Annotated in this window: 57 protein-coding genes and 1 riboswitch (1 of these 58 cut by a window edge); of the genes, 23 read left to right on the top strand and 34 right to left on the bottom strand. The window is 72.7% G+C overall.

Annotated elements, in window-relative coordinates:
• From ACE3UN_RS16735 to ACE3UN_RS16705, 7 genes are all read left to right on the top strand, one after another.
• Nucleotides 1–97 carry the 3' portion of a M61 family metallopeptidase gene (locus tag ACE3UN_RS16735; RefSeq protein WP_374676119.1) on the top strand. 1,883 nt of this gene lie to the left of the window's left edge, so 97 of the gene's 1,980 nt are visible here — the last part of the coding sequence; its start codon lies off the left edge, out of view; it ends in the stop codon at nt 95–97.
• A 66-nt stretch (nt 98–163) separates the two neighbouring features.
• Nucleotides 164–2,125: an MFS transporter gene (locus tag ACE3UN_RS16730; protein WP_374676118.1), complete on the top strand. Its 1,962-nt coding sequence runs from the start codon at nt 164–166 to the stop codon at nt 2,123–2,125.
• Between the two features lie 98 nt (nt 2,126–2,223).
• Nucleotides 2,224–4,404 carry a protein-disulfide reductase DsbD family protein gene (locus ACE3UN_RS16725; protein WP_374676117.1) on the top strand — a complete coding sequence of 727 codons (2,181 nt, stop codon included), beginning with the start codon at nt 2,224–2,226 and terminating at the stop codon, nt 4,402–4,404.
• A gap of 31 nt (nt 4,405–4,435) precedes the next feature.
• Complete coding sequence (locus ACE3UN_RS16720; RefSeq protein ID WP_374676116.1) at nt 4,436–5,053, top strand: redoxin domain-containing protein; 618 nt, start codon at nt 4,436–4,438, stop codon at nt 5,051–5,053.
• A gap of 101 nt (nt 5,054–5,154) precedes the next feature.
• Nucleotides 5,155–5,574, top strand: a complete 420-nt coding sequence (locus ACE3UN_RS16715) for a VOC family protein (protein WP_374676115.1) — start codon at nt 5,155–5,157, stop codon at nt 5,572–5,574.
• An 83-nt stretch (nt 5,575–5,657) separates the two neighbouring features.
• Nucleotides 5,658–6,032 (top strand): DUF1428 domain-containing protein, encoded by a 375-nt coding sequence (locus ACE3UN_RS16710; protein ID WP_374676114.1) that lies wholly within the window; start codon nt 5,658–5,660, stop codon nt 6,030–6,032.
• A gap of 9 nt (nt 6,033–6,041) precedes the next feature.
• Nucleotides 6,042–6,644 (top strand): putative glycolipid-binding domain-containing protein, encoded by a 603-nt coding sequence (locus ACE3UN_RS16705; protein WP_374676113.1) that lies wholly within the window; start codon nt 6,042–6,044, stop codon nt 6,642–6,644.
• On the opposite strand, the gene ACE3UN_RS16700 is transcribed toward ACE3UN_RS16705, so the two are convergent.
• From ACE3UN_RS16700 to ACE3UN_RS16685, 4 genes are all read right to left on the bottom strand, one after another.
• Entirely contained in the window at nt 6,631–7,749 is a 1,119-nt protein-coding gene (locus ACE3UN_RS16700) for a choice-of-anchor tandem repeat GloVer-containing protein (RefSeq protein WP_374676112.1), read from the bottom strand. The two genes, ACE3UN_RS16705 and ACE3UN_RS16700, sit on opposite strands and share 14 nt — an antisense overlap.
• A gap of 117 nt (nt 7,750–7,866) precedes the next feature.
• Entirely contained in the window at nt 7,867–8,355 is a 489-nt protein-coding gene (locus ACE3UN_RS16695) for a choice-of-anchor tandem repeat GloVer-containing protein (protein ID WP_374676111.1), read from the bottom strand.
• The gene (locus tag ACE3UN_RS16690) at nt 8,352–8,984 is read right to left on the bottom strand and encodes a choice-of-anchor tandem repeat GloVer-containing protein (protein ID WP_374676110.1); all 633 of its coding nucleotides are present in this window, start codon (nt 8,982–8,984) and stop codon (nt 8,352–8,354) included. The genes ACE3UN_RS16695 and ACE3UN_RS16690 overlap by 4 nt, the downstream gene beginning before the upstream one ends.
• 62 nt (nt 8,985–9,046) lie before the next feature.
• Nucleotides 9,047–9,370 (bottom strand): hypothetical protein, encoded by a 324-nt coding sequence (locus ACE3UN_RS16685; protein WP_374676109.1) that lies wholly within the window; start codon nt 9,368–9,370, stop codon nt 9,047–9,049.
• Nucleotides 9,371–9,598: 228 nt separating this feature from the next.
• Between ACE3UN_RS16685 and ACE3UN_RS16680 the strand changes: the two genes are divergently transcribed.
• Nucleotides 9,599–10,558 carry a Bug family tripartite tricarboxylate transporter substrate binding protein gene (locus ACE3UN_RS16680; RefSeq protein WP_374676108.1) on the top strand — a complete coding sequence of 320 codons (960 nt, stop codon included), beginning with the start codon at nt 9,599–9,601 and terminating at the stop codon, nt 10,556–10,558.
• Nucleotides 10,559–10,575: 17 nt separating this feature from the next.
• Here the strand turns inward: ACE3UN_RS16680 and ACE3UN_RS16675 are convergent, their stop codons facing one another.
• Nucleotides 10,576–11,583, bottom strand: a complete 1,008-nt coding sequence (locus ACE3UN_RS16675; RefSeq protein ID WP_374676107.1) for a LysR family transcriptional regulator — start codon at nt 11,581–11,583, stop codon at nt 10,576–10,578.
• Between the two features lie 86 nt (nt 11,584–11,669).
• On the opposite strand from ACE3UN_RS16675, the gene ACE3UN_RS16670 reads away from it, so the two are divergent.
• A complete protein-coding gene (locus tag ACE3UN_RS16670; RefSeq protein ID WP_374676106.1) occupies nt 11,670–12,446 on the top strand; it encodes a class I SAM-dependent methyltransferase in 777 nt (258 codons plus the stop codon).
• Nucleotides 12,447–12,498: 52 nt separating this feature from the next.
• Here ACE3UN_RS16670 and ACE3UN_RS16665 read toward each other — a convergent pair whose 3' ends face one another.
• Complete coding sequence (locus ACE3UN_RS16665; protein WP_374676105.1) at nt 12,499–12,921, bottom strand: MTH1187 family thiamine-binding protein; 423 nt, start codon at nt 12,919–12,921, stop codon at nt 12,499–12,501.
• 76 nt (nt 12,922–12,997) lie between these two features.
• A riboswitch (TPP riboswitch) is annotated at nt 12,998–13,105 on the bottom strand.
• Nucleotides 13,106–13,277: 172 nt separating this feature from the next.
• Here ACE3UN_RS16665 and ACE3UN_RS16660 point away from each other — a divergent pair.
• Nucleotides 13,278–13,655, top strand: a complete 378-nt coding sequence (locus ACE3UN_RS16660) for a hypothetical protein (RefSeq protein WP_374676104.1) — start codon at nt 13,278–13,280, stop codon at nt 13,653–13,655.
• Nucleotides 13,656–13,665: 10 nt separating this feature from the next.
• Here the strand turns inward: ACE3UN_RS16660 and ACE3UN_RS16655 are convergent, their stop codons facing one another.
• On the bottom strand, nt 13,666–15,621 hold the full coding sequence (locus tag ACE3UN_RS16655) for a zf-TFIIB domain-containing protein (protein WP_374676103.1): 1,956 nt from the start codon (nt 15,619–15,621) through the stop codon (nt 13,666–13,668).
• Complete coding sequence (locus tag ACE3UN_RS16650; protein WP_374676102.1) at nt 15,618–16,670, bottom strand: helix-turn-helix transcriptional regulator; 1,053 nt, start codon at nt 16,668–16,670, stop codon at nt 15,618–15,620. The genes ACE3UN_RS16655 and ACE3UN_RS16650 overlap by 4 nt, the downstream gene beginning before the upstream one ends.
• Before the next feature lie 91 nt (nt 16,671–16,761).
• Here ACE3UN_RS16650 and ACE3UN_RS16645 point away from each other — a divergent pair, with 91 nt between their 5' ends.
• Nucleotides 16,762–17,394 (top strand): glutathione S-transferase family protein, encoded by a 633-nt coding sequence (locus tag ACE3UN_RS16645; RefSeq protein WP_374676101.1) that lies wholly within the window; start codon nt 16,762–16,764, stop codon nt 17,392–17,394.
• Nucleotides 17,395–17,423: 29 nt separating this feature from the next.
• Here ACE3UN_RS16645 and ACE3UN_RS16640 read toward each other — a convergent pair whose 3' ends face one another.
• The 5 genes from ACE3UN_RS16640 to ACE3UN_RS16620 all read right to left on the bottom strand — a co-directional run bounded on the left by ACE3UN_RS16640 (nt 17,424) and on the right by ACE3UN_RS16620 (nt 21,221).
• A complete protein-coding gene (locus ACE3UN_RS16640) occupies nt 17,424–18,062 on the bottom strand; it encodes a hemerythrin domain-containing protein (protein ID WP_374676100.1) in 639 nt (212 codons plus the stop codon).
• Between the two features lie 140 nt (nt 18,063–18,202).
• The gene (gene tgt, locus ACE3UN_RS16635; protein WP_374676099.1) at nt 18,203–19,351 is read right to left on the bottom strand and encodes a tRNA guanosine(34) transglycosylase Tgt; all 1,149 of its coding nucleotides are present in this window, start codon (nt 19,349–19,351) and stop codon (nt 18,203–18,205) included.
• A 47-nt stretch (nt 19,352–19,398) separates the two neighbouring features.
• A complete protein-coding gene (locus ACE3UN_RS16630) occupies nt 19,399–19,809 on the bottom strand; it encodes a c-type cytochrome (RefSeq protein ID WP_374676098.1) in 411 nt (136 codons plus the stop codon).
• Between the two features lie 11 nt (nt 19,810–19,820).
• Nucleotides 19,821–20,939: a tRNA preQ1(34) S-adenosylmethionine ribosyltransferase-isomerase QueA gene (gene queA, locus ACE3UN_RS16625; protein WP_374676097.1), complete on the bottom strand. Its 1,119-nt coding sequence runs from the start codon at nt 20,937–20,939 to the stop codon at nt 19,821–19,823.
• A gap of 126 nt (nt 20,940–21,065) precedes the next feature.
• Nucleotides 21,066–21,221, bottom strand: coding sequence for a hypothetical protein (locus tag ACE3UN_RS16620; RefSeq protein ID WP_374676096.1), 156 nt, complete (start codon nt 21,219–21,221; stop codon nt 21,066–21,068).
• 159 nt (nt 21,222–21,380) lie between these two features.
• On the opposite strand from ACE3UN_RS16620, the gene recG reads away from it, so the two are divergent.
• From recG to ACE3UN_RS16605, 3 genes are all read left to right on the top strand, one after another.
• Complete coding sequence (recG, locus tag ACE3UN_RS16615; protein ID WP_374676095.1) at nt 21,381–23,564, top strand: ATP-dependent DNA helicase RecG; 2,184 nt, start codon at nt 21,381–21,383, stop codon at nt 23,562–23,564.
• A gap of 39 nt (nt 23,565–23,603) precedes the next feature.
• On the top strand, nt 23,604–24,527 hold the full coding sequence (locus ACE3UN_RS16610) for a hydrogen peroxide-inducible genes activator (RefSeq protein ID WP_374676094.1): 924 nt from the start codon (nt 23,604–23,606) through the stop codon (nt 24,525–24,527).
• A gap of 95 nt (nt 24,528–24,622) precedes the next feature.
• The gene (locus tag ACE3UN_RS16605) at nt 24,623–25,144 is read left to right on the top strand and encodes a Dps family protein (RefSeq protein ID WP_374676093.1); all 522 of its coding nucleotides are present in this window, start codon (nt 24,623–24,625) and stop codon (nt 25,142–25,144) included.
• Between the two features lie 22 nt (nt 25,145–25,166).
• Here the strand turns inward: ACE3UN_RS16605 and ACE3UN_RS16600 are convergent, their stop codons facing one another.
• Nucleotides 25,167–25,655, bottom strand: a complete 489-nt coding sequence (locus tag ACE3UN_RS16600; protein WP_374676092.1) for a hypothetical protein — start codon at nt 25,653–25,655, stop codon at nt 25,167–25,169.
• A 91-nt stretch (nt 25,656–25,746) separates the two neighbouring features.
• On the bottom strand, nt 25,747–26,427 hold the full coding sequence (locus ACE3UN_RS16595; protein ID WP_374676091.1) for a hypothetical protein: 681 nt from the start codon (nt 26,425–26,427) through the stop codon (nt 25,747–25,749).
• 260 nt (nt 26,428–26,687) lie between these two features.
• Between ACE3UN_RS16595 and ACE3UN_RS16590 the strand changes: the two genes are divergently transcribed.
• The gene (locus ACE3UN_RS16590) at nt 26,688–28,337 is read left to right on the top strand and encodes a peptide chain release factor 3 (RefSeq protein ID WP_374676090.1); all 1,650 of its coding nucleotides are present in this window, start codon (nt 26,688–26,690) and stop codon (nt 28,335–28,337) included.
• 12 nt (nt 28,338–28,349) lie between these two features.
• Here the strand turns inward: ACE3UN_RS16590 and ACE3UN_RS16585 are convergent, their stop codons facing one another.
• From ACE3UN_RS16585 to ACE3UN_RS16520, 14 genes are all read right to left on the bottom strand, one after another.
• Nucleotides 28,350–30,503 carry a fused MFS/spermidine synthase gene (locus ACE3UN_RS16585; protein ID WP_374676089.1) on the bottom strand — a complete coding sequence of 718 codons (2,154 nt, stop codon included), beginning with the start codon at nt 30,501–30,503 and terminating at the stop codon, nt 28,350–28,352.
• Nucleotide 30,504: 1 nt separating this feature from the next.
• Nucleotides 30,505–30,858, bottom strand: coding sequence for a DUF192 domain-containing protein (locus ACE3UN_RS16580; protein WP_374676088.1), 354 nt, complete (start codon nt 30,856–30,858; stop codon nt 30,505–30,507).
• Nucleotides 30,855–31,721, bottom strand: coding sequence for a type II secretion system F family protein (locus ACE3UN_RS16575; protein WP_374676087.1), 867 nt, complete (start codon nt 31,719–31,721; stop codon nt 30,855–30,857). Before ACE3UN_RS16575 ends, ACE3UN_RS16580 begins: the two co-directional genes overlap by 4 nt.
• A gap of 12 nt (nt 31,722–31,733) precedes the next feature.
• A complete protein-coding gene (locus tag ACE3UN_RS16570; RefSeq protein WP_374676086.1) occupies nt 31,734–32,576 on the bottom strand; it encodes a type II secretion system F family protein in 843 nt (280 codons plus the stop codon).
• A gap of 19 nt (nt 32,577–32,595) precedes the next feature.
• The gene (locus tag ACE3UN_RS16565; RefSeq protein WP_374676085.1) at nt 32,596–34,317 is read right to left on the bottom strand and encodes an ATPase, T2SS/T4P/T4SS family; all 1,722 of its coding nucleotides are present in this window, start codon (nt 34,315–34,317) and stop codon (nt 32,596–32,598) included.
• A 10-nt stretch (nt 34,318–34,327) separates the two neighbouring features.
• Nucleotides 34,328–35,872, bottom strand: a complete 1,545-nt coding sequence (locus tag ACE3UN_RS16560; protein ID WP_374676084.1) for a type II and III secretion system protein family protein — start codon at nt 35,870–35,872, stop codon at nt 34,328–34,330.
• A 45-nt stretch (nt 35,873–35,917) separates the two neighbouring features.
• Nucleotides 35,918–36,865 (bottom strand): Flp pilus assembly protein CpaB, encoded by a 948-nt coding sequence (cpaB, locus tag ACE3UN_RS16555; protein WP_374676083.1) that lies wholly within the window; start codon nt 36,863–36,865, stop codon nt 35,918–35,920.
• Nucleotides 36,866–36,877: 12 nt separating this feature from the next.
• Nucleotides 36,878–37,075, bottom strand: coding sequence for a hypothetical protein (locus ACE3UN_RS16550; protein ID WP_374676082.1), 198 nt, complete (start codon nt 37,073–37,075; stop codon nt 36,878–36,880).
• Nucleotides 37,072–37,800: a hypothetical protein gene (locus ACE3UN_RS16545; protein ID WP_374676081.1), complete on the bottom strand. Its 729-nt coding sequence runs from the start codon at nt 37,798–37,800 to the stop codon at nt 37,072–37,074. The genes ACE3UN_RS16550 and ACE3UN_RS16545 overlap by 4 nt, the downstream gene beginning before the upstream one ends.
• Nucleotides 37,797–38,588 carry a hypothetical protein gene (locus ACE3UN_RS16540; RefSeq protein WP_374676080.1) on the bottom strand — a complete coding sequence of 264 codons (792 nt, stop codon included), beginning with the start codon at nt 38,586–38,588 and terminating at the stop codon, nt 37,797–37,799. Before ACE3UN_RS16540 ends, ACE3UN_RS16545 begins: the two co-directional genes overlap by 4 nt.
• A gap of 11 nt (nt 38,589–38,599) precedes the next feature.
• Nucleotides 38,600–39,466, bottom strand: coding sequence for a hypothetical protein (locus ACE3UN_RS16535; protein WP_374676079.1), 867 nt, complete (start codon nt 39,464–39,466; stop codon nt 38,600–38,602).
• Nucleotides 39,467–39,495: 29 nt separating this feature from the next.
• The gene (locus ACE3UN_RS16530; RefSeq protein WP_374676078.1) at nt 39,496–40,941 is read right to left on the bottom strand and encodes a pilus assembly protein TadG-related protein; all 1,446 of its coding nucleotides are present in this window, start codon (nt 40,939–40,941) and stop codon (nt 39,496–39,498) included.
• A 97-nt stretch (nt 40,942–41,038) separates the two neighbouring features.
• Nucleotides 41,039–41,950, bottom strand: coding sequence for an OmpA family protein (locus tag ACE3UN_RS16525; RefSeq protein ID WP_374676077.1), 912 nt, complete (start codon nt 41,948–41,950; stop codon nt 41,039–41,041).
• A gap of 147 nt (nt 41,951–42,097) precedes the next feature.
• A complete protein-coding gene (locus ACE3UN_RS16520) occupies nt 42,098–42,334 on the bottom strand; it encodes a hypothetical protein (RefSeq protein ID WP_374676076.1) in 237 nt (78 codons plus the stop codon).
• Between the two features lie 337 nt (nt 42,335–42,671).
• On the opposite strand from ACE3UN_RS16520, the gene lnt reads away from it, so the two are divergent.
• The 5 genes from lnt to ACE3UN_RS16495 are packed head-to-tail and all read left to right on the top strand — an operon-like array spanning nt 42,672 to nt 46,870.
• Nucleotides 42,672–44,318 (top strand): apolipoprotein N-acyltransferase, encoded by a 1,647-nt coding sequence (gene lnt / locus ACE3UN_RS16515; RefSeq protein ID WP_374676075.1) that lies wholly within the window; start codon nt 42,672–42,674, stop codon nt 44,316–44,318.
• The gene (locus tag ACE3UN_RS16510) at nt 44,315–45,034 is read left to right on the top strand and encodes a TadE/TadG family type IV pilus assembly protein (RefSeq protein WP_374676074.1); all 720 of its coding nucleotides are present in this window, start codon (nt 44,315–44,317) and stop codon (nt 45,032–45,034) included. The genes lnt and ACE3UN_RS16510 overlap by 4 nt, the downstream gene beginning before the upstream one ends.
• Before the next feature lie 2 nt (nt 45,035–45,036).
• Nucleotides 45,037–45,441: a hypothetical protein gene (locus tag ACE3UN_RS16505; RefSeq protein ID WP_374676073.1), complete on the top strand. Its 405-nt coding sequence runs from the start codon at nt 45,037–45,039 to the stop codon at nt 45,439–45,441.
• Entirely contained in the window at nt 45,441–45,833 is a 393-nt protein-coding gene (locus tag ACE3UN_RS16500) for a hypothetical protein (protein ID WP_374676072.1), read from the top strand. The genes ACE3UN_RS16505 and ACE3UN_RS16500 overlap by 1 nt, the downstream gene beginning before the upstream one ends.
• Entirely contained in the window at nt 45,830–46,870 is a 1,041-nt protein-coding gene (locus ACE3UN_RS16495) for a hypothetical protein (RefSeq protein WP_374676071.1), read from the top strand. The genes ACE3UN_RS16500 and ACE3UN_RS16495 overlap by 4 nt, the downstream gene beginning before the upstream one ends.
• 24 nt (nt 46,871–46,894) lie before the next feature.
• Here the strand turns inward: ACE3UN_RS16495 and ACE3UN_RS16490 are convergent, their stop codons facing one another.
• Nucleotides 46,895–47,707, bottom strand: a complete 813-nt coding sequence (locus tag ACE3UN_RS16490) for a hypothetical protein (RefSeq protein ID WP_374676070.1) — start codon at nt 47,705–47,707, stop codon at nt 46,895–46,897.
• A gap of 179 nt (nt 47,708–47,886) precedes the next feature.
• Between ACE3UN_RS16490 and ubiA the strand changes: the two genes are divergently transcribed.
• Complete coding sequence (gene ubiA / locus ACE3UN_RS16485; RefSeq protein WP_374676069.1) at nt 47,887–48,804, top strand: 4-hydroxybenzoate octaprenyltransferase; 918 nt, start codon at nt 47,887–47,889, stop codon at nt 48,802–48,804.
• Nucleotides 48,805–48,825: 21 nt separating this feature from the next.
• Here the strand turns inward: ubiA and ACE3UN_RS16480 are convergent, their stop codons facing one another.
• Both ACE3UN_RS16480 and proC read right to left on the bottom strand, forming a co-directional pair.
• A complete protein-coding gene (locus tag ACE3UN_RS16480; protein ID WP_374676068.1) occupies nt 48,826–49,287 on the bottom strand; it encodes a DUF3617 domain-containing protein in 462 nt (153 codons plus the stop codon).
• Between the two features lie 101 nt (nt 49,288–49,388).
• Nucleotides 49,389–50,216, bottom strand: coding sequence for a pyrroline-5-carboxylate reductase (gene proC, locus ACE3UN_RS16475; protein ID WP_374676067.1), 828 nt, complete (start codon nt 50,214–50,216; stop codon nt 49,389–49,391).
• 204 nt (nt 50,217–50,420) lie between these two features.
• Between proC and ACE3UN_RS16470 the strand changes: the two genes are divergently transcribed.
• Nucleotides 50,421–51,695: a Glu/Leu/Phe/Val dehydrogenase gene (locus ACE3UN_RS16470; protein WP_374676066.1), complete on the top strand. Its 1,275-nt coding sequence runs from the start codon at nt 50,421–50,423 to the stop codon at nt 51,693–51,695.
• A gap of 145 nt (nt 51,696–51,840) precedes the next feature.
• Nucleotides 51,841–52,965, top strand: coding sequence for a CsgG/HfaB family protein (locus ACE3UN_RS16465; protein WP_374676065.1), 1,125 nt, complete (start codon nt 51,841–51,843; stop codon nt 52,963–52,965).
• On the opposite strand, the gene ACE3UN_RS16460 is transcribed toward ACE3UN_RS16465, so the two are convergent.
• Both ACE3UN_RS16460 and ACE3UN_RS16455 read right to left on the bottom strand, forming a co-directional pair.
• Nucleotides 52,946–53,359, bottom strand: coding sequence for a DUF2061 domain-containing protein (locus ACE3UN_RS16460; protein ID WP_374676064.1), 414 nt, complete (start codon nt 53,357–53,359; stop codon nt 52,946–52,948). The two genes, ACE3UN_RS16465 and ACE3UN_RS16460, sit on opposite strands and share 20 nt — an antisense overlap.
• 92 nt (nt 53,360–53,451) lie before the next feature.
• Nucleotides 53,452–54,088: aldehyde dehydrogenase family protein (locus ACE3UN_RS16455; RefSeq protein WP_374676063.1), on the bottom strand; the 637-nt coding region annotated here is incomplete at its 5' end.

Genomic DNA, 54,088 nt, shown 5'->3' with positions numbered 1-54,088 from the left:
CGTCACGGTCGACTGGCGCGGTGGCCTGCGCTACCCCGTGCTCGAGCGCGTGGCCGGCGAGCCGGACCGCCTGGCGGCTGTCTACCGCGCCCGTTGAACGTCAGCGCCGGCGCCGCCCGGGTTGCGGCATGATCGGCGCCTCCTAAGCGAGGGAGAGCCGCTCATGTCCCACCCCCACGGCAGCAGCCAGTTCGCGCTGCTGGCCCAGCGCCGATTCGCGCCCTTCTTCTGGGTGCAGTTCCTGGGCGCGGCGAACGACAACGTCTTCAAGTTCGCCTTCACCGTGCTGGTGACCTACCAGCTGCAGGTGGCCTGGCTGCCCGCGCAGATGGCGGGGCTGGTCATCGGCGGCGTGTTCATCGCGCCCTTCCTGCTGTTCTCGGCCACCTCGGGCCAGCTGGCCGACAAGCACGACAAGGCCACGCTCACCCGGCTGGTGAAGAACCTCGAGCTGGCCATCATGGTGGCCGGCGCCGCGGGCCTGGCCACCGGCCAGGTGGCGGTGCTGCTGGGCTGCATCTTCCTGCTGGGGCTGCACAGCACGCTGTTCGGCCCGGTGAAGTACGCCTACCTGCCGCAGCACCTGAACGAGCAGGAGCTCACCGGCGGCAACGGCATGATCGAGATGGGCACCTTCGTGGCCATCCTGCTCGGCAACCTGGCCGGCGGGCTGCTGGTGTCGCTGCCGGCCGACGCCGCACTGCCCGGGGCGCAGGCCGTGGCCGCCGTGTGCCTGGGCCTGGCGGTGCTGGGCCGCGTCGTGGCGCAGGCCGTGCCGCCCACGCCCGCCACCGCGCCCGGGCTGCGCGTGAACTGGAACCCCGTCAGCGAGACCTGGCGCAACCTCATGCTGGCGCGCGAGCGCCTGGCGGTGTTCCGCTCGCTGCTGGGCATCTCGTGGATGTGGTTCTTCGGCGCCGTGTTCCTGGGCCAGTTCCCCACCTTCGCCAAGGACGTGCTGCATGGCAACGAGCAGGTCGCCTCGCTGCTGCTGGTGGTGTTCTCGGTGGGCATCGCCAGCGGCTCGCTGCTGTGCGAGACCCTGAGCCGCCGGCACGTGGAGATCGGCCTGGTGCCGCTGGGCGCCATCGGCATGACGCTGTTCGCGGCCGACCTGTACCTGGCCACGCGCGGCCTGGGCGCCACGGCCACCGGCGCGCCCGCCTTGCACGGCGTGGGCAGCTTCGTGCAGCAGCCGGCGCACTGGCGCGTGCTGGCCGACCTGTTCGCGCTGTCGGTGTCGGCCGGCCTGTACAGCGTGCCCATGTACGCGCTCATCCAGCTGCGCTCGCCGCCCAGCCACCGCGCGCGCATCATCGCGGCCAACAACATCCTCAACGCGCTGTTCATGATCGCCAGCAGCCTCATCGTGGGCGCGCTGCTCTCGGCCGGCGTGGGCATCCCGCAGGTCTTCGGCCTGCTCGCCCTGGCCAACCTGCTGGTCGGGGCCTACATCTTCCTCATCGTGCCGGAGTACCTGCTGCGCTTCGTGGCCTGGGTGCTGTCGCGCATGGTGTACCGGCTGCGCTTCGTCGGCACGGCCGAGCACATCCCGGGCGACGGTCCCGCCGTGCTGGTGTGCAACCACGTGAGCTTCGTCGACGCGGTGCTGCTCATGGCGGCCAGCCCGCGGCCCATCCGCTTCCTGATGGACCACCGCATCTTCCGCGTGCCGGTGCTGGGCTGGCTGTTCCGCCTGGCCAAGGCCATCCCCGTGGCGCCGCGCCATGAAGACCCGGCCGCCTACGAGGCCGCCTTCGCCGCCGCCGACGCGGTGCTGGCCGAGGGCGAGCTGCTCGGCATCTTCCCCGAAGGCGGCATCACGTCCGACGGCACGCTGCAGCCGTTCAAGGGCGGCCTCATGAAGATCCTGGAGCGCCGCCCGGTGCCGGTGGTGCCGCTGGCGCTGGTGAACCTGTGGGGCTCGTTCTTCTCGCGCGTGGAAAGCGGGCGTGCCATGGTGCGGCCCTTCCGGCGCGGGGCGTTCAGCCGCGTCAGCGTGGTGGCGGCGCCCGCACTCGCGGCCGATGGCGTGACACCGGAGACGCTGCACGCGACGGTGCAGGCCCTGCTGGCCCGCGCCGGCGAGCCGGCCCTGGCGCATCCGCGGGGCGTGCCGGGTTAGCCCGGGGGCCCGCCGGGGAACTTTGGCCCGGCGCCGGCATTCCATGCTCGATCCCCCGCGCCCGGCCCCACGCGGCGCGCCATCCGGCTGAGGTCCCGATGCCTGCCTGCCTGCCGCCTGTCCGCGCGCTGACTGCCACCACCGTGCTGGCCGGCGCCTTGCTGGCCCTGCCCCTGCCGGCCCGGGCGCAGGCCGTGGTGCAGACCGAGCGGGTGCACGCCGAGCTGCTGGCCCACGCGCCCGAGGGCGTGTCCGCGGGGCGCACGATCCGCCTCGGCCTGCGGCTGACGCACCAGCCGCACTGGCACACCTACTGGCTCAACCCCGGCGACTCGGGCCTGCCCACCACGCTGGCCTGGCGGCTGCCGGACGGCGTGCGGGCCGGCCCGATCGAGTGGCCGACGCCGCAACGTCTGCCCTTCGGCCCGCTGGTCAACTACGGCTACGAAGGCACGGTGCTGCTGCCGGTCACGCTGCACCTCCCGGCCGACTACCGCATGCCGGTGCTGGACGTGCACCTGCGCGCCGACTGGCTGGTGTGCAAGGACATCTGCATCCCGGAGTCCGGCGAGTTCTCGCTGCGCCTGCCCGCGGGCGAGCGCGTGGCGCAGCATGCCGGCGACTTCGCCCGCGCCGCGGCCGCCCGCCCACGCACGGTGGACGGCGTACAGGCCGGCGCCCGGGTGGACGGCGACGCGCTGGCGCTGCAGGTGGACGGCCTGCCCGCGTCGCTGCACGGCGTCTCGCTCGCCGTCTTCGCGGAAACGGAAGGGGTCATCGACCATGCCGCGCCGGCTGTGCAGCGCTGGGACGGCGGCCGCTGGACGGCCCGCGTCCCGCTGTCGGCCCAGCGCAGCGCGAGCCCCGGTGCCCTGCCGCTGGTGCTGGCGGCCGCGGGCCAGGCCGCCGGCATCCGGGTGGAGGCGCCGCTGTCCACCCCCTGGGATGCCGCCGGGCCGGTGCCGGCCGCCACCGCAGCGCGCCCCCTCGGCGACGCCGCGCAGGCGGCCGGCACTGCGCAGGCGGCCGGCACCGCGCCGAGCCTGGCGCTCGCCCTGGTGCTGGCCGCGGTGGGCGGTGCCTTGCTGAACCTCATGCCCTGCGTGTTCCCGGTGCTGTCGCTGAAGCTGCTGGCCTTCGCCGCGCCGGGGCAGGACCGTGGCCGTCGGCTCGCCAGCGGGCTGGCCTACACCGCCGGGGTGGTGCTCACGTTTCTCGCCCTGGCCGCGGTGCTGCTGCTGCTGCGCGCGGGCGGCGAGCAGCTGGGCTGGGGCTTCCAGCTGCAGGCGCCGCTGTTCGTGGCCGCGCTGGCGCTGCTGTTCACCCTGATCGGGCTGAACCTGGGCGGCCTGTTCGAGCTGGGCTCGGTGTTGCCCAGCGGACTGGCCACGCTGCGCGCGCGCCATCCGCTGGCCGACGATGCGCTGACCGGGGCGCTGGCCGTGGCCGTCGCCTCCCCCTGCACCGCGCCCTTCATGGGCGCCGCCCTCGGCGCCGCGCTGACGCTGCCGCCCGCCGCTGCGCTGGCGGTGTTCGCCGCGCTGGGCCTGGGCATGGCGCTGCCCTACCTGGCGGTCGCCGGCTTTCCGGCGCTGGCGCGCAGGTTGCCCCGTCCCGGCGCGTGGATGCAGCGCTTCAAGGGACTGATGGCCTTCCCCATGTTCGCCACCGTGGTGTGGCTGCTGTGGGTGCTGGGGCAGCAGGCGGGGCTGGACGCGGCCGTCGCGCTGCTGGGCGTGCTGGTGGCGGTGGCCTTCGTGGCCTGGGCGCTGGGCACGCCGGGCCTGGGGCGGCGTGCGCGTGTCGGCCTGGGTGCGCTGTCCGCCACGGCCCTGGCCGCCACGCTGGCCTGGGCGGTGCCCAGCCTGCCCGACCCGCCCGGCGCGGCCACGCGCACCGCCCCCCCGCTGTGGCAGGCGTGGTCGCCCGCGGCGGTGGACAGCGCGCGCGCGGCAGGACGCCCCGTGTTCGTGGATTTCACCGCGGCCTGGTGCATCACCTGCCAATACAACAAGCGCACCACCCTGGCCGACGACGAGGTGCTCGCCTCGTTCGCCCGGCACGGCGTGGTGCTGATGCGGGCCGACTGGACGCGGCGGGACGCCGACATCACCCGCGAGCTGCAGCGCCTGCAGCGCAGCGGCGTGCCGGTGTATGCGCTGTACGGCCCCGCCGGCCAGCCACCGGCCCTGCCCGTGCTGCTGCCCGAGGTCCTCAGCGCCTCGGCGGTGACGCAGGCGCTGGCCGCCCTGCCGCCCCCGGGCACGTCCCCCCGATGAACTCTCGTCCCCCACCCCCAAGGAGCATGAAGTGAAGCAGCTTTCGCAGATGGCCCGCGCGCTGGTGTGCACCGGCCTCGTCGTCCTCTCCGGCGTGGCGGCCGCCCAGGCCGTGGTCGGCAAGCCGGCGCCGCCCTTCTCCGGCACCGACGTGTCCGGCAAGCCGGTGTCCCTGGCCGACATGAAGGGGAAGTACGTGGTGCTGGAATGGACCAACCCGGAGTGCCCGTTCGTGGACAAGCACTACAGCAGCGGCAACATGCCGGCCGTGCAGAAGCGCCTCACCGACAAGGGCGTGGCATGGGTCTCCATCCAGACGGTCGGCCAGGGCGACGCCGAGCGCACCCGCGGCCAGCTGCCCGCCTGGCAGAAGGCCAAGGGCGCCGCGCCCAGCACCACCCTGGTGGACCCGGACGGTGCCATCGCCCGCAGCTACCAGGCGCGCACCACGCCGCACATGTACGTCATCGATCCGCAGGGCATGCTCATCTACGCCGGCGCCATCGACAGCAAGCCCACCGCCAACCCGGCCGACATCGCCACCGCCACCAACTACGTGGCCCAGGCGCTCGACGAGGCGCTGGGGGGCAAGCCCGTGAGCCAGGCCACCACGCGGGCCTACGGCTGTGCGGTGAAGTACCCGACCTGAGGGGCCACGGCCGGGCGGGCCACGGCCGCACCGGGCATGTCGATTCCGGCCGGGCGTGTTCGTCGTCCTGATGAACACCCCGCATTTGCCAAGGAGCGCCCATGCCTCGGATGATCTTCGTGAACCTGCCGGTCGCCGACCTGCCTGCCTCGATCCGCTTCTACGAGGCGCTCGGGTTCACCCGCCACCCGCAGTTCAGCGACGAGACCGCCGCCTGCATGGTGTGGAGCGACACCATCCACACCATGCTGCTCACCCACGCCAAGTGGCGCAGCTTCACCGACCGACCGCTGCCGGCGGCCGGCACCACTGGCGTGATGCTGGCGCTGGCGCTCGACAGCCGCGAGCAGGTGGACGCCATGAACGCCGCCGCCGCCGCGCACGGCGGCCGCGCCGACGTGAACCCGGTGCAGGACCTGGGCTTCATGTACGGCCGCGACCTCGCCGACCCGGACGACCACCTCTGGGGCCCGTTCTGGATGGACCCCGCCGCCATGGCGCCTGCCGGGCCCCAGGGCTGACGCGCGCGCGCCTGTTCCCCCGCCGCGCGGCACCGCCCTTGCCCGCCCCGCGGCGTCCTTCCCACCCCTCACCGGAGACCTGCATGGCCTACATCGACGGATTCGTGATCGCCGTACCCACCGAGAACAAGGACAAGTTCACCGAGCACGCCCGCTACTTCGACGCCCTCTTCATCGACATGGGCGCCACCCGCATCCTGGAGTGCTGGGGTGACGACGTGCCCAAGGGCAAGCAGACCGACTTCTACCGCGCCGTGGACGCCAAGGAGGGAGAGACCGTGTGCTTCTCCTGGGTCGAGTGGCCCGACAAGGCCACGCGCGACACCGCCATGGCCGGCATGGAGGAGCGGATGAAGAGCGACCCACGCTGGGACCCGGCCAAGAACCCCATGCCCTTCGACGGCAAGCGCATGATCTTCGGTGGCTTCGTGCCGGTGGTGGAGCTCGGGTCACCCTGAGCCCTGCACATGCGGTTCCACAGCCCGCGCAGCGTCTGCTGGAAGGCCGCCTGGAACCCCCGCCATCCGGACACCGGCATCGAACACGTGGGCCTGGTGGGCCGGACGGCCGACAGCGCCCTGCTGGCCATCGACGAGGACGGCGAGCCGTTCCGTCTGGCTTACCGGCTGTCGTGGGATGCCCAGGGTCGGCTGCGCCGGGCCGACCTGCGCAGTTGCAAGGGGCTGGCGCGCCGGCGCCTGGCCCTGCGTGGGGACGCGGCCGGCCACTGGACCGACGGCAGCGGCACGCCGCTGCCCGCGCTGGACGGCTGCGTGGACATCGACATCTGGCCCACCCCGCTGACCAACAGCTTCCCGCTCTGGCGGGCCGGCCTGCGGGTGGGCGAGCGCCGCGGGTTCCGCATGGCATGGGTCCGCGCGCCCGAGCTGGTGGTGCAGGCGAAGGCGCAGGCGTACACGCGCTGTGCCGACCGCCTGTACCGTTTCGAGAGCCTGGACGGCAGCGGCTTCGAGTGTCTGCTCCGCGTGGACGAGGCGGGACTGGTCCTGGACTACCCCGGCCTGTTCGAACGGATCGGGCCCGCGGCCGCCACCGCTAAGGCGCAATGACCAGCTCGAAGATCGATCCGAGACCCATGGCCCCGCCGTGCAACGACACGCCATAGAAGCGGTTCGGCTGGTGCTCCACCAGGGCCTCCGGGAAGAACTCCGGATCGGAGAAGGTGTAGATCACCGTGAAGCTGCCGTCCGGGGTGATGCGGGCGACGGCATGGGCGCCCTCTTCACAGACGAACGTGTACCAGCGGCCATCGCTCGCTTCGGTGAGCATGCCGCACAGCGGCTTCGGCAGGTCGATCAGCTTGGTGACCACGCCGGCCGTGGTGGCCTGGAAGAAGGTGCCATGGCCATGGGCGCCGCCCCGGCCCGTGTAGCCACGCATCGTGCCGTCCCGCGCGCGCTCCAGCCCCATGGGGTGGTCGCCGACGGGCGTGTCTTCGCCGAAGGAGAACAACGACGTGACCTCGCCTTCGTGCGAGAGGAACTCCAGTGCGTGCGGCGCGCCGGATTGATGCCACACGAGCGCAAAGGTGCCTCCGTCGCCCGCGACCATGGAATCCATGAACCAGAAGTGGGGAAGCGGGTAGAGGAAGCCCGTCTGGACGCCCTCCGGCGTGATGCGCATCCACTCCCGGTCGGTCGCGCCATACAGGTTGCCATCCGATCCCGCCACCAGGCCGTCGCTGTAGTCCTGCCGCACGGTGCCCAGGTAGCCGAACGAGGTGAACCCGCCGCCCAGCGACCACCGGAAGGACGTCGACGGCCCTTCCATCGTGTAATTGGTGGTCCCATAGAGGGACCGGCCACCGTCGGCCAGCACCATTTCGCTGCCGTAGGGCAGCGCGCCGTCCGCGCCGTCCTGGAACGAATGCAGCCTTTCCACCTTCTCGTCGGGCGTCAGGCGATAGAGGGTCCCGCGGTCCAGGGTGCCACCCCAGGTCGTCAGGCCGTAGAAGTGGCCGTCCGGCGCAGGCGTCAGGCCCGAGGCCGGGAGGTAGGGGCCCGCGTCGTGCCCGTCGAAGCTGTGGACGATTCGCACGTCCACCGCCTCGGGCCTGTCGCTGCCGCCGCAGGACGCCAGCAGGACGCCGGCGGCCAGGGCCACGGCGCGCGCCGGCCGGCGCGCCCACGGCGGGATGGTGGGGGTGTGCTGCATGGTGCCTCCCTGTCGCGCAGGCAGCCTAGCGCAGCGTGGCTGCCCCGGGCACGCTGACGTGCCACGCCCCCCATGGACGTGGGCCGCACGCGGCGTCGGCGCGGGCGCGGGATGCCACTAAGGCGTCACGACCATCTCGTAGATCGAGCCCAGTCCGTGGTTCCCGCCCGACCACGTGACGCCATAGAAGCGGTTCGGCCGATGCTCCAGCAGCTGGAAGGGCGTGAGCCGGGCGCCGCTGAATGTGTGCAACCGCGACACCTCGCCCGTGGCCGCGATCCGGCCGATGGCGGTGGTATCGCCGTCGCACACGAAACCGTACCACTGGCCGTCCTGGGCTTCGGTGAGTGGGCCGCAGAGCGGGGCCGACAGGTCGGCCACACGAGTCACTGCACCATCGGCCGCCGCCCTGAACAAGGCGCCATGGCCATGGGCTCCGCCGTTGCGCGTGTAGCCGCGCAGCGAGCCGTCACGCGCCCGCATGAGCCCCTTCGGGCCCTGCCCCACGGGCGACGCACCGTCAAAGGTGAACAGCGGCGTGAAGAGCCCGTCGTGCGACACGAACTCCAGCGTGCTCGGCGCCCCGTCGTGGCGGCCGACGATCACGTACGTGCCTCCCTCGCCCGCGACCAGGTCGCCGATCCTCCAGACCGGTCGCCAGTCGAAGGGCACGGCGGTCTGCGTGCGCCAGGCGTGAGGCTCACCCACTCGTACTCGGTGGCGGCGTGCAGATTGCCGTCGGACCCGGCCACCAGGCCCGAGTCGTAGGTGTTGGAGAGCCGGGTTCCCAGGTAGCCGAAAGTGCTGAACTGTCCCGACAGCGACCACCGGAAGGCCGTGGACGGGCCCTCCCCCGCCATGGCGGTGGTGCCATAGAGTGCCTGTCCCCCGTCCGCCAGCACCAGGTCGCCGTTCGGCAGTGCGCCGGAGGTGTCCCCCTGGAACGCGTGCCGCACCTCCACCTTCTCATCGGGTGTGAGGCGGTACAGCGTGCCGAGATCCGCCGCGCCGCCGGCGAAGGAGACGCCGTAGAAGTGCCCGTCGGGTGCCTGGGTGAGGCCCGAGGCCGGGTAGTAGGCCGCCCCGTTGACGGCGCTGAAGTGGTGGACGAAACGCACCGTGGCCGGCGGGTCCTCGTCGCTGCCGCCGCAGGCGCCGAGCACGGCCGTGGCAGTGATGGCCAGTCCACGAAGCAGCCCGCGGCGCCAGACCGCCACGCGATCGCAGTCATCCATTCGCTGTCTCCCTGAATGGCCTCCAGCATAGCGCTGCCCGGTGCCGGGCCGCGACGGGTGGGTCATGGGCGGTAGGCGACGATGAGGGCACACGTGGCCAGGCACATGAGCGTGTTGCACGCGTTGACCACCACCGCCCGGTGGACGCGGCGGCCGTTCTGCTCGTACAGCCAGGCGGCCATGGTGGCGTTGGCGCCCACCCAGGTCAGCCAGGTCCACAGGGAATGCTGGGCACTGTCGCCGCTGTCGAAGATGGCCCACAAGGTCGGCAGGTAGGCCAGCACGCGCACCGAGTTGAACACGGTGAACAGCCACGTCAGGGCCTGCAGGTAGGTGCTGCGGAGGGGCAGCGGCGCGGGGGCGGGGGCGGTAGTCGTCGTGCTCATGGCGGCGGCTCTCTGGTCGATGGCGGCCATCATGGGCACCGCTGCCGGCGCAGTGAAGCCGTCATCCGGTGCAGCCCGCCTGAACCGGTGGTTGACGCCCATGGCCCGGCACCCATGCAACGCCTCGCCCTGAACCGTCGGTTGAGGCCGGCTGCACCGCCGAGTCCCTTCTCGCCCCGCGCCGGTGCGGCCACACTGCGCCTCACCCCCATGACAAGGAGGCCCCCAATGACCCGGTGGACCGCAGCCCTCGCTGTCGCCTCGCTCGCCTTCGGCACCGCCGCGGGCGCGCTGGCGGCCTACCCGGACAGGCCGGTGCGCCTGATCGTGCCGACGCCCGCCGGCGGGCCCAGCGACGCAGCCGCCCGGGCGCTCGCCCGCGGCATGGCCGCCGCACTGGGCCAGGAGGTGGTGGTGGAGAACCGCACCGGCGGCAACACCGGCATCGCGGCCGGCGCAGTGTTGCACGCTCCGCCGGACGGCCACACGCTGCTGTTCGCATTGGCATCCAACGCCGGGCTCCCCCACCTCAGCAAGGCATCGCCCTACCGGTCGCTGGCCGAGTTCTCGCCCATCGCCGCCATCGGCGGCAACACGCAATGCCTGGTGGTGAACGCACGCGTGCCGGTGCGCACGCTCGCCGAGCTGGCGGTGCACGCCAAGGCCACGGGCCGGCCGCTCATGCGCGGATCGAGCAATGTATCCGAAGACATGGTGGCCGGCCAGGTGACGCAGGCGCTCGGCATCCCGCTCGAGCGCGTGCCCTACCGGGGCGCACCGCAGCTGCTGCCGGACCTGCTGGAAGGGCGCATCGATGCCGCCGTCATGCCCGTGGGCGCCAGCCTGCCGCATGTGCAGTCGGGCCGCCTCACCTTGCTGGGCTGCAGCGTGGCCGAGCGCATCGCTGCGCTGCCCGCCGTGCCGACGCTCGGCGAATCGGGCGTGGCGGCCGCCCCGCTGGTGACGGCGCATTTCGTGCTGGGGCCGCCGCGCCTGCCGGCGGAGATCGTGGAGCGCCTGGCCTCGGCCGTGCGCCAGGCCACGCTCACGGCCGACTACCGGCAGGAGGTCGACCGGCTGTTCATTCCGGGCGGGGCGCGCTCACCGGCCGAGACGCGTGAGCTGATGCTGCGCGCAGAGGCCCAGTACGTGCAGTACGTGCGCGATACCGGCGCCAGCATCGACTGATCGCCATCCAGAACCGCTCAGCGATGGGTCAGCCAGCTCGACGCGCGCAGGCTGTTGCCGCGGTGCCAGGCCGGGCGCCCGTCCAGACTGGCGTGCCCCTTGGCGAGCGTCCGGCGGGCGAGCTCCTCGCAGCGGCGCGCCACGAAGTCGGCGAACACCCGCAGGCGCAGGGTGCGCCGGTGCTCGGGGCGGTAGTACAGCGCCAGCGGCGGCGGATCCATCATTTCCCAGTCGGACAGCACGGGCACCAGCCGGCCGTCAGCCAGCGCGCCGGGCTCAGCGGCCGGCGCCACGCGCAGCACCCCCCCGTCCTGCAGGGCCACCTCGAGCAGGTGGTCACGGTGGTTGGAGCTCAGCCAGCCGCTGACGACCACCTGCTCCACCACCTCCCCCTGGGGTCCGCCCTGGCGGTAGCGCCAGAGGTCGAGCAGCTTGCCATAGGGATTGCGGTAGCACAGGCACTGGTGCGCGGCCAGCTCGCCGGGCTGGCGGGGCACGCCATGCCGCTTCCAGTAGGCCGGCGTGGCGGCGGTCACCTGCGGCATGGCAGGCAGCTCGCGGCGCACCCAGTCGCCGGCCTCGAACCAGCCATGCAGCACGAGCAGGTCGCACTCGCGTGCGGCGGGGTGGTCGAGGTGCACCACGGCGCGCAGGTCCAGCATCAGGTCGGGGTAGGTGGCATGGAACGCCGGCAGCGCGGGCACGAAGGCATGCTGCACCAGGAAGGGCGTGCCGCCCACCACCAGCGTGCCCTGCGGACGCTGGCGTGCCTGGCGCAGACCCTCTTCAGCCGTTTCCAGCTGCGCCAGCAGCGGGGCGCAGGTCTGCGCGTACTGGGCGCCGTCGGCCGTGAGCTTGAGGCCACGGCTGTCGCGGTCGAACAGCTTGGCGCCCAGCTGGGTTTCCAGTGCGCCCACCAGCTTGGCCACGGCCTGCAGCGTCACGCCCTGCTGCCGCGCCGCGGCCGACAGGCTGCCGCCTTGCGCTGCGGCGAGGAAGTACTGAATGGCCTTGAGCCTGTCCACCGGACGGGCAGTGTGGCGTGAAGCTGCCGCGTTTGGCAACCGCCACGCCACAGCCCGAGACGCGGCCCGGGACGCCGGCCGCGGCCATGCCCTTCCGCTTCGACGACGCCGCCGCGTACGAACACATGATGGGACGCTGGAGCGCGGGGGTGGCCCCACCGTTCCTCGATTGGCTCGCCCTGCCCGCGGGCCTGGACTGGCTCGACGCAGGGTGCGGCGCCGGCGCCTTCACCCAGGCCCTCCTTGCCCGGCAGCGGCCCCGGTCGGTGGTGGGAGTGGATCCGTCGCCGGCGCAGCTGGACTTCGCGCGCCGGCGCATGCGCCGCGACGCCGTGCACTTCGTCGTGGCCGACGCCCAGTCGGTGCCCCTGCCGTCCGCGAGCGTGGACGCGGCCACCATGGCGCTGGTGCTGTTCTTCCTGCCCGATCCGCTGCGCGGCGTGCGGGAGCTCGCCCGCGTCACGCGCCCGGGCGGCACCGTGGCGGCGTACCACTGGGACATGGCCGGTGGCGGCTTTCCGCTGCAGCCGATCGTGGATGCGCTGCGCGCCGAGGGCCTCGCCTCGCATCCGCCACCCAGCCATTGGGCATCGTCACGGGACGCCTCGGCCGCGCTGTGGCGCGACGCCGGGCTGGCCGACGTGCAGACCTGCCGCATCGAGGTGCAGCGGGCCTTCGGCCACTTCGACGAGTTCTGGTCCACCGCCCGGGGCAGTTCGCGCCTGCGCGAGCTGCTGGCGGCGCTGCCCGACGCGCAGCGCCGGCATGTGAAGCAGCGGGTCCGCCAGGCGCTCGGCACGCCGGCTGACGGGCCGCTGCGGCTGACGGCGACGGCCAACGCGGTGAAGGGCCGCAGGCACTGACGCGGCGCGCCGTCGCCGTGGCGGCGGCCCGACGGCCACCGCGCACTTCACCTCACGGACGGAACTTGCGCACCAGTTCCTCCACGGTGGGCCCGCCGGGCTGGGCCGCGCTGGACACCTTGATGACGCTCAGCGTGCGCTCGGCGCCCGAGGCGAGCGTGGCCTGGTGGATGGCCTGCAGCAGCGGCCAGATCTTCTCGGGCGGGCCTTCCACCACGGTGCCCAGGGCGTGCACCTCGTGCCGCAGGCCCGAGGCCTGGATCACGGCGATGGCCGCGTCCACGTGCCTGTACCGGTCGTCGGCCGTGCCGGCAGGCCGCGGCAGCACCTGGATCTCGGCGATGACGTGGCCGGCCGGGGTGGATGCCGGGGCGGCCGCAGGTGCGGGCGGCGTCGCCGCGTGCGTGGTGGCGGCGGCCAGCCACAGCAGGGCCGGTGCCAGACGAAGGGAGCGGCTGAAGAAGGGATGTGCCATGTGCGTGGGCATGCAGATGGCAGGTCGGCGCGCGGCCGGGGCGCACGGCGGGGCAGCGCGAGAAAGAGGCGACACCCGGCTCCGGCCACCGCTTCCCTGCGCGAGGATTACCTCAATCAGGTTCAAAGGGACTCTCTCAGTCGGCGCCTGCCATGCAGACTCGCCAACACCCCCAGCGGATGGTCATGCCGACGACGCGGAGGCCGCTCGGCATGCCGGGCGGGATTGTACGAACCGGGCAGTGGCCTTCGCCGGTGACCGTTTTCTCGCTCCGGGCAACGCAGCCGGCGGGCCGCGCTGCGGGCGCCCTGTCCGGGCGTTATGCTGCCGCCCGTCACCCACTCCGGTTCGCCCCCATGGCCCTCGTCATTGCCGGCGGCTTGCTCGCCGTTCTCGGCCTCGCCGCCGCCCTGCTGCTGGTGGCCGCCCCCATGGGCTGGACGGCGCACGCGCCGGGGCTGTCGCTGTGGGTGCTGTTCCCGCTGTTCTCCCTGCTCGGCTACGCGCTGCTGGCGGTGGGCGCCCGCGACCCGGCCGTGCGCGTGTCCACCCGCCTGCTCGCCTGGCCCCTGCTCGGCGTGGCGCTGGTGGCGGCCATGGGCCTGGTGGCCGCCGGCGGCGGCGTCATCCAGCTGGCGGGCAGCAGCCTGTCGCTGTGGTACGTGCTGGTGCTGGCGGGCCTGGGCGGCACGGTGGGCTCGGCCATCGGCGGCGCCGGCGGCGACCGGTCCTGAGGCGCGAGACTCAGGCGCGGCGCCCCCACTGCGCGGCGGCGTCGCGGTACCAGCGGAACACGTAGCGGTAGCCGAACAGCACCCCCGCGGTGGCCGACACGCCACCGAACACCAGCAGCGGCACCGCCGCCCCGGTACCGATCGACAGCCACGTGAACAGCGGCAGCGACGTGGCCAGCACACCCAGCGTGGCGGCGCGCTCGCCCACCACGCGCGCGAGGCCGCAGAACACCGCCAGCCCGAGCAGCAGCGCCGCGCCACAGGCCGCCAGCAGGCGTGGCCCGCTGAGCGCGGCCCAGCGCGCGGCCAGGGGCAGCGAGTCCGCCTGTCCGCCATGCCGGTCGGCGAAACGGTTCGCCAACTGCACCAGGCCGGCCTCACTGGCATGCCCGAGGTCTTCCCAGGCCAGCCCGGGCTGGCCGGCGCGCAGGGCGTGCATGGCCTGCGTCCACGTGCTGCCCAGCATCTGGGGCGACACCTGCGAGCGGCACAGCAGCCGCACGCTGTCGCCCGGCGCCAGCCAGGCCGGGGCGCCGGCGTCGGCACGCACGCAACGCCAGGCCACGGTGTCCACCGCACCCGCGTCGATCGTGGCCGACAGCTCGTCCACCGGCACCGGCACGCTGCCGGCGTGGCGCAGCTGCGGCGCCCACAGGCCGACGCTGCGCGCGTCGGCCTCCACCCATGCGCCCGGCGCCGCCGGCGACAGGCGCGTGCCCGCAGGCGCCGCGTCCTCCGGCGGTTCGTCGGCCTCGCGGGCCGGCTGCCACACGAGCGACGCGTTCACCAGCTCGCGCCAGTGGCGGCGGATGTCCACCGTGTCGGGGCGGCGTTCCAGCCAGCGCGACAGCCGCCAATCCGCCGGCCACTCGTCACCGGTCAGCTGCCGCAGGTGCAGCTCCAGCACGGCCAGCGCCAGCTGGCGGTGGGACGCGGCATCGGCCAGGGCCTCGTGCTGCACCACGGTGGCCCACAGCCGGGCCGGCTCCCGGCCCAGGCGCTGGGCGAGCAGGCCGTCCACCGACGGCCGCCCCACGCCCAGCACGACGCCGAACAGCAGCGCACCCGCGGCACCGAGCGCCGCCAGGGGCGCCCATCCGCGCCAGCCCCAGCCCGGCCGCTCACGCCGTGTGCTGACGCGGGCTGGCGCCTCGGCAGGCGCCTGCCGGCCGCTGGGAAACCGCTCGCGCACGCGGGCCGTGCGCGCCGCCGCGTCGGCCAGGGCGGCCTCTGCGGCGTCCAGCAGCGGGTCCAGGTCGGGCAGCTCGCTGGCCACCACCAGGTGGCCGCAGGACCGGCACGCCGTGTCGCGGGCCGGGTCCAGGGGCGCGCCGCAGCCGCGGCACGCCCAGGCCACGTGCCGCCCGCGCTGCGCGGGGGACGGCCCCATGGCGGCGTCACGCACCTGCAGCGAATGCGCCAGGCGCGGCAGGTCCAGCACCACCAGGGCGGTGCCGCACCAGCTGCAGTGCACGTCGTCCAGCGACGCCGGCCCGCCACAGTTGAGGCAGCGCAGCGGGTGGCGCCCGCTGGCCAGTGCGCGACGCTCGGGCAGGCCCAGCGGGCGCACCAGCCCGCGCTCGGCCAGCAGGCCGGCATGGCTGTGCAGGTGGCCGTGTCCCTCGGGGCACTCGAGCACCGCGAAGGCGCCATAGCGGCTGCGGTTGCGCACCGGCTTCAAGGGCGTGGTGCACAGCGGGCAGGCGGGCCGCGCCACCTGCGACATCGCCAGCGGCAGCGCCAGGCCGCGCTCCATGGCCCGCAGCAGCCGCACCCAACCGAGCGCGTCGAGCTGCACCGACTCCAGCGCGTCGAACCAGACCATGCGGCAGCCCGCGCAGTGGTCCACCGTGAGGCGGGCATGCCGGTGCGAGCTCAGCGCCAGCGGCAGCAGCGGCTCGGTGCAGCGCGGGCAGCGCAGTCGGCGGCCGTCGGACAGGGTGGCAGGCGTCGACGGGTCGGTCATCGGGGCCGCATTCTCGGCGGCCGGGTGGCGCGGCCGGGGGCCGTGCCCTGCGGCGGCGTGACGCTTGCCGCGCTGTCACCGGCCGCGCTGCCGCCGGCCGCGCCGCGCCGGGCCCGTTCACCCGCGCGCGCCAGGTGCGCCTGCAGCTCTGGCGGTGCCAGCACCTCGAAGTCCACGTCGAAGGCGAGCAGCCAGTAGGCGAGCTGGTCCAGCGCGTGGGCGCCGCATTGCAGCAGGCAGCGCTGCGCGTCGATCGCTTCCAGCACGCCATAGGCCGCGGGGATGCGCTCGGCCATCGCCTCGCGCGGGGCGTGCAGCACGATGCGCGCCTGGGTGGGATAGGGCGACACCGAGATGGCGCGCGAGACGAAGGCCTTGAGGTCGCCCCCTGGCGGGCCGGGGCGCGGCGCGAAGTGCGCACCCACGGTGGCCGGCGGCACGATGCGGTCGATGCGGAAGGTGCGCCAGTCGGCGCGGTCGCGGTCCCAGGCCACCAGGTACCAGCGGCTGCCGCTGTGCACCACGCCGTGGGGGTCCACGGCGCGCTCGGTGGCCGCGCCGTGGATGTCGGTGTAGGCGAAGCGCAGGCCGAGCTGGTCGCGGCAGGCACCGGCCAGCGTGGCCAGCAGCGAGGCCTCCACCACGGGGCCGATGCTGTCCAGCGGGACGATGGTGGTGCGCAGGGCGTCGGCGCGCTGGCGCAGCCGCGCGGGCATCACCTGCTCCAGCTTGACGACCGCGCGCAGCGCCGTCTCCTCGATGCCGCCCACCCTGCCCGAGGCGGCGGTGCGCAGGGCGATGGCCACGGCGAGCGCCTCGTCGTCGTCGAGCAGCAGCGGCGGCAGGGCGCGGCCGGGCCGGAACGCGTAGCCGCCGGCCACGCCGCTGCTGGCCTCGACGGGATAGCCCAGCTCGCGCAGGCGCTCGATGTCGCGGCGCAGCGTGCGGGGGTGGACGGCCAGGCGCTCCGCCAGCTCGGCGCCGGCCCAGTGGCGACGTGCCTGCAGCAGGGCCAGCAAGCGCAGCAGGCGGGCGGAGGCGCTGAGCATGCGCTGCACTCTAGCGGCGATCGAGGGCGGAATCTGTCCGCGATGCTGCCTAGAGTGGGGCCGTCATCCACCCTGCATCGAGGAACCCCCCATGTCCCACTCCCCCGCCATCGTCCTGTATTGGCACCCCCTGTCCAGCGCCACGCCCGTGGCCGCGGCCCTGGCCGAGCTGCGTGTGCCGCACGAGCGCGTGAAGGTCGACATCCGGGCGGGCGAGCAGCACCGGCCCGCCTACCTGGCCCTCAACCCCAACGGCAAGGTGCCCACGCTCACCGTGGACGGCGCGCCGATGTTCGAGGCCCTGGCCATCCAGCTGTGGCTGGCCGACACCTACGGCGTGGCGCAGGGCCTGTGGCCGGCCGCCGGCACGCCGCAGCGGCTGCAGGCCCTGTCCTGGTGCACCTGGGCCTATGTCACCTATGGCGCCGCCATCGTGCGCCTGCAAGTGGCCACGGTGGGCGACGAGGCGCTGCGCCATGCCGCCCACGCCGACGCGGCCCGCGCCGTGCTGGACGGGCTGCTGGGCCTGCTGGACGCGCGGCTGGCGGCGCAGCCCTGGATGCTGGGCGACACCTATTCCATGGCCGACCTGCTGGTGGCCTCGGTGGTCGGCTACAGCGCCTTCCTCGGCGCGCCGGTGGGAGGCCATGCGCACGTGCAGGCCTGGCTGGCCCGGGTGCAGGCCAGGCCGGCCATGCAGGTGGAGCAGGCGGCCGCGGCCTGAGGGCCGGACCCGCGGGCGGGCGGGCGCCGTCAGCCCTTGCCGGCCAGCACGCGCAGCATGCGGGCGTGGTCGCGCAGGTAGCGGCGCCCGAGCGTGAGTTTCTGCGTATCGCTCAGGATCTTGCCGGAGGCCTGGAAGAACTTGTGCTCCTCCTCGTCCAGGTGGTGGCGCACCTTGTGCGCGAGCGCCTTCACATGCGTCATCCACGCCTCGCCTTCCGGCGCGAGCGCCTGGATGTCCTCCACCATCTCGTCCATCTGGTGGTGCTCGTGCAGCGCGTGGCGCGACGGGTCCAGCCCGGTGTCGTGCATGAGCATGGGCACGTAGAGGAAACGCTCCTCGGCGGCCTCGTGCGCGGCCAGTTCCAGCCTGAGGCTCTTGAACACCGCCACGCGCTTGTCCGGCCGCGAGCCGGGGATGCGCACGATCTGCCGGCACAGGGCGCGCTGGATCTCGTGCGAGGCGCGCAGGGCGTCGTAGATGGACACGGGCGCCGCGGCGGCGGCAGCGCGGCGGTGCACCGGGGTCGCGATGCGCACCAGGTGGTCCTGCGCGGCCTGGGCCGACGCCGAGGCCCGTCCGTCGCTCAAGGCCCCGGCCGGCGTGGGCGGCGCGCCGGACGGTGTGGGCGGCGTGGCGCTGGCGGCGCGGGCAAGGCGGTCGATCATGGCGGGCATCCTCGGCAGGGCCGGCGGCGGTGCGCCCCGGCTCGGGCACCACTGTGGCCCGCCCCGCCCCAGGGGGCCATCGGCCCACGCCTCAGGGCGGCGTAGGCGGACGACGACACCGCGCCGCCGGACGCGACCGGTCAGACGCCGCGTGCGCGGTCGGCCGCGAAGCGCTGGCGGAACGCCGCGAACTGGCCGGCGTCGAGCGCGTCGCGCACTTCCTGCATGAGGTTCAGGTAGTAGTGCAGGTTGTGGATGGTGGCGAGCATGGGGGCCAGCATCTCGCCGCAGCGCTCCAGGTGGTGCAGGTAGGCGCGGCTGAAGCCGCCGCGCCCGTGGCCGTCGCCGGCGCAGGTGTAGCAGCGGCAGCTCTCGTCGATGGGGCGCTCGTCGCTCTTGTGGCGGGCGTTGCGGATCTTCAGGTCGCCATAACGCGTGAAGAGGTGGCCGTTGCGCGCATTGCGCGTGGGCATGACGCAGTCGAACATGTCCACTCCGCAGGCCACGCCCTCCACCAGGTCCTCGGGCGTGCCCACGCCCATGAGGTAGCGCGGCTTGTGCGCGGGCAGGCGGTGCGGCGTGTGCGCCATGATGCGCAGCATCTCTTCCTTGGGCTCGCCCACCGACACGCCGCCGATGGCGTAGCCCGGCAGGTCCAGCTCGACCAGCGCGTCCAGCGACTCCTGGCGCAGGTGCTCGAACATGCCACCCTGCACGATGCCGAACAGGGCGTTCGGGTTCTCCAGCCGCCGGAACTCGGCGATGCAGCGCGTCATCCAGCGGCGGCTCAGCTCCATGGAGAAGCGCGCCTCGGCCTCGGTGGTGAGGTGGCCCTTGGTCTCGTAGGGCGTGCACTCGTCGAACTGCATGACGATGTCGCTGTTGAGCACCGTCTGGATCTGCATGCTCACCTCGGGCGTGAGGAAGAGCTTGTCGCCGTTGACGGGCGAGGCGAACTTGACGCCCTCCTCGCTGATCTTGCGCATCTCGCCCAGGCTCCACACCTGGAAGCCGCCCGAATCGGTGAGGATGGGCTTGTGCCAGTTCTCGAAGCCGTGCAGGCCGCCGAAGTGGCGCATCACGTCCAGGCCCGGGCGCATCCACAGGTGGAAGGTGTTGCCCAGGATGATCTGCGCGCCCATGTCGTGCAGGGAACGCGGCAGCACGCCCTTGACGGTGCCGTAGGTGCCCACGGGCATGAAGATGGGCGTCTGCACCACGCCGTGGTTCAGCGTGAGGCGTCCGCGGCGCGCATGGCCGTCGGTGGCGAGAAGGTCGAACTGCAGCATCGGGTGGGGCGGGCGCGCGGGCGGCGCACCCGAAGGGCATGGTCAGGTCAGGGCCGGGGGCCGAGCGCGAGGATCCAGCGCACCAGGGCGCGGGCGTCCTCCGGGGACATGGCCGGCTGCTGCGCCGGCATGCTGGCGCCGCTGCGCTCGCCCTTCCAGTGGCTCAGGTGCGGGCGCGAGCCGCCCAGCACGGTGGCCACCAGGCGGTCTTCCACGCTGCGCTCGCCGGCGTACTTGAGCGAGACATCGCGCCACGCGGGGCCGAGCGGCGCCAGGCCGTCGCTGGCCTGGCCGCCGGGCTCGACCTGGTGGCAGGCGGTGCAGCCATGGCGCTCGGCCAGCGCCCACATCGCGGCGTCAGCCGGCTCGGCGGCCAGCGCCGACGCGGCAGGGCCGAAGGCGGCGCCCAGGGCCAGGGCAGCGGCCAGGGCGCGGGCAGGCAAGCGGGCAGCAGGCATGGCGCGAATGATCAGGCCACGCCGGGGGTGCGGTCCAGCAGCATCGCGTCGCCGTAGCTGAAGAAGCGGTAGCGGGCCTCGATGGCGTGGTGGTACAGCGCCATCACGTGGGCATGGCCGGCGAAGGCGCTCACCAGCATCATCAGCGTGCTCTTGGGCAGGTGGAAATTGGTGACCAGCGTGTCCACCACCTGGAAACGGAAGCCCGGCGTGATGAACAGGTCGGTCTCGCCACGCTGCGGGGCGGTGAGGCCCTCGCCCGCGCAGCGCAGGGCGGCGGATTCCAGCGCGCGCAGGCTGGTGGTGCCGGCGGCCACCACGCGGCGGCCGGCCCCGCGGGTGGCCGCCACGGCCTGCACGGTGGCCTCGGGCACGTCGAACCACTCGCAGTGCATGCGGTGCTCGTCCAGGCGCTCGCTGCGCACGGGCTGGAAGGTGCCGGCGCCCACATGCAGCGTGACGCGCGCGGTGCGCACGCCGCGCTCCGCCAGGGCCGCCAGCACGGGCTCGTCGAAATGCAGCGAGGCGGTGGGCGCGGCCACCGCACCGGGGCGCGCAGCGAACACGGTCTGGTAGCGGCGCTCGTCCTCCGCCTCGTCGGCGTGCGTGATGTAGGGCGGCAGCGGCACGTGGCCGTGCGCCTGCAGCAGCGCCAGGGGGTCGGCCGGGAAACGCAGGCGGAACAGCGAGTCGTCCGGGCCGGCACGCCCCAGCACCTGGGCGTCGAAGCCGGCTTCGCCCGAGCCGGCGCCGCCACGCGAGAAGCGCACGGTGCTGCCCGGGCGGGGCGACTTGCTCGCCCGCAGGTGGGCCAGCACCTGGTGCGGCGGCTCGCCCGGGGCATCGGGCACGATGCGCTCGACCAGCGCCTCCACGGCACCGCCGGTGGGCTTTTCGCCCAGCAGGCGCGCCTTGATCACCTGGGTGTCGTTGAAGACCAGCAGGTCGCCCGGGCCGAGCAGGCCGGGCAGCTCGCGGAACACGCGGTCCACGGGGCGCGGGCCGCGGCCATCCAGCAGGCGCGACGCACTGCGTTCGGCGCTGGGGTGCTGGGCGATGAGCTCCGGCGGCAGCGCGAAATCGAAATCGGCGAGGGTGTACGGGGTGTCGGCAGGGCGAGGATGGGGCATGGCTTGCAGGCTGGACCGGCCTCCAAGTGGGCGAAGGCGGATTGTTCCATGGGCCTGGGCGGCCCCGGGCGCGTGGGCCTTTCGGCCTGTGCTGCGCTCGGCCCTGGCGCGCGCGCCGCCCCCGGGTCAGGGCGCGGGAGACGCCGGCGTGGCGGCGGGCGGTGCGCCGGCGCTGACGGCCTGCTGGGCGCGGGTGTCCGAGCGGTCCCAGGCCCAAGCAAATGCCACACCGAGGCCCAGCACGGTGGCGATCAGGACAAGCAGGCGAAGGGCGATACGCATGGCGGCAGCGGCGACGGGCAAGGACGAGGTGGCAGGGCGGGCGCGATTGTCCCCGCATTTCGTCCACCCGCCCGGGCCCTGAACCCGCCAACTGCAAGCATCGGTCACGGTCCGTGCCGCGGCCACCACCGCGCGCAGGACGGCCGACAATGCCTCGCCATGCCGCCCGCCGCCGCGCCGGACACCGCCACCGCCCCCGCCGCCCCCGCCGCCCCCGCCGCACCCGCCGCATCGTCCGCGCCGGCCCGGGCACGCCTGTCCGGCCCCGCCCGGGCGCTGGAGGCCATGGGCCTGACCAGCCCGCTCGCCCTGGCGCTGCACCTGCCGCTGCGCTACGAGGACGAGACCCGGCTCACCCCGCTGGCCGAGGCGCGCCCCGGCCAGACGGTGCAGGTGGAGGCCGAGGTGGTGGACGCGCAGGTGCAGTTCCGCCCGCGCCGGCAGCTGGTGGTGCGCCTGGCAGGCGACGATGGCGAGCCGCTGGTGCTGCGCTTCCTGCACTTCTACCCCTCGCACCAGAAAGCCCTGCAGCCCGGCACGCGGGTGCGCGTGCGCGGCGAGCTGCGCGGCGGCTTCTTCGGCCTGGAGATGGTGCACCCGCACTTCAAGGCGCTGCCCCCGGAAGGCGCCCCCCTGGCCAGCGCGCTGACGCCGGTGTACCCGGCCGCCGCCGGCCTGCCGCAGGCCTACCTGCGCAAGGCGGTGGCCGCCGGCCTGGCCCGGGCCGACCTGGCCGAGGTGCTGCCGCCCGGCACCGTGCCGGCCGGCCTGCCGGCCCTGCGGGCCGCGCTGCAGACCCTGCACCACCCGCCCGCCGACGCGCCCCAGGCCGCGCTGCAGGACCACAGCCACCCGGCCTGGCAGCGGCTGAAGTTCGAGGAGCTGCTGGCCCAGCAGCTGGCGCAGGCGCAGTCGCGCCAGGAGCGGGCGCGCCACCGCGCCCCGGTGCTGAGCGCCCGGCGCGGCGGCCTGCACGAGCGCCTGCTGGCCGCCCTGCCCTTTGCGCTCACCGGCGCACAGCGCCGCGTGGCGGAGGAGATCGCGGCCGACCTGGCCGCGGGCCGCCCCATGCACCGGCTGCTGCAGGGCGACGTGGGCGCCGGCAAGACGGTGGTGGCCGCGCTCGCGGCGGCGGTGGCCATCGATGCCGGCTGGCAATGTGCGCTGATGGCGCCCACGGAGATTCTGGCCGAACAGCATTTCGCCAAGCTGCTGCAGTGGCTGCAGCCGCTGGGCGTGCAGGTGGCGTGGCTCACGGGCAGCCAGCGCGGCAAGGCGCGCGCGCAGGCGGTGGCCGCCGTGGCGGCCGGCCAGGCGCAGCTGGTCGTGGGCACGCACGCGGTGATCCAGCAGGACGTGCACTTCGCCCGGCTGGGGCTGGCGGTGGTGGACGAGCAGCACCGGTTCGGTGTCGCCCAGCGCCTGGCGCTGCGCCGCAAGCTGGCCGCCGCGCCCGCGCCCCGCGGCGCCACGGTGGAGCCGCACCTGCTGATGATGAGCGCCACGCCCATCCCGCGCACCCTGGCGATGACCTACTTCGCCGACCTGGAGGTGTCCACCATCGACGAGCTGCCCCCGGGCCGCACGCCCATCGTCACCAAGCTCATCGCCGACCAGCGCCGCGCCGAGCTCATCGCCCGCATCGCCGACGCGGTGGCCGACGGCCAGCAGGTGTACTGGGTGTGCCCGCTGGTGGAGGCGGTGGAGGACACGCCCGAGGGCGGCCCCGGTGCCGCGGCGCGCGGCAAGCCGCTCGCCGAGCTGCGCAACGCCACCGAGACCCATGCCGAGCTGGCCGCGGCCCTGCCGGGCCATGGCGTGGGCCTCATCCACGGCCGGCTCAAGGCGGCCGAGAAGGCGGCGGTGATGGCCCGCTTCAAGGCCGGCGAGCTGGCCGTGCTGGTGGCCACCACCGTGATCGAGGTGGGCGTGGACGTGCCCAACGCCAGCCTGATGGTGGTGGAGCACGCCGAGCGCTTCGGCCTGGCCCAGCTGCACCAGCTGCGTGGCCGGGTGGGCCGGGGCGAGCGCGCCAGCGTGTGCGTGCTGATGTACTCCACGCCCCTGTCGGACACCGGCAAGCAGCGCCTGCGTGCCATGGCCGAGACGACCGACGGCTTCGAGATCGCCCGGCGCGACCTGGAGATCCGCGGCCCGGGGGAATTCATGGGCGCCCGCCAGTCCGGCGATGCCCTGCTGCGCTTCGCCGACCTGGCGGAGGACGCCCCGCTGCTCGCCGCTGCTCGCACAGCCGCGGCGCGCCTGCTGGCCGAGCACCCCGCCGCCGCCCAGGCCCAGGTGCGCCGCTGGCTGGGGCGGCAGGTGGACTACCTCAAGGCCTGAGCCACGCGCGGCCCCCGCCGGGCAGCGCACAATGGCGCCATGACGCTCACCGAGCTGCGCTACATCGTCGCCGTCGCGCGCGAGCGGCATTTCGGCCGTGCCGCCGAGGCCTGCTTCGTCTCCCAGCCCACCTTGTCGGTGGCCATCAAGAAGCTGGAAGAGGAGCTGGACTGCAAGATCTTCGAGCGCGGCAGCAACGAGGTCTCCATGACGCCGCTGGGCGAGGCCATCGTGCGGCAGGCGCAGCAGGTGATCGAGCAGGCGCAGTCCATCAAGGAGATCGCCAAGCGCGGCAAGGACCCGCTGGCCGGCCCGCTGCGCCTGGGCATCATCTACACGATCGGCCCCTACCTGCTGCCCGAGCTGGTGCGCCACGCCATCGACCGCACGCCGCAGATGCCGCTGATCCTGCAGGAGAACTTCACGGTCAAGCTGCTGGACATGCTGCGCAACGGCGACCTCGACTGCGCCATCATGGCCGAGCCCTTCCCCGAGACCGGCCTGGCCATCGCGCCGCTGTACGACGAGCCCTTCATGGCCGCCGTGCCGCGCACCCACCCCCTGGCGCGCCAGGAGCGTGTGACGGCCGAGGAGCTCAAGCGCGAGACCATGCTGCTGCTGGGCACGGGCCACTGCTTCCGCGACCATGTGCTGGAGGTCTGCCCCGAGTTCGCGCGCTTTTCCAGCGACGCCGAGGGCATCAAGAAGAGCTTCGAGGGCTCGTCGCTGGAGACCATCAAGCACATGGTGGCCTCGGGCATGGGCGTCACCGTGGTGCCGGCGCTGTCGGTGCCGAGCGAGCCGCAGGCCCACGTGGCCTTCATCCCCTTCGCCGAGCCGGCGCCCACCCGCCGCGTGGTGCTGGCCTGGCGCAAGACCTTTCCCCGCTACGAGGCGATCGCGGCGCTGCGCAATGCGGTGTATGCCTGCCAGCTGCCGAGCGTGAAGCGCTTGAGTGAGTAGGGCGGCGGCGGGCTATCGCAACGATGCAGCCTATGCATTGGCCCTCTGCCGGCCGGCCACCTAAGATGGGGCCTCAGCCCGCACAGGAGCATGTCATGGCCAAGAAATCGAACAGCGGCGGCACGGCCGCCTCGCGCGCCCCCCTCGCCATCAACATCGGCATCAGCGACAAGGACCGCGGCGCGATCGCCGGGGGCCTGTCGCGCCTGCTGGCCGATACCTACACGCTGTACCTGACCACCCACAACTTCCACTGGAACGTGTCGGGGCCCATGTTCAACTCGCTGCACGCGATGTTCATGGCCCAGTACACCGAGCTGTGGAACGCCGTGGACCCGATCGCCGAGCGCATCCGCTCGCTGGGCCACGTGGCACCCGGCAGCTACGCGCAGTTCGGCGAGCTCAGCTCGCTGAAGGACGCGCCCGCCACGCCGCCCAAGGCGATGGACATGGTGCGCATCCTGGTGGAAGGCCACGAGGCCGTGGCGCGCACGGCACGTGGCATCTTCCCGCTGGCCGACAAGGCCGGCGACGAACCCACCGCCGACCTGCTCACGCAGCGCCTGACGGTGCACGAGCAGACCGCCTGGATGCTGCGCAGCCTGCTGGAGGAGTGAGGCGCAGCGAGGCGACGCGGCCTCAGCGCCGCCCGCGCCGCAGCACGCTGAGCAGCAGCGCCGCGCTCAGGCCCGACGACGCCAGCGCCGGCTGCTGCGCCACCAGCTCGCCCACCTGGCGGAACACCTCGGGCGTGGTCTGCTGCAGGTAGGCCGACAGCTCCAGCACCTGCTCGGCGCTGATGCGGGCGGTGTCCTCCAGCGTGACCTGCAGCGAGTCCCACCCGTGGCGGTGACGCACCGCGGCGAAGGCGCCGCCGGCCACCGCCACCAGGCCCAGGGCGCCCACCGGGCGCAGCAGGCATTCCAGCAAGGGCGCACGCAGCCGCGCCGGCGCCTCGCGGTACACGCCCGCCACATACAGCGGCACCAGCGCGGCCTCCCCGTCGTCGGCCGCCGGCGGCACCCATCGGTCGTTCGATTCCATGCCCCGCATGCTCACGCTGCCCTCTGCGACGGCAGATGAACCGCGGGTGAAGAAGCGTTGCAGGCGGCGACCGAGGGCGAACATGCCGTCATCCGGCAAGGGCTGTGCCCGGCGCCCTGAGCGAGCGCCGTCAACGAGCGTCTTCAGCGAGCGCCCGGCGCACCCTCACCGGTTGTCACTCACCGACCAGCTGCACCGCGTCCACTTCCTTGTAGCCGCTGGCCACGTTGTTCGCGAAGGTGAGCCGCACGGCGCGGATCGGCTGCGCGCTGCGGGCGAAAGTGCGCACGAACCAGGTCCGTTCACCGCGGTCGTCCCGCTTGACGTCGCTGATGCCGCTCCACACGGTCTGCACGGCACCGGCCGTGTCGATGAGGTCCACCTTGGTGATGGCCTCGACCGCCTCCTGACTTTCGAAGACGGCCCGCACGGCCGTCGCGTGCACGGGCTTGTCGTAGCCCAGCTCGATCCAGTCCATGCCCACGTCCTGCCGGCCCTGGGACCAGGTGTTGCCATCCACGGTGCCGGTGGCGCGCCAGGCGCGCGAGTCCTTCGGGTCGGCCGGGGGCTCCTTCTCGTTGAAGGAGGAGCTCGCGCGTGCCGTGCTGGCCCATTGCGCCTGCGCATCGTTCAGGTAGCCGTCTTCCATCGTGGCGTAGTCGAGCTTGGCCTTCCTGGCCGCGGCCTCGCGCTCCTCGGGCGTGGGCTCGGCCGGTGGAGCCGGCGGCCTGCTGGGCTGGGCAGAGGGGGCCGCCGCCGGTGCGTCGGCCGGCGCGTCGTTGGGCGCCTTCTTGCAGCCGGCCAGAGCCAGCGCGCAGGCCAGGGCGAGGAAGGTCAGGCGAATCGAATGCGTCATGGGCAGTGCGGGCCGAGGGCCCTGGGGAAGCGGAACGGGTGCCGCGTCCTGCGGCGCGGGCAGCATAGCGGCGCCGGCCGCCGTGCCTACCCCGTGGCCGTGGGGGGCGCCGTGCGTGCGCACCCGCGCTGCCGCCCGCTCTGGCGCAGCCCCGATAATTGCGGCCTTCGAGCCCGCGCCGCGGGCCGCCCGCCTGCGCGGTGCCGCGCGGCGCCCGCCGCCCGGCGCGGCACCGCCTCCGTGCCGGCTGCAAGGACACCATGGCCTCCGACACCTCCACGCCCCTTTCGGGCCACGTGCGCCGCCGGCGCACGTTCGCCATCATTTCCCACCCCGACGCCGGCAAGACCACGCTGACGGAGAAGCTGCTGCTGTTCTCGGGCGCGATCCAGATCGCCGGCTCGGTGAAGGCGCGCAAGGCCAGCCGTCACGCCACCAGCGACTGGATGGAGATCGAGAAGCAGCGCGGCATCTCGGTGGCCTCGTCGGTGATGCAGATGGAGTACCGCGACTGCACCATCAACCTGCTGGACACCCCCGGCCACCAGGACTTCTCCGAGGACACCTACCGCGTGCTGACGGCGGTGGACGCGGCGCTGATGGTGATCGATGCGGCCAACGGCGTGGAGCCGCAGACGCGGCGCCTGCTGCAGGTCTGCCGCGCGCGCAACACGCCGATCCTCACCTTCGTGAACAAGATGGACCGCGAGGTGCAGGAGCCGCTGGCGCTGATGGACGAGATCGAGCGCGAGCTGGGCATGACGGTGGTGCCCTTCACCTGGCCGGTGGGCATGGCCAAGTTCTTCGGCGGCGTGCTCGACCTGCGTCGCGACCAGATGCGCGTGTTCGCGCCCGGCGAGGACCGCGTGGCCGGCACCGAGGAGATCATCGACGGCATCGCCAACCCGGTGCTGGGCGAGCGCTTCGGCGATGTGTACGCGCAGGCGGCCGGCGAGATCGAGCTGGTGCGCGAGGCCGCGCCGGCCTTCGACGAGGCCGAGTTCCTGGCCGGCCGGCAGACGCCCATGTTCTTCGGCTCCGCCGTGAACAACTTCGGCGTGCAGGAGGTGCTGGACGCCCTCGTCGAGCTGGCGCCTGCGCCCGGCCCGCGCGCGGCCATCCAGCGCAGCGTGGCGCCCGACGAGCCCAAGTTCAGCGGCGTGGTGTTCAAGATCCAGGCCAACATGGACCCGGCGCACCGCGACCGCATCGCCTTCGTGCGCGTGGCCTCGGGCAAGTTCGAGCGCGGCATGCGCATGAAGGTGGTGCGCTCCGGCAAGGAGCTGCGGCCCAACACGGTGGTCACCTTCATGAGCCAGAAGCGCGAGCTGCTGGACGAGGCCTACGCGGGCGACATCATCGGCATTCCTAACCACGGCGTGCTGCAGCTGGGCGACACGCTCAGCGAAGGCGAGGCGCTGCAGTACACCGGCCTGCCCTTTTTCGCGCCCGAGCTGTTCCGCGCGGTCGAGGTGGCCGACCCGCTGAAGACCAAGCAGCTCAAGGCCGGCCTCACCCAGCTGGGCGAGGAAGGCGCGATCCAGGTCTTCCGCCCGGTGATGGGCACGGTGCTGCTGCTGGGCGCCGTGGGCCAGCTGCAGTTCGAGGTGGTGGCCCACCGCCTGGAGCACGAATACGGCGTGAAGGCACGCATCACGCCGGCGCGCTACAACGTGGCCCGCTGGGTCACCTGCGAGACCGGCCAGGGCGCGGCCGCCGACGAGGCGGAGCTGAAGCGTTTCATCGACGGCAACAGCCACCGCATCGCCTACGACGCGGTGAACGCGCCGACGCTGCTGCTGGAATACGCCGCCGAGCTGCGCGCCATCGAAGGCAACTGGCCCAAGATCCGCTTCCACGCGCTGCGCGAGCACGCGGGGCTGGTGTTCCAGCAGCGGCTGGAGGGCTGAGGCCCTGCGGCCTCAGTGCAGCACCTTCACCAGGTTGTTCGACGCGTCCGTCCACAGCGTCAGGCCCGGGATGGGCGTGATGGGCTGCCGGCGCGCCTGCACCTGCGGATCGGCCAGGAACGCCGGGTCGTCGGTGACGATGACCCACACGGACGCGGTCTCCGGGTAGCGCGCGGGCGCACGCAGGTACACCGCCTGCAGGCCCGCGTCCGCGGCGAGCTGCTGCACCACCGGCTCCAGATCGAGGAACAGGTTGGACACGTGGAAGGCGATCAGGCCGTGCGGCTTGACGTGGCGGCGGTACACCGCCAGCGCCTCCTGGGTGATCAGGTGCACGGGAATGGAATCGCCCGAGAACGCGTCCACCACCAGCAGGTCGAAGGCCTGCGGGCGGCCCTGGTCGGCCTCGGCCTGCAGGTTCATGCGGGCGTCGCCCAGCACGACCTCGTGGCGCGCCGGGGACTCGCGCAGGTAGCTGAAGTCACGCTCGGCGATGGCCTGGCTGTGCGGGTTGATCTCGTAGAAGCGGAACTCGTCGCCGGGCTGCCCGTAAGCCGCGAGCGTGCCCACGCCCAGCCCGATCACGCCCACCGAGCGTGGCGCGCCCGCCAGGTGGTTCATTGCCAACGCCACGCCGCTGCCCGCACCGTAGTAGGTGGTGGGCGTGCGGCGGCGCGCCGGGTCGTCGCTGACGATCTGGGTGCCGTGCACGATGGAGCCGTTGTACAGCGCACGCACCGTGTCGCCGTGGTCGTTGGTGTACTGGGCCACGCGCGAGGCGGCGTAGAAGTTGCGCATCATGGCCAGCGTGTCCTGGGCCTGGCGCTGGTGGAACACCCACGCCATCAGCACCGTGAGCACGGTGGCCATGACGGCAAAGGCCAGCACGCCGAGAGCCGCCAGGTTGGCGGTGAAATAGTCCTTCAGCAGCACCAGCATCAGCACCGCCACGGCCACCAGCAGCAGCGGCAGCTCGTAGTAGTGGTCCAGCAGCAGCGGCGCCAATGCGCTGACCAGCAGCCCGCCGACCGCGCCGCCCGCGCTCAGGCCCAGGTAGAACCGCGTCAGGTGGCGCGGCGCGGGCTTGCGCATCGCCAGCTCGCCATGCAGGAACATGCAGCAGATGAAGAAGGCGATCGAGAACGCCGGCACCGCCAGCGTGATGTCCACTTCCCGCGAGTGCACGTTCATGCCCCAGGCCAGCACCACCAGCGACAGGATCAGCGGGCCGGTGAACACGCTGCGCCGGTAGGCGCCGCGGCCCTCGAAGCACAGCACGAAGCTCAGCAGGTACAGCGACAGCGGCAGCAGCCACAGCAGCGGCACGGCCGCCACGTTCTGCGTCATGTGCTGCGTGATGGCCAGCAGCAGCGCCGAGCCCAGGCCCGACAGCAGCCACCACAAGGCCTGCTCTCCCACGCGGGGAGCGCGGGCGCTGCGGTCACCCGCCGCCGCCGCGGGCGGCGCGGCACCGGCCGGGGCGCCCCCCACCGTTGGCACCGGCGCGGCGCGTCGGCTGGCCCAGGCGCAGCCGGCGCACAGCACGGCGAACACCACGAAGCCCACGCTCCACGCCCGCGACTGCTGCAGGCTGCTGCTGTACGGCTCGATGAGGAACGGGTAGGCCAGCAGCCCGGCCAGCGAGGCCAGGTTAGACAGCGCAAAGAGCCGGTAGACCCGGCTGCCCGGGAACAGCCGGGCGTACCAGGCCTGCAACAGCGGCCCGGTGGTCGACAGGCAGAAGTACGGCAGCCCCACCGTGGCGGCCAGCAGCAGCACCAGGTCGCCGATCGGTGGCCGCGCCGGGTCCGGCTTCAACGCCTCGCCGGGCGTGATGGGCAGCGTCGCCACGGCCAGCACGAGCAGCAGCACATGCAGCGCGGCGTGCCGCGGCGGTGACAGCCGACGCGTCGCCCCGTCCGAGTAGCCATAACCGGCCAGCAGCACCAGCTGGAAGAACATCAGGCAGGTGGTCCACACCCCGGACGTGCCGCCGAACCAGGGCATCACCTGCTTGGCGATGATGGGCTGCACCAGGAACAGCAGGAAGGCCGAGGTGAAGATGCAGCCGACAAAAAGCAGGCGCACCGACCAGCCCGCGGCCGCCGCAGCGCCCACCGGGTCCGTGCGGAATCCGCGGCGGGCCTGCCACTGAAGTTCACTCATGTCAGGTATCCAGTGCCAGGCGTCGGCCCGGCGTGAGGTGCAACCGGGCCGCCAACCCGGCACGCAGCTCCAGCGTGGCATGGGCACGCCGGCAGCCAGCCGCACGCCACGGGCGCAGCCCGGGCACGACGCGCTGCACGGCACCGTCCCGGGCGAGGAACAGCACGTCGATCGGGTAGCGCATGCCGAAGGTGTGCACGGAGTTGCACGGTGCGATCCACAGGCCGCTGGGGTCGTCGAGCCGGGGGGTGGCGAGCAGGCCGACGGCGCGCGTCCACCAGCGCAGGGCGGTGCGCACGCGCACGCCGCTGGGCCGCCCGTCGATGTGCAGTTCCAGCGCGGCGGGCGCGCTCATATGCCGGAGGTCAGGAACTTCACCACGATGGGGAAGCCGATGACGATGAAGGTGCAGGGGAAGATGAACATGATGAGCGGGCCCAGCATCTTCACCGGGGCTTCCATGGCCAGCTTCTCGGCGCGCTGGAAGCGCTCGGTTCGGCGCTGGTCGCTCTGGGCGCGCAGGATGGGGCCGAGGCTGGAGCCCATGAGCTCACCTTGCACGAGCGCGCTGACCAGGCTGGAGACGGGCGCGTAGTCGAGCCGCTCGGCCAGGTCGCGCAGCGCGTCGATGCGTGGCTTGCCGGCCCGCACGTCGCGCAGCACGCGGTTGATCTCGGTCATCAGCGGGCTGGGCTTGCACTTGTCCACCGCCTTCTGCAGTGCGCCGGTGAGGTTCAGCCCGGCCTCGATGGACAGGGTGACGATGTCCAGGAAGAACGGCAGCGCCTTGAGGATGGCGAGGTTGCGCCGTTTGGTGTGGTCGCTCAGCCAGATGTCGGGGTAGACGAAGCCGAACAGGCCGCCGAGCACGGCACCGAGCAGGTGGTTGCCCTCGGCGGCCACCGACACGCCGACCAGCGCCCCCAATGCGAGCCCGGCGATCTTGCCGCCGAAGAACTGGTGCGGTGTCAGCGCGTACTCCTGGCCCGCCTTGCGAAGGCGGGCCAGGAGGGCCGCTTCGCGCTCGCCACGCAGCAGGAAGCCGAAGGTGTTGGCAAAGATGTTCACCGCCGGCCACAGCCAGCGGAAGCCCGACGGCGGGCGGTCCCGGTAGGTGGTTTCCGCGCCGCCCAGCTCCACCACCAGGCGCCAGACGGCGAACGCCGCCACCGCCAGGGCCAGGCCCAGGAGCAGCGCGATGGTCAGGGTGTCATGCATGGCAGGCGGCCCTCAGACGTCGATCGTGACGATCTTCTTGATGAAGAAGCCGCCGAGCAGCAGCAGCACGAAGATGGCGGCCATGACGCCCCAGCCGTACAGGGTGGTGAACAGCGGCAGCATCGCCTCGGGCTCCATCACGTACAGGATGCCGGCCAGGAAGATGGGCAGTGCGCCGACGATCAGCCCCTGCAGCTTGCCCTGCGAGGTGAGCGCGCGGATCTTTCCCTCCATGGCGGCCTTGGCGCGCAAGGTGCTGGACAGGCGGTCGAGGATCTCGGACAGGTTGCCCCCCACCTCCTTGGCGATGCTCATGGCGGAGACGAACAGGTCGATCTCCTCCACCTTGAGGCGCTGCGCCATGCCACGCAGCGAATCCTCCAGCGCCAGGCCCAGGCGCTGCTCACGCAGCAGCATGGAGAACTCCTGCGACACCGGCGCCGGGTTCTCCTTGACCACCATGTCCAGCGCCTGCTGCAGGCTGGCGCCGGCGCGCAGGGAGCCCGCCATCATGGTGAGTGCGTCGGGCAGCTGCAGCGCCAGCTTGCGAATGCGCCGGGTGCGCATGGTCACCCAGGCGGCCCGCGGGAACACCGCGCCGGCGATGGCCGCCACCGCCGCCAGGAAGGGCGAGCCGGTCACCAGCCACACGCCCAGCGGCAGCAGCAGGAACAGCGCGACGTTGGCGTGGAACAGCGCCCGCGGGTCCACGAACAGGAACATGTCCTCCAGCGACACGCGCGCGTTCTCGGTGAACATCTCGCGCCAGCGCTGGTAGGCAGCGCGCAGCGTCCACAGCGCCGCGAGCACGGCGCCGAACACCATCAGGGCGACGAGCAGCAGCTCGGCGCTCACGGCAGCAGCCTCCGCGCGCTCATGCCCGCCGCTCCCGGCTCTCGGGCGGTGTGCCCATGCCGTCGTGGAAGATGTCCAGGCCCAGCGGCACGCCGATGCGCGCCAGCTCGTCGTAGAACTCCGGCACGAAGCCGCGGCCGGTGAAGTGGCCCTGGGTCTTGCCGGCGGCATTGATGCCGGTCTGCACGAAGGCGAACACCTCCTGCAGCTGGATCTTGCCGCTCTCCACGCCCGTCACTTCGACGATGCTGGTGATCTTGCGGGTGCCGCAGGCGAAGCGCGTCTGCTGCACGATGATGTCCACCGCCGAGGCCACCTGCTCGCGGATGGCGGTGACGGGCAGGTCCATCCCGGCCATCAGCACCATCACCTCCAGCCGCGCCAGCATGTCGCGCGGGCTGTTGGCGTGCGCGGTGGTCAGCGAGCCATCGTGGCCGGTGTTCATGGCCTGCAGCATGTCCAGTGCCTCGCCGCCGCGGCACTCGCCCACCACCACGCGGTCCGGGCGCATGCGCAGCGAGTTCTTGACGAGGTCGCGGATGGACACATGGCCCTTGCCCTCGATGTTGGCGGGCCGGGCTTCGAGCGAGACGATGTTCGAGTGGTGCAGCTGCAGCTCGGCGGCGTCCTCGATGGTGACGATGCGCTCGCCGTTGGGGATGAAGTTCGACAGGATGTTCAGCAGCGTGGTCTTGCCGGAACCGGTACCGCCGGAGATCAGCATGTTCTTGCGCTGCTCCACGCACACGCGCAGGAACTCGATCATCGCGGGGCTGGCCGAGCCGTACTTGAGCAGGTCGTCGGCGCCGAGCTTGCGCTTGCTGAACTTCCGGATGGTGATCGACGGCCCCTTCAGCGCCAGCGGCGGGATCACGGCGTTCACCCGCGAGCCGTCCTTCAGCCGGGCGTCCACCATCGGCGAGCTCTCGTCGATGCGGCGCCCGATGGGCGCCACGATGCGCTCGATGATGCCCTGCACCGCCCGGTCGCTGGTGAACACCGCGGGCCAGCGCTGCAGCTGGCCCGCTCGCTCGACGAACACCTCGTCGTGGCGGTTGACCATGATTTCGGTGATGGTCGGGTCGGCCAGCAGCGGCTCCAGCGGGCCGAGGCCGATCGCCTCGTCGCGCACCTCCTCCAGCAGCCGCTGCCGGTCCACGTCCGGCGGCAGCTCGTCGCCCAGGCGCTGGATCTGGTCGCGGATCAGGCGCTCGGTGAGCTCACGCAGGTCGGTGTCGGCCATGCGGTGCGTGTCGGTGCGCCGCACGTCGAAGGCCTCCAGCAGGCGGTCGTGCAGCAGCTTGCGCACCCGGTAGTGCGCCTCGCTGGCTGCGGTGGGCGCCTCCAGGGGCTGTGGCGCATCCGGGGCGGGCGGGGCCGCGGGCCGGGGCGCGGCAGCGGCGGCAGCGGCCGGGTCGGGCGCAGCCGGCGCGCCGTGGTCGCCCGGCCGGTGCCACGCCACTTTCAGGGCGTGCGGGCCGATGCGGATTTCATCGCCGTCGGCCAGCGGATGCGCCTGCTCCAGCTTGCGGTCGTTCACCAGCGTGCCGAAGGTGGAGTCCAGGTCACGCACGAACACCTTGTCGTTGGAGACGAACACCTCGGCGTGGCGGCGTGAGACGCGCCAGCCCGACAGGGCGACCTCGCAGTCCACGTCCTTGCCGATGACACAACGGTGCGCATGGATGCGCATGGGCCGGGCCGCCTGGCCGTTGCCGTTGGAGATCTCGATGGTCAGCATGGAAGGGCCTTCAGCGGTTGCCGCGCGAGTTGCCCTGCGCCGCCGGTTCGGCGGCGGGGACGCTGCCGGGCAGCTCGAACAGCGGCGGGCGTTCCAGCCGGCCGCGGGTGTGCTTGTCGGTCTCGTCGGCCAGTTCCCCGGCCTGCTCGATGCCCTTGCGGTTGAGCGCGGAATCGGGGGTCGTCACGCGCGGCGTGGCGATGACGAACAGCTCGGTCTGCTCGGTGCGCGCCTCGCGTGCCCCGAACAGCAGGCTCAGGAAGGGCAGGCGGCCCAGGCCCGGAATGGCATCGTTGGACTTGTCGGACTTCTGCCGCAGCAGGCCGGAGATGACCAGCGGCTCACCCTGCTTCAACGCCACCTGCGTCTCCGTCCGGTTCGTGGTGAAGGCGATGAAGCCGCCGTTGGCGTTGCGCGTGTCGGGCTCGCTGACCTCGATCACCAGATGCGAATCGACGTTGCCGTCGGCGTCGGCGACCGGCTTGAACTCGATCATCACGCCGTACTTCTTGTACTCCACCGACACCACGCCGAAGCCTTGCCCCACCGGGATGGGGATCTCGCCACCGGCCAGGAACTCGGAGCTGCCACCGCTGCGGCAGGACAGGCGCGGCTCGGCCAGCGTCCAGGCGTCGCCGTTCTGCTCCAGGAAGTTGAGGGCCGACGTGATCTGGGTGGCCAGGCCGAGGTAGGTGGCGATGGGGTGGGCGGTGTTCACCGGCGCATAGCCGGCGGTGCCGGCGGGCCGCCACGGGGTGTTGCTGTAGAGCAGCGCGTTGGTCGCCAGCGTGGGCCCGTTCGCGCTGCCGGACCACTTGATGCCGAGCTGGTCCAGCGCGCGCTTCTTCACCTCCACCACGCGCAGGTCGATCTGCACCATGCGGTCCAGACGCAACGGGTCGGCATCGGCAGGCGCCTCGGGCACCAGATTGAGCACCTGCGGGAAATGGTTGGCCAGGGCCTTCAGTCGCGTGGCCGCCTCGGCGTTGGGGTAGCGCCCCTCCATCACCACCCGCTCGCCGACCAGGCGCGCGGTGATGCCGGGCGTCTCCTTGAGCAGATCCTGCAGGTCCTCCAGCACGCGAGCGCCGCGCACCGCCTGCACCTGCAGCTCGTAGCTGATCTGCCGCCCGTTGCGCAGCCACACGTGCATCACGGTCTGCCCGGGCGCCTCGGCCAGCAGCACGATCTCGCGGTCATCCACCACGGTGGCCTTGACCAGCGATCCGTTGCCGATGGCGATGCGCGCCACGCCGGGCAACCCGATGGTGGTCACCTCGCCCACGGCCATGATGCGCTTGAGGCCCGATTCCACGGCCACCGGCAGGGCCTGGCGCGTGCCGCGCGGCCGCGCCGTGGTGACGACCGGCCCGGTGGGTGCGGGCGTCTCGATGACGGTGCCGGTGGTGGGTGGGTTCACCCGGCCGCGGCCGGCCCCGGCGGCGGGCTCGGCGGTGCTGCCATCGGCCGGTTGGGCGATCGCGAGGGCCGAGAGGCCGGCCAGGCACAGCAGGGGCAAGCCGCTGCGGAACAGCGGCGCAATGGATGCAGACACAGGTACTTCCTTCCCTCTCTGGGACATGGGTCTTCTTATGGGCGCTCAACGCGCGGGCGCGGCCACCGGCCCGGCCGCGTGGGCGGCGGGCCCGCCCGTCGGCGCCGCCGGCACGCCGGCGCCCAGGCCGGCGGCGAGCTGCCCCAGCTGCCGCTGGATCTCGGCCACGCCGCCGCGCCCGGCGCCGCCGACGATGAACTCGACGGACGGCCCCGTGGCGGCGGGCGTCAGCCCGTGGCGGCCCAGGTGGGCCGCCGTGAGCGGCCGGGTGGTGTTGGCCGCCTCGTCCTCCGGATGGCGCAGCACCGCCGTCAGTCGGCCCGAGCTCTTGGCCACGATGATGCGGTCGGCATCCAGCGGCGTGACCTCGAGCGTGATGGTGGAGAACGAGCGTTCCTTGCCGGTCTCCTCGTCGCGCTTGGTCAAGGTCTGGTCGGTCGCCAGCACCGGAACGTTCGACATGAGCGGCGCGGTCACCTCCACCTCGCTGCCCGGCGGGCCGCCGCTGGGGCCTCGGGCGGTGTAGATCAGGTCGATGCGGTCACCCGGGCGCAGCATGCCGGAGATGGAGTTGACCGAATCCACCTCGAAGGTGAGGGCGCGCAGGCCCTTCTTCAGCGTCGCCGAGAACACCTGATTGCCGTTGCCTTCGGAGTGGACCGGCAACAGGATCTCGCCTCGCTTGAGCGGAACGGCCAGGCGCTGCCGCTCCAGCGCGCCGAAATCGGCCGGGGTGACGGCGTTCTGGTGCACGAAATCCTTGGGTACCTGGCGCACGGCCATGGCGTCCGCGGTGATGGGGTCGCCCCGCGCCAGGTCGCGCTTGGCCACCACGACGGGGACGGTCTGCTGGCCCCGCCGCGCCTCCTCCTCCAGTTCGGACATGCGGCGCTGGATGAGCTGGTTGCTCAGGTACACCGCGCCGACGCCCAGCGTCAGGGCGACGCCGAGCAGCAGCCAGTTGGTGTTGATCTTGGGACGGGGCAAGGCCATGGCGGACAACAGTCAGGGCAGGGAGATGAAATAGCTCAGGCTACGGAAGAAGGCGCGGATCATGTCGGCCAGGTACTGGGCGCCTGTCCTGCCGCCGAACTCGACGGTGAACAGCGCGGCAGCGAGCACCGAGGCCACGATGACGTACTCGATCAGGGCCTGGCCGCACTGGCGGCGCGCGCCGGTGGGCGGGAAGCGGGGAGGGCTCATCGCAGGGTCCCGGGCTCGGCAGGGCTGAGCAGGTTGGCGGTGAGGTAGGCGTGTCGATCGCCCGGTTTCCACGACAGCGCCAGATCGACCGACTGGGGCGGCTTGGCAAAGCTGGCCAGCCAGGTCCGCACGCCGTCGCGGGCCGCCGGAGGCTGCTGCTCGAACGACAGCGCCCAGCCGCGGCGCTGCCATTCGCCGCGCCAGCGCGACATGTTCACCTCGAAGGTGGCGGTGCTCACCATGCTGATGAGCTGGCTGCGCATCGGCCCGTCCACCGACTCCGTGACCTGGGCCACGCGGGTGTCCGCAAAACGCGGCAGGAGCGCGGGCACCGGGTCGGAACGCACGTCGCGGAAGGCGGACACGCTGATCAGGCCCTCGCTGCCGGCCTTCGCGCGGGGCCGCACCTGTACGGCCACCTGGAACCCGTCGGGCAGCAGCGTCGAGACCGCGCGCCAGTCGCCCCCTTGCACCTCACGCGGGGCACCGACCGCCGCGCGCGCCCACTGCTGGCGGTAGTGCGCCAGCACCTCGGTGGGGGTCAGCTCGGTCTCGAAGCGCTCGATCCGCGTGGGCAGGCCGTTGACCACCGCGTCGCGGGCCACCCATTCCAGGTGCTGCGTGCGCGGCGGCGGCGACACCTCCGGCCAGGCGGGTGCCGCCAGGCCATCGCCGGCCCAGCCGGCCAACGCAAGGAGCACCGCTGCCATACGCATGGGACTCATCGGCAGCGGCGGTTGTCCGCCGCGCCGTCGAGGCGGTGGGTGGGCACCACATCGGGCTTGATGCAGCCAAGCTCCGGCCCTTCCGGCTCGAACAGCCCGATGGCCTCGGACAGCAGGCCGTCCAGCGCCTCCGGGATGTAGGAGGACGGCACGATGGTGGCCGCGGCGTCGCGGGTGGCCTTGGAGCCGGAGCTGCCCAGGCCGTTGCCGGCGGCCGCAGTGGCGGCCGCGATGACGATGGGCCGCGGGCTGGGATTGACCTGATCGAGCCGGTTGGTCAGCGTGACCTCCAGCCGCGCCACACGGCCGCCGGGGTAATCCAGGCCGGCGGTCTTGGTCATGATGCGCATCGAGGAGGCCACGCCGCTGGTGCCCAGCGCCGCGTTGTCCCACTGCAGCGTCACCCGGTCGGGACGGCTCAGCAGCGGGTTGCCCGACAGGTCCTGCCACATCTCCGACTGCCCGCGGTCGTTGGTGTAGCCGGCGACGGTGTCGTCGCTCTGGATGCGACCGCGGTGCAGGTGGTCGCCCGCCAGGAAGAACCGGGCGCGCGTCTGGTCCTCGATCGTGGGGTTGGACAGGCGGCCTTCGGAGGGCTCCATGGCGCGGCCCATGGCGGCATAACGGCTGGCCTGGGTGACCGTCTGCTGCAGGTCGCCGTAGCGGCCGGCGTAGGCCACCGCCACGAACAGCGGCAGCAGCATGGCCAGGCCGAGCAGCAGCTCGGCGATGGACTGGCCGCGCTGCGCCAGGCGGCGTGCCGGCCGGGGAAGGGGCAGGGATGGCATGGCGGGCTCCTTCAGGGCTTGAGCGGCGACTTGGCCGGCTGTTGGACGAAGGCCTGCGCGGCGGATGGCGAGAAGCGCTCGGCCGGAATGGGCTGTCCGTCGGTCATCGACAGCAGGCGCTGGTTGGAGAAGCCGCGCACGTCGCCGAAGAGGTCGCTGACGTCCTTGCCGGCCAGCGAGCGGTCGCTGCTGCTGCTCTTGAGCACCACCTGGCGGATGTGGCCGCGCCAGAGGTACTCGGGCTGTCGGGCATAGAGGCAGAAGTCCTGCTTCTGGTCGTCGTGGCCCTTGGCCTTGAGGCCGGCGGCGCGCATCGACGCCGCCAGCGCATCGGCGGCCCACACACAGGCGGTGCCGTCGCCCGCGTTCTGCAGCGGCAGGCCCTGCACGGACATGCGCTGGCGCTTGCGGCGGCAACTGTCGCCCGGCCCGGTGGTCACGGTCGCCACGGGCGGCTCCGGCTTCTGCGGATCGGCCATCTTCTGCGGCGACGGCACCCCCACGCTGTAGCGGCTCTCGCAGGTCTGCTCGATGGTCACGCCGCGCGAGATGAACAGCGCCAGCCGGCAGTCGGCGCTGGACGGGTCCGCGAGCACGCTGCGGTGGGTGCTGTACTGCGCCCAGCGCCCGCCCTGGAAGTACTCCTCGTCCTCGATGACGACGAGCTTGGCCAGCATCTCGTCGGAGGGCATCTCCTTCGGTGCGTCCAGCGGCAGCTTCTTGGCCACGCGGCACGCCTCGATGCTCACGCCGATGTTGAGCTTCATGCCCTCGACGTTGCCCAGGCCGACCCGCCGCAGGTGCAGCGGGTTCGTGTCGTCCGCCGCCGGCTGGGCCTGGGACAGTGCCGGGCCAGGCACCGCGCAAGCCGCGGCCATCAGTGCAGCAGAGGTCCAGGTGCCCCGGCTCATCGTGACTGGCCCCCCGGTGTGTACAGCGCCTTGTCCGGCAGCATGCCCATGGCCACCAGCAGGCCCGCCTTCTCGGCGGCCGTCGGGTCGGCCAGCCGCGCCTGCCAGTAGGGGCTGAACAGTGAGCCGTACTCCTTGGCGGCGTCGTCACGCCACAGGCTGCGCGCGGTGAAGTCGTTGCTCAGGCCGCGGCGCGGGCGCTCGAAGAACACGCGCGCCTTGCCGATGGCGGTGTACTGATCGGCCTCCAGGCGTTCGGCCATGTCGGCGCCGCCGGTGTTGGCCCCCACGTCCAGGCCGATGCCCAACTGCTTGGACGTCAGGGTGGCGGTGCGCACGCGGCGGGTGACCACCAGGAAGTCCAGGCCCAGCTGTTCGCGCGAGCGCACCGACTTGTCCTGGATGTCGTAGATGTCGGGCACGCCGCTCCAGCCCTTGTGCTTCTCGGCGTCGGAGTAGGCCAGCTTCTGGGCGCTGCGGCGTGGCGACCAGACGTCGCCGGCGCCACCATTGCGGTCGGCGTTGGAGCGACCCCAGCCGATGGGCTGGTACTCCTTGCACATGCCCGACTTGCAGGGCACCTTCTCCCAGATCTCCAGGGTGTCCTGGGTCTCCCAGCGGTCGAAGCCCTTGAGCTGCGAGCCGCCGTTCTTCTCGGTGCCGACGATCCCGAGGTCGATGTTGGTCCAGCTGGCGCCGGGCCGATGGGTGGTGAACTGGTCGCGCGAGTTCAGCAGCACCTCGCGCGCGTCCGTGCGCCGGTTGTTGGTGTAGGCGCGCGTGAAGGCCAGCCAGTCACGCTCGTTCAGCGCGAACGTCGCCGCCCGAACGCCAGGCCGGTTGTCGACCTCCACGCCGAGGTCCTCGTGCGTGCCCCAATGCGTGCGGTTGGCCTGCACGATCTTCGAGGCCGCATCTTCGGCCAGCAGGCCGCCGGCGTTGATGACCACGCTGTGTGCGCCGTAGATCGCCTTCTTCTCGATTTCGACGAACTTGATGATGCCGTCGTTGGCCTTGACCAGACCGTCGTGCACCCGGTCCGCGATGTCGGCGATCCGGTCGAGGAACTGGGCGATCACCTGCACGGGCGGCAGGAACACGCCGATGACCCGTGCCACGGTGCCGAAGTTGTCGGCGGTGGTGGCAAGGTACTGGATCCAGCTCTCGATGCTGAGCATCTGGATCATGAAGGCCTCGTTGGCCATCATCGCCCGGTTGTTGTAGGCGGCCAGGTTGAGCACCCGCGCCTGCACGGTCGCGCCGGCCAGGGCGCCGGCATCGGCCGCATTGACCGTGCGCTGCTTGGCCACCGTGATCTGCGCGGTGTTGAACACCCCGTAAAGCACCGCCACCGCGGCCACCATGGTGCCCAGCAGCCAGATCAACGCCTGGCCGCGCACCCGCTTCAGGGTGGCGGCGCGTGCCCGTGCGATCCTGCCCATCGTCGTGTCCTTTCGTGGTGCCGCGCCCGCTCGCACCGCCGCGCCGCCGCGGGCCCGGGGGCCGGCGTCTGCAGGGAGGTGGGGGAAGGCCACGGCTTCAGCTCCGCTTGACCAGCTCGACGCGGCGGTTCTTCGCCCGCCCGGCCTCGCTGCCGTTGTCTGCCACCGGCTGGGTCTGCCCGCGTCCCACGGCGCTCAGCCGGCCCGCCTCGATGCCCTGCGCCACCACGGCGGCCATCACGGCCTGGGCGCGCGCCTGGGACAGCCGCAGGTTGTCCGCCGGCTGGCCGATGTGGTCGGTGTGGCCCTCGATCACGAGCTTCAGCTCGGGCGCGGCCTTCATCAGTGCGGCGATCTGCGCCACCGCCGCGTGCCCGTCGGCCTTGAGCTGTGACTTGCCCAGATCGAACAGGATGTACACCGGCGCGCGGCCGAAATTGGCGAGCCGCACGGCCAGGTCGTCCTGCCGGGCGGGCGCGCGCGCATCGGCGTCGGGAAACAGGACCAGCCAGTGCGTCATGCCGCCGTCCTGGATCCACAGGCCGAAGCGGACCTCGCCGTCCGGCGTCGGACGGCGGTACAGGTGCAGCCGGGCGTTCACCTCGGTCCATGCCTTCGGGTCGAACCCGGTGTTCAGACGCTGCCCGCCCAGCTCGGCCACGCGCCGGTCGTAGTGCGCCAGCACCTCGACGATGCGCCGGCGCTCCGTCGCGCTGTCGCCCGGGTCGCCGGGCAGCCGCATGTCGAACAGGCGCGTGCCCTGGAACGCCCGCACCTCGGTACCGCCCGAGGGCAGCACGCCCGCCGTGCGGTAGGGCTTGTTGGCCGTGTTGGCGGGGTCCTGCTCCTGCACCAGCTGCGCGCCGGGGAAGGCCAGGTCGGCCAGGCCGGCCGGCAGGCTCGATGGTGCCCGCGCGAGCCCAAGCGTGGGCCATGCCGTGCCCGCCGTCAGCGATGCCAGACTCAGCCGCCATACCGCCAGGCAGCCAAGGGCGCGCCGCGTGACCATTCCGTCTCCTTCATGCCCTGCGAACTGCTGCAGGACCGTTCATCCCATCATCACGGCCCCGTGCAGAGACCGACGGCCTGGCTGCGCGCGCTGCCATGGGCGACAGCGCGTGCGCCAGACCGGTTCATGCCAGGCCGGCGGCCGGGCTTACTGCTTCTTGGCGTCGTTCGTGAAGTTGTCCAGACCGGCCGCCTGATTGGAAATCGAGGTGGCGCCCTGGCCGGCTTCCTTGCCCGCCTTGTTGGTGTCGCGCGCTTCCTTGTCGGCACCACCCACCGCCGCGGCGATGGCGGCCGACTGGTTGCGCACCGTCTTGCCGAAGTAGCTGTACACGCCGATCGCCGCCACGGCGATCAGGGCCACGATGATGATGTACTCGGTCATGCCTTGGCCACGAACGCGACGGGGCATAACAGTGTTGAAAATTTGCATACGTAACTCCTTAGATGGTGGTAGGTCCGCGCCGAATGCGCTCCGGTGCGAGTGGCTGCCGGTGGACCCGGCGACGAACCGGATTGGGGCTCGTGGCGCGAAAGTTATTGCAGCTCGTTCGGCGTTTGATCCCCCTAAAACGGCCCCGAGTGCAACGCAAAGTAAAAGTCATAAACAAGCCGAACAGGCTCCGGCAATTGCTTGATTTGTCATCGCGGCGCCATGCAGACTCGCGCGCCGAGACGGCTGTGCTTGCAGGCCGTCACTGTCTCAACACGGAAGGACGCAGGTGTACGCACGATCGGGCGCCAAGGCCATTCCCGCGCCCATCGCGGGGGCTTTGCCACGCGCCGCCTGGCTGGACCACAAGGCGCTGGTGCTGCTGTCGTGCAGCCTGGCGTGTGGCGGCACGATCGGCATCGGGGCGGCGCTGCCCGGCGCATGGCCGCTGTCGGCGTTGGCGCTGAGCGCCTGGGCCTGGCTCGTCGTGTTGGGCACGCGCCGCCACCCGGGCCTGGGAGGCCTGGTCACCTGTGCCGGGTGGCTGGCCTGGCACGTGGCGGGCCAGGGGTGGGTGACGGCGGCGGTGCGTGACGGCGAACATGCGCTCGCGTGGCGCGCCGCGGTGCTCGCGATCCTGCTCGTGTTCCAGTTGCTGCCGCTGCTGCTCGCGTGGACGCTCCTGTCGCCGCTCACGCGCACGCAGCGGCGCGGCGAAGGTGCCATCGTGCTGCGATGGGGCCTGGCCGTGGCGTGCGCGGAATCGCTGCGCCAGCTCGGTTGGTGGGGCAGCGGCTACGCCCACCTGGGGGTCGTGTTCGTCGACGTGCCGGCCGCCGGTGCGTGGGTGCCCGCCATCGGCGGCGCCGGGCTCGGCATGCTGGTCCTCGCGGTCGCGGGCCTGTGGGCGCTGGCCGCCTGGCGCCTGGCCGCACAGGGGCCCCGGGGCGCACGGTTCCCCGGCGCGCTGGCCCTGGCCGGTGTGCTGGCCATGGTGCTGTGGCCCTCCGCACCGACGCCGGCCGACGCCACGCAAGGGGCACCCCTCACGGTCACGGCGGTGCAGCCGCCGGCCGAGCGCGGCCGCCACTGGACGCGGGCCGCGTTGGACGAGGCCTTGCAGCAGTTGGAGACGGCGATACGCACTGCCCCGCAGGCGTCCATCGTCGTGACGGCCGAGACCTTCTTCCCGGAACCACCGCCGCGCGAGCCCGCCGGCACCCGCTGGGGCGACCTGGTCGGGCTGGCGAAACAGCGCGGTGTGCACTTGCTCGTCGGCATGCCGCACCTGCTGCGCGACGCCGAGGGTGTGCACCTGGCCAACGCGGTGGTGCAGGTGTCGCCCGAGCGCCGCTCGCTGTACGCGAAGGAGCGGCTGGTGCCTGGCGGCGAGTACCTGCCGTGGCCGAGTGTGCTCGGGTCGCTGTATGCGCGGCTGTTCGAGCGCGTGCGCGAGGGGCAGCGCAGTGGCCCGCCGGAGCTCACGGCACCCCTGTTCGTCGGCGGCAGCACGGCGGGCGTGTCCATCTGCCACGAGTTGGGCTTTCCGCTCATCCAGGCGGCGCGCGCCGACGGCGCCGGCTGGCTGGTCAACCTCGCCGACGACGGCTGGATCGATACCTCCCTGTACCGTCGCCAGATGGTGTCGCTGGCGCGCCTGCGCGCGCAGGAAACCGGCAAGCCGCTGCTGCGGGTGAGCCAGGGCGGGCCAACGCTGCTGGTGGGCCCGGACGGCCGCGTGCTGGCCCAGGCCACGGGCCACCGGCAGGCCCAAAACCTCGCGGTGACGGTGACGGCGAGCGCCTCGTCCACCCCATATCTGCAGCATGCCCAGGCGCTGGCCCTGCTGCCCCTGGTACTGGCGGCCGGCGCCGTGCTGCTGGCCGGCCGGCGCACCGCCGCGACCCCATCTGGCGAAGGACCCTCCCCCCCATGACACCCCCCCTGCACCGGCTGCGCCAGCGCGGCATCACCCTGGTGGAGTTCGCCATCGTCTTTCCGGTGGCGACGCTGTTCGTCCTGGCCCTCATCCAGACGGGCCTCGTCTACATGGCCAAGCTCACGGTCAACCATGCCACCTTCATGGCGGCGCGCGTGGGCGCCACCCACCATGCCAGCGAGAAGGTGATGCGCGAGGCGGTCATCCGCGGCCTGTCCCCGTTCTACCAGGACAGCACCGACACGAACGATCTCACCCGGCTGGCCAAGGCCTATGCCGCCTCGCAGTTCGACAACATCCCGCTGGCGCGTCCCTGGGCCGCGAAGGTGGAGGTGCTCAATCCTTCGCCCGATGCGTTCACCGACTTCGGCGTGCGGGACCCCAAGACCCGCGTGACCTACATCCCGAACGACAACCTCGAGTGGCGCTCGCTGGAGACGGGGTCTCGCTCACGCATGAACATCCGCGACGCCAACCTGCTGAAGATCCGGGTCACCTACGGCTACGAGCTGAAGGTGCCGGTGATCGCCGGCATGCTGTCGCGCGTGATGTGCGGCGGCTCCATCGGCGTGGATGCCTATGGCGACGTCAAGCTGTGGGAGGCGGTGTTCGGCCCGGTCTCCCAGGAATGCCTGCGCTACTACATGCACGGCCGCATCCCCATCGAGAGCTACGCGATCGTGCAGATGCAAAGCCGGGCGGAAAAACTGTGACCATGGAAATGACGATGAACGAGAACCTGAGCAAGCGGCGCAGCGTGCGCGCACCCGTCCTGGCGGCCACCCTGTGTCTGGGGCTGCTCGCCGGCTGCGGCGGCGGCGGCAACGAATCGGGTCCCCCGGAAGGGCTGGAGGCCTCGCCCGGTGCGGTCAGTGTGGGCGTCACGGGCGACTGCTCGGAAGGCCCGGGGCCCACGGTCACGGTCTGGGGCGGCCAGCCGCCCTACAAGCTCACCAATTCGCTGCCCGCGGGCATGGTGCTGGACAAGTCGCGGCTCACCCATAGCGGGGAGGGCTTCACCATCCGGTTCGTGAACAACATCTGCATGACCAACATGCCGATCAGCATCGAGGACGACATGGGCCGGCTGCTGCATGTGCCGGTGAGCAAGGGCGCCTGATGCGCGCCCACGGGGTGCTCTGTCTGGTGCTCGCCGCCGCGAGCACCGCCGTGCACGCCACCGCCGCGGCGGCCACCGTGTGCCGCCGCGCGGGCGTGGAGTGGATCGTCGGCGGGCGCACCGGGGCCGACCCGGTGTGCGAACGGGCCGCGCACGGCAGCGCCACCCCGCCCCCATCGGCGGGAGCAGCCTCGAGCCGACCCGAGCCCCCGGCACGCTGGCGCGCCGGCGACGCGGCCACCGAGCGCCGGCAGATCCTGGAACAGGAGCTGCGCCAGGAGCAGGCCACGCTGGCCGCTGCGCTACAGGCCCCGGCCTCGGTTCCGGCGGCAAGCATCAGCCGCACGCGGGCCAACATCGCGGCGCTGCAGAAGGAGCTGAGCCGGCCATGACCGCCGCGGGCGGCGTGGCCGCGGCGGCGGCGCAAGCCGAAGAAGCGGCGGGGGCCGCGGCCGATCCGGCGCCGGTCGCGCTGCGTCGCAGCCACCTGCTGGCCGTGTACGCGGCCGCGCCGCTGCTCATGCTGGCGGCGGTGCTGGACCTGTGGCTCGCCGACGGCGGGCTACGGAGAGCCCTCCCGGCCAGTCCTTGGGCGCTGCCTGGCTATGCGCTCGTCCTCGGCCTGCCGCACATCGTGGCGAGCTTCTTCGCCTTTGCCGACGCCGGTCTGGCACACGCGTGCCGGCCCGTGCTGCAACGCGCGGCGTGGCAGGCGGCGCTGGCCGCGGCCTGCGTGGCACCGTTTCTGGGCCAGGCCTGGGCCGAGGGTGTGGTGGTGGCCGCCACCATGGTGCATGTGATGGGCCAGCAGACCGGCCTGGCTGTGGGCATGCTGCGGCTGCCGCCCCAGGGCCCCCTGCGCCACGCCGCTGCGGCATGGCGTCTGCTGCTGGCCCTGTCGGGCGCGGCGGCCGGCCTGGCCCTGGGTGGCGAGGGCGCGCGCGACATCGTGGCGCAGCCGGCGCACTGGATGCTGGCCGCCGGCCTGGCGCTGGGCATGGCCACGCCGCTGGCCGCCTGGCTGGGTTGGCGCGCCTTCGCGCCGGGCACCGGGGCGCAGCCGCGCGCCCTGCTGGCCATGCATGGCACGACCGCCGTCGGTCTGGGCCTGGCGGTGGCCGGCTATCCGCTGCTGGGTATCGCGCTGCTGCGCGTGGTGCACGACACGACGGCCTTCCTGATCTACGGCACGCTGGCCAATGAGCGTGAGCAGGTGGCACCGGGCCGCAACCGGCTGTACCGGCTGCTCGGTCTGGCCGGGCGGCGCCCCGGGGTCTGGCTGTGGCCGGTGGCCATCGTGCTGGTCGTCGCAGCCGTGCCCTGGTTGCCCCCGGCCGTCGTGCTGTGGCTGGTGTTCCTGCACTACGCCGCCGAACACCACCTGTGGCGCCGGGGCTCACCGCTGCGCGACGGGCTCCGGCTGGGCTGAACGGCCGTCCGCGCCGCCCTGGGCTCAGGGCGTCTCGTGTCGAGTGGAGAAACCGAGCTGCGTGCCGTCGCGCGCGTCCACGGCATGCACGGCCACGAGGTAGTGGCCACCGGCGCGCAGCGGCGATGCACCGGGGAAGTCCGCGGGGTAGCGCACCTGGGGAAGAAGCGACTGCGCCTCACCGATGAGGCAGCTGGCATCGGTGACCGAGCGCCGCAGGCAGTCTTCGTCCAGCACGCGCACGAGGTAGTAGGCGGTCAGCCCCATCCGCGGCCAGGACCAGGTCGGTGAGACGCCGCCGTCGGAGCCGACGACGAAGTGGGCCGGCTGGGCCACGGTGTCGCCGCCGAACAGGCGCCAGGTGCCGTATGCCGCCACGGCGTAGCGGCAGTCGCCCGGGCCGGTGACCGGCACCTTGCCGTTGGCGTTGGTGTACTGGCCGCTGAACTCGTCGGTCGCCGCGTCGTAGCCGCCGGCGTAACTGCCGCCTACGGCCACGCCGTCGACGGCGCCGGTCCACTGCCCGTCGAGCGTGGAGGCGCTGCGCATCCCGCGGACCGTGCCGACATCGGCGCCTGCGGTGCAGCCGACGTAGGAGAAGGGCATCAGCCCCTCGAAGGCGCCGTCGTCGGCGGGCAGGCGCAACACCAGCGTGCCAGGCAGGGGATCCTCCGGGTTGTTGGCGGCGTCCTCCAGGTAGTAGCCGACATAGAGGCGGCCCGCGTCGGCGCCCGGGCCGTCGTCGGTGCCGCCGCCGCAGGCGGCCAGCAACGACGTGGCCAGGGCCGCGAACGTCAGGGCCGGACGCGCGGTGGGCGGAAGGGGGAAGCGGGACATGGGAACTCCTCCTGTGGTGAAGCGCTGCACAACGCGCCGCCCCCGCGGCCGCGCCGACCACCAGGATGTGACATTGCGCTCCACAGGTAACTCGCCCGGTGAACGTCATGCCGCATCCCCCACCACGTGCCCACCGCACGGTGCGCCCGGCGGTCCGGCGCGGCGCCACAATTCGCGCCATGGCCTCCGCCCCTCACCGCCCCACCGCCGGGCCGCGCTCGCGCCTGTCGCTCTACCTCGACCTGATCCGCTGGAACCGCCCGGCCGGCTGGCTGCTGCTGCTGTGGCCGTCGCTGTCGGCCCTCTGGATCGCGGCCGACGGCTTCCCGGGCTGGCACCTGCTCACGGTGTTCGTGCTCGGCACCATCCTCATGCGCAGTGCCGGCTGCTGCGTGAACGACGTGGCAGACCGCGAGTTCGACCGGCACGTGCAGCGCACGGCGCAGCGGCCCGTGACGAGTGGCGCCCTGCCGGCCTCGGAGGCCCTGGCCGTCGGTGCCGTGCTGGCCCTGATGGCCTTCGGCCTGGTGCTGACGACCAACCCGCCCACCATCCTGCTGTCGTTCGCGGCGCTGGCGGTGGCCATCGTGTACCCGTATGCCAAGCGCGTGGTGTCCATGCCGCAGGCGGTGCTGGGCGTGGCCTTCAGCTTCGGGATTCCGATGGCCTTCTCGGCCGTGCTCGGCGGCACGGCGTGGAGCCTGGCCGCCATCGGCGCCGCCGTGCCCTGGCATGCCTGGGTGCTGCTGGCGCTGAACCTGTTCTGGGTACTCGCCTACGACACCGAATACGCGATGGTCGACCGCGACGACGACCTGAAGATCGGCATCCAGACCTCGGCCATCACCCTCGGCCGGGCCGACGTGGTGGCGGTCATGGCGTTCTACGCCGTCTACCTCGTGGGCTGGGGCGTGCTCGTGGACATGCTGGGCGTGCCTCGCCTGGCCTGGCTGGGCGTGCTGGCCGGCGGCCTGCAGGCCGCCTGGCACTACACGCTCATTCGCGACCGCTCACGCGAGGGCTGCTTCCGGGCGTTCCGCCTCAACCACTGGGTCGGCTGCGCGGTCTTCGCGGGCATCGTGGCGGCGCTGCACTGAGGCCGCCGGGCGCGCCGGGCGTCAGGCCGGGCAGGCGCCCACGTGACGGCCCTGCTGCTTGACGAACAGCTTGGGCACCACCCCACCTCGGCCGCTGACGTCGGCCACGTCGGTGCCCACGATGTCGAGCTGATAGCGGTCACTGGCATAGCTGCCCTTCACCTCGTAGATCGCTGGCTTGCCGGCGCCTGCGCATTCGAACCGGCCCTGGGTGCGGCCACCGCCCGCGGTGACGCCGACCGCCCGGCACTGCGATGCGGCGGCTTGCGACACCACGTTCTGCAGCATCTGCTCGATGCTCGTCGACGCCTCCTGGGCGCTGAGGCAGCTCTTGCTGGTGGGCATCGCGTTCCAGCGCTGGCCGTCGGCCGAGACGGACATGTCCCGCGCCCACAGGCCCGGCCTGGGGTTCTCGGCGATGGCCAGGGTGGCCGACGCAGCGAGCGCGAGGGCCAGCGGGATGCGAAGCAGCGGACGGGGCATGTGCAGGTTCTCCAAGTGGCGATGAATGGGCGGAACGCCCAGCCGATCAACGCCGCCGCGCCGGCGGCCGGCCGACACGCATCGGTATCGGGCCGTAACGCTCAGCCGCCGAACTCGTCGCCCAGCTCACGGGCACGGCGGGCGGCGGCGTGCAGCGCGGCCACGAAGGCATCCATCACGCCCCGCTCCTCGAGCGTCGTGATGGCCGCATGCGTCGTGCCCCTCTTGGACGTGACGTTGGCGCGCAGCACCTGCGGCGCGTCGGTGCTCTGCGCGGCCAGGGCCGCGGCGCCGGAGAAGGTGCCCAGGGCCAGGCGGCGCGCCTGCTCGGCGCTCAGGCCCAGTTCGACGCCGGCGCGCATCATCGCCTCGACGAAGTAGAAGACATACGCGGGCCCCGAGCCGGACAGGGCGGTGACCGCGTCGAGCTGCGTCTCGTCGTCCAGCCACAGCACCTCGCCGGTGGGCGCCAGCAGGCGGTCCACCGCGCTGCGCTCGGCCGCCGACACCTGGGGGCTGGCGAACAGGCCCGTCATGCCGCGGCCCACCAGGGCCGGCGTGTTCGGCATGGCGCGCACGACGCGCGCGCTGCCGGTGGCCGCACAGAGCGCGCCACTGCGGATGCCGGCCATCACCGACAGCTGCACCGCGTGGTGCACGTGCGGCGCGCAGGGCGCCGCGGCCTCGCGGAACAGCTGCGGCTTCACCGCCCACACCACGAGGGCGGCCTGCGCCAGCGCCGGCCCTGCCTCGGGCAGCACGCGCACCCCGAAGCGCGCGCGCAGGCGCTCCGCCTGGGCGTCGACCGGCTCGACCACGACGATGGCGTCGCCCGCGTGCCCGGACTGCAGGAGGCCGCCGATCAGGGCCGAGGCCATGTTGCCGCCGCCGATGAAGGCGACGCAGGAAGAGGAGGAAGCAGCTGCCATGCGGGCGAGTGTAGAAGCGGCCGGTGCGCGCGGGCCCCCCGGACGCAGCGAAACCGCCATGAAACCGCGCCGCAGAGGTTATGCAAAACATTCATGACGAACGGTGACTCATTCGGCCAGGGGGTCACTAGAGTGCGCACCCGTGCCGCGCCGGTTCCGCTCACGAGGCACGCCGGCGCCCCGAAACACGGAGATCCACGAGACATGACCGCACCGCTTTCCTTCGTCCACCCCACGCCCGACAGCCCCTGGGGCACCTACCTGTCGCAGGTGGACCGCGTCACCCCCTACCTGGGCCACCTGGCCCGCTGGGTGGACACGCTCAAGCGCCCCAAGCGCGCCCTGATCGTCGACATTCCCATCGAGCTGGACAACGGCACCGTGGCCCACTTCGAGGGCTACCGCGTGCAGCACAACATGTCGCGCGGCCCCGGCAAGGGTGGCATCCGCTACCACCCGGACGTGACCCTCGAGGAGGTGATGGCGCTGTCGGCGTGGATGAGCATCAAGAACGCCGCGGTGAACCTGCCGTACGGCGGCGCCAAGGGCGGCATCCGTGTCGATCCGAAGCGGCTGTCCACCAAGGAGCTGGAGCGCATGACGCGCCGCTACACCAGCGAGATCGGCATCATCATCGGCCCGCAGCAGGACATCCCCGCGCCGGACGTGAACACCAACCCGCAGATCATGGCGTGGATGATGGACACGTACTCCATGAACGTGGGCGCCACGGCCACCGGCGTCGTCACGGGCAAGCCCATCCACCTGGGCGGCTCGCTGGGCCGCGTGAAGGCCACGGGCCGCGGCGTGTTCGTCACCGGCCGTGAAGCCGCCCGCCGCATCAACCTGGACCTGAACGGCGCCAAGGTGGCCGTGCAGGGCTTCGGCAACGTGGGCTCGGCCGCGGCCGAGCTGTTCGCCCAGGCCGGCGCCAAGATCATCGCCATCCAGGACCACTCGGGCACCATCTACAACGGCAGCGGCTTCGACCTGTCCGAGCTGATGCCGCATGTGCGCGCCACGGGCGGCGTGGGCGGCTTCAAGGGCGGCGAGCCCATGGGCAGCGAGGAGTTCTGGGACGTCGGCTGCGACATCATGATCCCGGCCGCACTCGAAGGCCAGATCACCGCCGAGCGGGCCCGGCGCCTGCGTGCCAAGCTGGTGCTGGAAGGCGCCAACGGCCCCACCGTGCCGAGCGCCGACGACATCCTGGCCGACCGCGGCGTGCTGGTGGTGCCCGACGTCATCTGCAACGCCGGCGGCGTGACGGTGAGCTACTTCGAGTGGGTGCAGGACTTCTCCTCGTTCTTCTGGACGGAAGACGAGATCAACCTGCGGCTCGACAAGATCATGGTGGACGCCCTCAAGCGCATCTGGGGCGTGGCCGACCAGCACGGCATCACGCTGCGCACCGCCACCTTCGCCGTGGCCTGCGAGCGCATCCTCATGGCGCGCGAAGAGCGCGGCCTGTACCCCTGACCGCGCGCGGCACACCCCCGTGCTCTAGGGGTGTCGTGCGGCGGGCATCGTGTCCGCCGCACGGCAGACTCCCGCGTTGACGCCACAAGCCGGGCCGCTGCGCCCGGCTTGTTGCATTCCAATGAAACCAGTCGAGGGATCCCCCATGCACCGCGCCACTGTCCGTTCCACCCTGGCCCTGGGCCTGTTCACCGCCACCACCGTGGCACTGGCCGACGGCCAGCCGGCGGTGGAGAAATGCGACCGCGAGATGGGGTCCCTGGCGGTGGCCGAGCCGCAGTCGCACGTGCTCGGCTACCTGTCGCGTTATTCGCTGGGATCACCCAGCATCATGCTGCGCATGATGGCGCAGGAGTCCGGCTGCTTCGCCGTGGTCGAGCGTGGCGTGGCCATGCAGAACCTGCAGCAGGAGCGGGCGCTGGCGTCCGGCGGCCAGCTGCAGGCCGGGTCCAACATCGGCGGCGGCCAGATGCAGGTGGCCGACTTCGTGATGACCCCGGCCGTGCAGTTCAGCGACGACACCGGCGGCGTCGGCGGCTCGGTGAGCGGGCTGCTCAACCGCGCCGGTGGCCTGCTGGGCCAGCTGTCCAGCGTGGCCGGCAGCGTCAAGTTCAAGGAAGCGCAGACCAGCCTGCTCGTGGCCGACGTGCGCTCGGGCATCCAGGTGGCCAGCGCCGAGGGCAAGGCCAGCAAGATGAACTTCGCGCTGGATGCCTGGGGCTGGGGCGGACTGGGCTGGGCGTCCGGTGGCGGCTACTCCAAGACACCCGAAGGCAAGCTCATCGCCGCGAGCCTGCTGGACAACTTCAACAAGGTGGTCCAGCAGATCCGCGGCCGCTCCACGCTGGTGCGCAGCACCTCGGCGGCCTCTGTGCAGAACGCGGCGCAGTCGCTGCCCGCCACCGGCGCGGGCGCCGCGGCCCAGATGCCCGCCGTCGCGCCCGCGGCGGCCACGCTGCCGCCGCCGGTCGCGGGCACCGCCCTGCCCGCCGCCATGGTGGGGGCCTTCTCGGGCCAGTACAGCGGCGTCGAGCAGGGCGTGTTCTCGGTGCTGGTGGGCGCCGATGGCCGCGTGTCCGGCGTGGCGCAGTCGGCCAACGGGGCCAGCTTCACGCTCGCCGGGGTGGCGCAGGCCGGCGGCAGCCTGGTGATGAGCGGCAGCGCCGCCCAGTTCACCGGCATGGTCGACCCGAACAGCGGCGCCCTCGTGGGCACCTGGCGTCAGACGGGCGGCAAGGGCCAGGGCACCTTCAACGGCCGCCGACAGTGAGGGCCGCGGGGGCGCCCTGCCCGGGCGCCTGCGACTCCCACCAGCGGTCGAAGAAATGGTGGGCCACGGTGTTGACCAGCGGCTCCACCAGGGCCAGCGCACCCGCCAGCACGAAGCTGCCCGTGAGCACCCAGCCCACGGCCACGGCGATCAGCAGGTGGCTGGCGCCGAAGGCCAGCGACTTCTGCCAGCGCGGCGCACCGCCACGCCGGGCCCACCAGGCGTCGAGCCGGTGATGGGCGACGGTGTTCACCGAGGGCTCCACCACCGCCCAGGCGCCGGCCAGCACCCAGCTGCCGGTGAACACCCAGCCCAGCGTCACCGCGATCACCAGGTGGATCGCCGTGAAGGCCAGGGTCTTGGGCCAGGAGGGACCGGGGCGGCGGAATCGCATTCGGCAAGGTTATGGCTATCGCACAGAACATGCCAATTGCGGATTGCTAATGACCCGATAGGGCCCGCCCCACCCCCGTCCCCGTGGGACCGTCACACCCCGCCGGCGGGCACCCCCGCCAGCAAGGCCGCATTGCCGCCGGCGGCCGCGGTGTTGATGGTGACGGTCTGTTCGGCGCACCAGCGGTACAGCTGCCCGCCGGCGCCCGCCTCACCCAGCCCCAGCAAGGGCACGATGGGGCCGTCCAGGCCGGCGAGCTGGCGCGACAGCGCGGGCAGCGCGTCGGCGCGGGTGGCGCAGACCACGGCCACCCCGGGCGCGGCCACGAGCGCAGCCGCCGGGGCGGCCCCCGCCTGCATGACCTGCAGCAGCCCGGCCGGCAGGCCGGCCTGCGACCAGGCGGACAGCCAGGGCGCGGCCAGCGCCGCACCCGCGGGGTCGGCCGACCAGACCACGCCATTGCCCGCCACCAGGGCCGCCGCCAGGGCCGCCGCCAGCGGCTCGGCCGGCGCCGCGCCGCCCACGAACAGCGCGACGCCCCGGCCGTGCAGGCGCAGCCGGTTGCTCTCGCCGGTGGGCCCGGGCAGGTCCTGCGGCGCCAGGTCCACGGCGGCCCGCTCCGCCAGCCGGCGCCAGGCCGCGGCCACCGGCCCGTCGCCCAGGCGGCCGGCCGCGTCGCGCAGCCAGGCCGCGCGCTCAGCCACGGGTCGCGCCGCCCACGCGGCGGCC

The sequence above is a fragment of the Ideonella sp. genome (assembly GCF_041918995.1).
GTDB lineage: Bacteria > Pseudomonadota > Gammaproteobacteria > Burkholderiales > Burkholderiaceae_C > Ideonella.
The sequence above is the reverse complement of the archived record's forward strand: the minus strand, read 5'-3'. Positions and strand labels throughout refer to the sequence as shown.

Bases quoted from the DNA above. Each gene is read 5' to 3' on its own strand.
- ACE3UN_RS16605 (WP_374676093.1), top strand. From the start codon at position 24,623: ATGGCCAAGAAATCGAACAGCGGCGGCACGGCCGCCTCGCGCGCCCCC.
- ACE3UN_RS16575 (WP_374676087.1), bottom strand. From the start codon at position 31,721: ATGCATGACACCCTGACCATCGCGCTGCTCCTGGGCCTGGCCCTGGCG.
- ACE3UN_RS16500 (WP_374676072.1), top strand. From the start codon at position 45,441: ATGCGCGCCCACGGGGTGCTCTGTCTGGTGCTCGCCGCCGCGAGCACC.
- ACE3UN_RS16685 (WP_374676109.1), bottom strand. From the start codon at position 9,370: ATGAGCACGACGACTACCGCCCCCGCCCCCGCGCCGCTGCCCCTCCGC.
- ACE3UN_RS16660 (WP_374676104.1), top strand. From the start codon at position 13,278: ATGGCCCTCGTCATTGCCGGCGGCTTGCTCGCCGTTCTCGGCCTCGCC.
- ubiA (WP_374676069.1), top strand. From the start codon at position 47,887: ATGGCCTCCGCCCCTCACCGCCCCACCGCCGGGCCGCGCTCGCGCCTG.
- ACE3UN_RS16585 (WP_374676089.1), bottom strand. From the start codon at position 30,503: ATGAGTGAACTTCAGTGGCAGGCCCGCCGCGGATTCCGCACGGACCCG.
- ACE3UN_RS16470 (WP_374676066.1), top strand. From the start codon at position 50,421: ATGACCGCACCGCTTTCCTTCGTCCACCCCACGCCCGACAGCCCCTGG.
- ACE3UN_RS16715 (WP_374676115.1), top strand. From the start codon at position 5,155: ATGCCTCGGATGATCTTCGTGAACCTGCCGGTCGCCGACCTGCCTGCC.
- ACE3UN_RS16630 (WP_374676098.1), bottom strand. From the start codon at position 19,809: ATGCCTGCTGCCCGCTTGCCTGCCCGCGCCCTGGCCGCTGCCCTGGCC.
- ACE3UN_RS16620 (WP_374676096.1), bottom strand. From the start codon at position 21,221: ATGCGTATCGCCCTTCGCCTGCTTGTCCTGATCGCCACCGTGCTGGGC.
- ACE3UN_RS16700 (WP_374676112.1), bottom strand. From the start codon at position 7,749: ATGCAGCACACCCCCACCATCCCGCCGTGGGCGCGCCGGCCGGCGCGC.
- ACE3UN_RS16525 (WP_374676077.1), bottom strand. From the start codon at position 41,950: ATGGTCACGCGGCGCGCCCTTGGCTGCCTGGCGGTATGGCGGCTGAGT.
- ACE3UN_RS16580 (WP_374676088.1), bottom strand. From the start codon at position 30,858: ATGAGCGCGCCCGCCGCGCTGGAACTGCACATCGACGGGCGGCCCAGC.
- tgt (WP_374676099.1), bottom strand. From the start codon at position 19,351: ATGCTGCAGTTCGACCTTCTCGCCACCGACGGCCATGCGCGCCGCGGA.
- ACE3UN_RS16565 (WP_374676085.1), bottom strand. From the start codon at position 34,317: ATGCTGACCATCGAGATCTCCAACGGCAACGGCCAGGCGGCCCGGCCC.
- ACE3UN_RS16730 (WP_374676118.1), top strand. From the start codon at position 164: ATGTCCCACCCCCACGGCAGCAGCCAGTTCGCGCTGCTGGCCCAGCGC.
- ACE3UN_RS16640 (WP_374676100.1), bottom strand. From the start codon at position 18,062: ATGATCGACCGCCTTGCCCGCGCCGCCAGCGCCACGCCGCCCACACCG.
- ACE3UN_RS16725 (WP_374676117.1), top strand. From the start codon at position 2,224: ATGCCTGCCTGCCTGCCGCCTGTCCGCGCGCTGACTGCCACCACCGTG.
- ACE3UN_RS16710 (WP_374676114.1), top strand. From the start codon at position 5,658: ATGGCCTACATCGACGGATTCGTGATCGCCGTACCCACCGAGAACAAG.
- ACE3UN_RS16595 (WP_374676091.1), bottom strand. From the start codon at position 26,427: ATGACGCATTCGATTCGCCTGACCTTCCTCGCCCTGGCCTGCGCGCTG.
- ACE3UN_RS16705 (WP_374676113.1), top strand. From the start codon at position 6,042: ATGCGGTTCCACAGCCCGCGCAGCGTCTGCTGGAAGGCCGCCTGGAAC.
- ACE3UN_RS16535 (WP_374676079.1), bottom strand. From the start codon at position 39,466: ATGGCCGCGGCTTGCGCGGTGCCTGGCCCGGCACTGTCCCAGGCCCAG.
- ACE3UN_RS16540 (WP_374676080.1), bottom strand. From the start codon at position 38,588: ATGCCATCCCTGCCCCTTCCCCGGCCGGCACGCCGCCTGGCGCAGCGC.
- proC (WP_374676067.1), bottom strand. From the start codon at position 50,216: ATGGCAGCTGCTTCCTCCTCTTCCTGCGTCGCCTTCATCGGCGGCGGC.
- cpaB (WP_374676083.1), bottom strand. From the start codon at position 36,865: ATGGCCTTGCCCCGTCCCAAGATCAACACCAACTGGCTGCTGCTCGGC.
- ACE3UN_RS16590 (WP_374676090.1), top strand. From the start codon at position 26,688: ATGGCCTCCGACACCTCCACGCCCCTTTCGGGCCACGTGCGCCGCCGG.
- ACE3UN_RS16510 (WP_374676074.1), top strand. From the start codon at position 44,315: ATGACACCCCCCCTGCACCGGCTGCGCCAGCGCGGCATCACCCTGGTG.
- ACE3UN_RS16645 (WP_374676101.1), top strand. From the start codon at position 16,762: ATGTCCCACTCCCCCGCCATCGTCCTGTATTGGCACCCCCTGTCCAGC.
- ACE3UN_RS16665 (WP_374676105.1), bottom strand. From the start codon at position 12,921: ATGGCACATCCCTTCTTCAGCCGCTCCCTTCGTCTGGCACCGGCCCTG.
- ACE3UN_RS16680 (WP_374676108.1), top strand. From the start codon at position 9,599: ATGACCCGGTGGACCGCAGCCCTCGCTGTCGCCTCGCTCGCCTTCGGC.
- recG (WP_374676095.1), top strand. From the start codon at position 21,381: ATGCCGCCCGCCGCCGCGCCGGACACCGCCACCGCCCCCGCCGCCCCC.
- ACE3UN_RS16520 (WP_374676076.1), bottom strand. From the start codon at position 42,334: ATGACCGAGTACATCATCATCGTGGCCCTGATCGCCGTGGCGGCGATC.
- queA (WP_374676097.1), bottom strand. From the start codon at position 20,939: ATGCCCCATCCTCGCCCTGCCGACACCCCGTACACCCTCGCCGATTTC.
- ACE3UN_RS16465 (WP_374676065.1), top strand. From the start codon at position 51,841: ATGCACCGCGCCACTGTCCGTTCCACCCTGGCCCTGGGCCTGTTCACC.
- ACE3UN_RS16530 (WP_374676078.1), bottom strand. From the start codon at position 40,941: ATGGGCAGGATCGCACGGGCACGCGCCGCCACCCTGAAGCGGGTGCGC.
- ACE3UN_RS16650 (WP_374676102.1), bottom strand. From the start codon at position 16,670: ATGCTCAGCGCCTCCGCCCGCCTGCTGCGCTTGCTGGCCCTGCTGCAG.
- ACE3UN_RS16600 (WP_374676092.1), bottom strand. From the start codon at position 25,655: ATGTTCGCCCTCGGTCGCCGCCTGCAACGCTTCTTCACCCGCGGTTCA.
- ACE3UN_RS16670 (WP_374676106.1), top strand. From the start codon at position 11,670: ATGCCCTTCCGCTTCGACGACGCCGCCGCGTACGAACACATGATGGGA.
- ACE3UN_RS16495 (WP_374676071.1), top strand. From the start codon at position 45,830: ATGACCGCCGCGGGCGGCGTGGCCGCGGCGGCGGCGCAAGCCGAAGAA.
- ACE3UN_RS16690 (WP_374676110.1), bottom strand. From the start codon at position 8,984: ATGGATGACTGCGATCGCGTGGCGGTCTGGCGCCGCGGGCTGCTTCGT.
- ACE3UN_RS16655 (WP_374676103.1), bottom strand. From the start codon at position 15,621: ATGACCGACCCGTCGACGCCTGCCACCCTGTCCGACGGCCGCCGACTG.
- ACE3UN_RS16480 (WP_374676068.1), bottom strand. From the start codon at position 49,287: ATGCCCCGTCCGCTGCTTCGCATCCCGCTGGCCCTCGCGCTCGCTGCG.
- ACE3UN_RS16505 (WP_374676073.1), top strand. From the start codon at position 45,037: ATGGAAATGACGATGAACGAGAACCTGAGCAAGCGGCGCAGCGTGCGC.
- ACE3UN_RS16550 (WP_374676082.1), bottom strand. From the start codon at position 37,075: ATGAGCCCTCCCCGCTTCCCGCCCACCGGCGCGCGCCGCCAGTGCGGC.
- ACE3UN_RS16490 (WP_374676070.1), bottom strand. From the start codon at position 47,707: ATGTCCCGCTTCCCCCTTCCGCCCACCGCGCGTCCGGCCCTGACGTTC.
- ACE3UN_RS16460 (WP_374676064.1), bottom strand. From the start codon at position 53,359: ATGCGATTCCGCCGCCCCGGTCCCTCCTGGCCCAAGACCCTGGCCTTC.
- ACE3UN_RS16545 (WP_374676081.1), bottom strand. From the start codon at position 37,800: ATGAGTCCCATGCGTATGGCAGCGGTGCTCCTTGCGTTGGCCGGCTGG.
- ACE3UN_RS16610 (WP_374676094.1), top strand. From the start codon at position 23,604: ATGACGCTCACCGAGCTGCGCTACATCGTCGCCGTCGCGCGCGAGCGG.